This window comes from Streptomyces sp. NPDC002588 (genome assembly GCF_040295925.1).
Classification (GTDB): Bacteria; Actinomycetota; Actinomycetes; order Streptomycetales; family Streptomycetaceae; genus Streptomyces.
In genome coordinates this window covers 229,336-284,746 of the sequence record NZ_JBEOWF010000004.1, presented here as the reverse complement: position 1 = coordinate 284,746, position 55,411 = coordinate 229,336, and the positions used below count along the sequence as shown (strand labels likewise).

The window sequence follows — 55,411 nt, the reverse complement described above, 5'->3', positions numbered from 1 at the left end:
ACGAACGGCAAGGTCGAACGCTTCAACCGCACCCTGCTCGACGAATGGGCCTACGCCCGCCCCTACCGCTCAGAAGCCGAACGACGCGAAGCCTTCCCCCAGTGGCTGCACACCTACAATCACCACCGCGGACACACCGCGCTGCAAGGCCAACCACCCGCCAGCCGCGTCCCCAACCTCACAGGGCAATACACCTAGCACTCGATGATGTTCACCGCCAGCCCGCCCCGGGCCGTCTCCTTGTACTTGACGCTCATGTCCGCGCCCGTGTCCTTCATCGTCTTGATGACCTTGTCCAGGGACACCTTGTGGGAGCCGTCGCCGCGCAGGGCCATGCGGGCGGCGGTGACCGCCTTCACCGCGGCCATGCCGTTGCGTTCGATGCAGGGGATCTGGACCAGGCCGCCCACGGGATCGCAGGTCAGGCCGAGGTTGTGTTCCATGCCGATCTCGGCCGCGTTCTCGACCTGTTCGGGGGAGCCCCCCATGACCTCCGCGAGCGCGCCGGCCGCCATCGAGCAGGCGGAGCCGACCTCGCCCTGGCAGCCGACCTCGGCGCCGGAGATGGAGGCGTTCTCCTTGAAGAGCATGCCGATCGCGCCGGCGGCGAGCAGGAAGCGGACCACGCCCTCCTCGTCGGCGCCGGGGACGAAGTTCATGTAGTAGTGCAGGACCGCCGGGATGATGCCGGCCGCGCCGTTCGTCGGGGCGGTCACCACGCGGCCGCCCGCCGCGTTCTCCTCGTTCACCGCCATCGCGTAGAGGGTGATCCACTCCATGGAGTGGGCCAGCGGGTCGCCCTCCGCCCGCAGCTGACGGGCCGTCACGGCGGCCCGGCGGCGGACCCGCAGGCCGCCCGGCAGGATGCCCTCCCGGGACATGCCCCGGGAGACACACGCCCGCATCACCCGCCAGATGTCCAGGAGACCTTCGTGGATCTCCTTCTCGGTGCGCCAGGCACGCTCGTTCTCCAGCATCAGGGAGGAGATCGACAGGCCGGTCTCCTCCGTCAGGCGCAGGAGTTCGTCGCCCGTGCGGAAGGGGTACTTCAGCGCCGTGTCGTCGAGTTTGATGCGGTCGGCGCCCACCGCCTCCTCGTCGACCACGAAGCCGCCGCCCACGGAGTAGTACGTCTTCGTCAGCAGCTCGGCGCCCGAGGCGTCGTACGCCCACAGCGTCATGCCGTTGGCGTGGTAGGGGAGGGTTTTGCGGCGGTGGAGTTTCAGGTCCTCGGTGAAGGAGAACGGAATCTTCCGTTCGCCGAGGAGATCCAGCTCGCCCGTCGACCTGACGCCCTCCACGCGGTCGTCGGCGGTCTCCACGTCCACCGTGCGCGGGGAGTCGCCCGCCAGGCCCAGGAGGACGGCTTTCGGGGTGCCGTGGCCGTGCCCGGTGGCGCCGAGCGAGCCGTACAGCTCGGCGCGGACGCGGGTCACGGAGGGCAGCAGGCCCTCGTTGCGCAGCCGGCGTGCGAAAAGGCCCGCCGCGCGCATCGGGCCGACCGTGTGGGAGCTCGACGGGCCGATGCCGATCGAGAAGAGGTCGAAGACCGAGATGGCCACGGGAGACTCCTCGGGAGAGAGGCGGGGGCACGGGTACTCGGGTGCCCCCGCCGGGGGACTACTTGTTCAGGGCGGGGTACAGCGGGTGCCTGTCGGCCAGGGCCGTCACCCGGGCGCGCAGGGCCACGGCGTCGTACGACGGCTTCAGCGTCTCGGCGATCACATCCGCCACCTCCGCGAAGTCCTCGGCCGTGAAGCCGCGGGTCGCGAGGGCGGGGGTGCCGATGCGCAGGCCCGACGTCACCATCGGCGGGCGCGGGTCGTTCGGGACGGCATTGCGGTTGACCGTGATGCCGACCTCGTGGAGGCGGTCCTCGGCCTGCCGGCCGTCCAGCTCGGACTCGCGCAGGTCCACGAGGACGAGGTGCACGTCCGTGCCGCCGGACAGGACGTTCACCCCGGCCTCGCGGGCGTCGGCGGCCGTGAGGCGCTCGGCGAGGATCCGCGCACCGTCCACCGTACGGCGCTGGCGCTCCTTGAAGTCCTCCGAGGCGGCGACCTTGAAGGAGACCGCCTTCGCCGCGATCACGTGCTCCAGGGGGCCGCCCTGGAAGCCGGGGAAGACGGACGAGTTCAGCTTCTTGGCGAAGGACGACTTCGCGAGGATGATGCCGCCCCGCGGGCCGCCCAGCGTCTTGTGGGTGGTCGAGGTGACCACGTCCGCGTACTCCACCGGGTTCGGGTGCAGGCCCGCCGCCACCAGGCCCGCGAAGTGCGCCATGTCGACCCACAGGTACGCCTCGACCTCGTCGGCGATCCGGCGGAACTCCGCGAAGTCCAGCTGCCGCGGGTACGCCGACCAGCCCGCGATGATCACCTTCGGGCGGTGCTCCTTGGCCAGCTTCTCGACCTCGGCCATGTCGACCAGACCGGTCCGGTCGTCCACGTGGTACGCGACGACGTCGAACTGCTTGCCGGAGAAGTTCAGCCGCATCCCGTGGGTGAGGTGGCCGCCGTGCGCCAGGTCCAGGCCCAGGATGGTGTCGCCGGGCTGGGCCAGCGCGAACAGGGCGGCCTGGTTGGCGGAGGCGCCCGAGTGCGGCTGGACGTTGGCGTACTCGGCGCCGAACAGCTCCTTGATCCGGTCGATCGCGATCTGCTCGGCCACGTCGACGTGCTCGCAGCCGCCGTAGTAGCGGCGGCCCGGGTAGCCCTCGGCGTACTTGTTGGTCAGCACCGAGCCCTGCGCCTCCATGACCGCGAGCGGAGCGAAGTTCTCCGAGGCGATCATCTCGAGGGTGGACTGCTGGCGCTTCAGCTCGGCGTCGACCGCGGCGGCGATCTCCGGGTCGAGCTCATGCAGGGGCGTGTTCAGGACGGACATGCGTCTACGACTCCTCAGCCGGCGATGTAGGCGGTGTACTCGTCGGCGGACAGCAGGTCCTGCTGCTCGCCCGCGACGCGTACCTTGAACAGCCATCCGCCCTCGAAGGGGGCGGAGTTCACCAGCGCCGGGTCGTCCACCACGTCCTGGTTGACCTCGACGACCTCGCCGTCGACCGGCGAGTACAGCTCGCTGACCGACTTGGTCGACTCCAGCTCACCGCAGGACTCGCCCGCGGTCACCGCGGCACCGACCTCCGGCAGCTGGACGAAGACCACGTCACCGAGCGAGTTGGCCGCGTGCTCGGTGATGCCGATCGTCGAGACGCCGTCCGCGGCGGCCGACAGCCACTCGTGTTCCTTGCTGTAGCGCAGCGACTGGGGGTTGCTCATGGCCTGAATTCTCCTGTACGCGGATGAGTGCTGATGAATGAGGGACTGCGGAAGACCGGTGTGAGCAGCGGAAATGTGCGCGGGGTCACGCGCCCGACCGCTCCCGGCGGCTACTTGCGGCGCTTGTAGAAGGGCAGCGCCACGACCTCGTACGGCTCGTGACTGCCCCGGATGTCCACGCCGACACCCGGCGCGCCCGGCGTCGCGTGCGCGGCGTCGACGTAGGCCATCGCGATCGGCCGGCCCAGCGTGGGGGAGGGGGCACCGGAGGTGACCTCGCCGATCACCTCGCCGCCGGCGACGACGGCGTACCCCGCGCGCGGGACGCGGCGGCCCTCGGCGACCAGGCCGACCAGCACGCGCGGAGGCTTCGAAGCGGCACGGTCGGCCGCCTCGGCCAGCGCCTCGCGCCCCACGAAGTCGCCCTCCTTCCCGAACTTCACCACCCGCCCGAGTCCGGCGTCGAACGGGGTGAGCGAGGTCGACAGCTCATGGCCGTACAGCGGCATGCCCGCCTCCAGGCGCAGGGTGTCGCGGCAGGACAGACCGCACGGGACGAGCCCGGCGCCCTCGCCGGCCTTGGTCAGCGCCTGCCACAGCTCGACCGCGTGCTCAGGGCGCACGAACAGCTCGAAGCCGTCCTCGCCGGTGTACCCGGTGCGCGCGATCAGGGCGGGCACCCCGGCGACGGTGCCGGGCAGGCCCGCGTAGTACTTCAGGCCGTCGAGGTCGGCGTCGGTCAGCGCCTTCACGATCCCCGGTGACTCCGGTCCCTGTACGGCGATCAGCGCGTACGCGTCCCGGTCGTCGCGCACCTCCGCGTCGAAGCCCCCGGCCCGCTCGGCCAGCGCGTCCAGGACCACCTGGGCGTTGGAGGCGTTCGCGACCACCATGTATTCCGTGTCCGCGAGCCGGTAGACGATCAGGTCGTCCAGGATGCCGCCGTCGGCCCGGCAGATCATGGTGTAGCGGGCGCGGCCGACACCCACGGAGGCGAGGTCGCCCACCAGCGCGTGGTTCAGCAGGGCGGCCGCCTGCGGGCCGGTGACGGTGATCTCGCCCATGTGCGAGAGGTCGAAGAGGCCGGCCCGCGAGCGGACGGCGTTGTGCTCGTCGCGCTCCGAGCCGTAGCGCAGGGGCATGTCCCAGCCGGCGAAGTCGGTCATCGTCGCGCCGAGCGAGCGATGCACGGCATCGAGCGCGGTACGACGGATGTGGGTGCTGCTCATCGGACGGTTGTCTCCCAAGGCATGGATACGAGGCGTGGACGACAGGCGGGGTCGTTCCTCCCCATCTGTCATCGGAACCTGAGAGGTTCGCCATGACCGCGCGGGGCATGACTTGCACCTTGGGTGGGACCACCGCAAGGGCGGTCCGCTTTTCAGATGTGCCTCGCCCGCGCGGTAACGGGGCCTGAGAGATTCAAGGGAGGGACTTGCTCCTTCGGCGCCCCGGCGAAAACTGCTGCTGGGGACTCTCCCGCGCGGATTCAAACGGCCGGTATGCAGTTGGCGCGCTCATCATTGCACGCCCCGCCCGCGCGCGGCAGAGCGGCATCTGTAACCGGCCTGTGGCAGTACGCGCACAAAAACGCTGGACGCCGGGTATTACCTTCTCTTTACACTCGACGGGCAGAGGATCTCCGAGCCCAAGGGGAGGACGATCACGGTGAACAGGACCACGGCGTACGCCACGACCACGGGCATCGCGCTGCCGAAGCAGCCCGCCGCCCAGGCCCGCGAGCGGTGCGGCGAGCGCCCGGCACCCGTCGTCCGCGACCTGCGCGAGCGGTCCGGCCACAGCCCGCACGGCCTGCTCTTCGGCCACCGGGACCTGGTCGTGGTCACCGGCCTGCCCGGCAGCGGCAAGTCCACGCTGATGCGGCGCGCCGTCCGGGGCGTCCGGATCGACTCCCAGGACACCCGCGACCGCTGGGACGCCCTCGCCCCCCGGTTCGTGCCCTACGCCGTCTACCGCCCCCTGGTCCGCCTCGCGCACTACGCCGGACTGCGCCGCGCCCTGCGGGCCGGCGAGGGCGTCGTCGTGCACGACTGCGGGACGCAGGCCTGGGTCCGCGACTGGCTGGCCCGCGAGGCCCGCCGCCGCGGCGGCGCCCTCCACCTGCTGCTGCTCGACGTCACCCCGGACCTGGCGATCGAGGGCCAGCGCGAGCGCGGCCGCGGCGTCTCGCGATACGCCTTCCTGCGCCACCGCAGGGCCGCCGCCCGCCTCATCCGTTCCGTGGAGAAGGGCCGGCTCCCGGCGGGCGTCGGCTCGGCGGTCCTGCTCGACCGCGACGCGGCGGACACCCTGAGCCGGATCGGCTTCACCGGGTGAGGCCCCCGAACCGGATGCGGACGCCAAGGGCTGAGGAAAGTCCCGGTGCACCCGCTAGCCTTTCAGCCACAGCAGCGGTTCCCAGCAGGCGGTAGGCAGATGGACTTCCCCCCGGCGGACTTCCCGGTCTCCCCGGACTTCCCGGCGCAAGCACACCCCCACCCGCACGGCGGATGGCCCGGCAACGAGCTGGAGGAGGTGCTCTCCGCCTCCCTCGGCATGCCCGGCGCCGGCGGCCGCATCGTCGAGGTGCTCGGCCGCAGCTTCGTCTGGGTGCCCCTGCCCAGCGGCGGCGGCCCGCACAGCGGCCCCCTCGACCTCCCCACGGTGGAGCTGGAGGGCCAGGCCTATGTGCCGGTGTTCAGCTCCGAGGAACAGTTCCGTCAGGTCGTCGGCTCGCACATGTCGTTCACCATCGCCCCGGCCGTGGAGTTCGCCCGCGGGCTGCCCCCGCAACTCGGCATCCTCGTCAACCCGGACGGCGTGGTGGCCGTCCCGCTGCCCCCGCCGGCCGTGGCCGAGCTGTGCCGGGCGGGCCGCACCATGCTGGACGGCCCCGCGAGCGGCGGCCGCGTCCGCCTCTTCGAGCCCGACTGGCAGGACGACCCGATGGACTTCCTCGCCGCGGCCTCCGCAGAGTTCGAGGCGACGGGAGTGGTCCTGACGGCCCGCCGCTGCCTGGCCGCCGTCGAGACGGCCGACCCGGTCATGTTCGTCGGCGTCGAACTCACCCACCTGGACGGCGACCTCCGCGAACTCCCGCTGGACGCGTTGGGCCGGGCGATGGGCCGGGTCTCCGTCAAGTGGCCGGTCAACCTGATTCTTCTGGACGTCGCACAGGATCCGGTGGGGGAGTGGATGAGGGACCGCATACGCCCGTTCTACACAAAGGGCCACTAGTGCCGCGGCCGGGGGCGGCGCCGCAAGGGCGCGGTGCCGTATCGGCCGGCGGCTTTGCGGCGGGGCTCGACGAGCCGCACACGACCCGCACGCGCGAACGCACAACGGGTCCTGTCACAGATGGCGCTTAAGCTGGACCACAACGCGGGGCAGAACAAAAAAGAAGGGGCGGTACAGGTGAGCGCCAGCGGCATCGCGGCCGGACAGGTCGAGCACATGCTGCGCCAGGTCACGCCCGGGCGCTACGACGCCTACGAGGCGCTCCTGCGCGCGCTCGCGACCCCCTCCTCCGGCCAGGTCTGGATGCTTCTGTGGACGGGCCGGGCCGGCTCCCCCGAAGCCCAGTACGGGAACATGGAGGTGGACGGCCACGGCTACGCCCCCTGTGTCACCTCCGCCCAGGAGCTCTCGGCCAGCGGCTGGAACCGGGCGTACGAGGTGGTCGACGGGGTCGACGTGGCCCGCACCCTCTACCCCGACCACTACGGTCTCTGGCTGAACCCGCACACCCCCGGCGGCGGCGTCGGCATCCCCTGGCTGGATCTGCGCCGCATCGCGACCGGCCTGGACCGCCAGCCCGCCGGACCGCTCAGACTCGCCGAACCGGGCATCGAGATCCCCCAGTTCTACGCACTGCTCGCGCAGAACGCCCATCGCACCCCGGTGGTCCGCGCCCTGCGCCGCGCCTGGGTGCAGCCGGCTCTCGGCGCGCCCTATCTGGCCATCGGGCTCGACGTGTACGACACCTCGCCGCCGGCCGTGGACGCCGTTCGGGCGATGATGCAGCAGTCGATCGGAGCCGTACCGGACGGACTGCCGGTGTCGACGGTCGCGATGACCGACGAGCACGACCCGGTGGTGATGTGGATGCGGGCGAGTGCCCGGCCGTTCTACGACCGTGAGGCTCACGCTCCCGCCGCCCCGGCCCAGGCTCCCGCGGGAGGCTACGGCTACCCGCCCACCGGCAGATACTGATTTCGGACATCCGGAACACCCCGGACATCAACGCTTCTTGTCGGCTCGTCACTCTCGGACACCGTCGTCCGGTCGGATGGAGATTTCCTCCGGGGATCTTCGCGCGTAGATGGCGACGATTGGTCCTTTTCTCACCCGGTGTGACCTACTACGTCGCCGTCCGACCCCCGTTACCCCGCGTCCGGATAACGGAATCCTCTTACCCGCATCACGTTTGCGCATCCTTTCGCCGCCAACTCTGGCTACAGATCGCCAAAGCGTTGAAGACTCCCGGTCCAGGGGACTTCGTCCCTGTGTACGACGGACGATCACGCCGCCACAGCGGCAAGTGTGGGCCGGCCACCGCCGGTTGAGAGGGGTCCCTGCCAGATGACGGCACCATTGCACGAGCCGACCGCGGAAGCGGCCCCGAGCGCGGCCGACGAAGCGGCGGTCGCCACCGCCGGCGCCAAGGCCGTACAGGGCCGTTCCCTGGGCCGGATCGCCTGGGAGCGGCTGAAGCGGGACAAGCTCGCTCTCACGGGCGGCGTAGTCGTGCTCCTGCTCATCGTGGTCGCGCTCCTCGCCCCGGTCATCACCAGCCTGCTCGGCCAGGACCCGAACGAGTATCACGAGAACCTCATCGACCCGCTGTTCAGCACGCCCACGGGCTCTCTGGGCGGCGTCAGCGGCGACCACCTGCTCGGCGTCGAGCCGGTCAACGGCCGTGACATCTTCGCCCGCATCCTCTACGGCGCCCGTATCTCGCTGCTCGTGGGCTTCCTGTCCGCGATCGTCGCCGTGATCTTCGGAACCGTCCTCGGCATCCTCGCCGGCTTCTTCGGCGGCTGGGTCGACTCCGTCATCAGCCGGGTCATGGACGGTCTGCTCGCCTTCCCCCAGCTGCTGTTCATCATCGCGCTGGTCTCCGTCATGCCGAGCAACCTGCTGGGGCTCACCGGTTCGAGCGTGCGCGTGTTCGTGATGATCGTGGTGATCGGCTTCTTCGGCTGGCCCTACATCGGACGCGTGGTGCGCGGTCAGACCCTGTCGCTGCGCGAGCGCGAGTACGTCGAGGCCGCCCGCTCGCTGGGCGCCGGGCGGCTGTACATCCTGTTCAAGGAACTGCTGCCCAACCTCGTCGCCCCGATCGTCGTCTACACGACGATGATGATCCCGACCAACATCCTCACCGAGGCGGCCCTCAGCTTCCTGGGCGTGGGCGTCAAGCCGCCCACCGCCTCCTGGGGCCAGATGCTCTCGAGCGCGATCGACTACTACGAGTCCGACCCCATGTACATGGTGGTCCCGGGTGTGGCGATCTTCATCACCGTGCTGGCCTTCAACCTCTTCGGCGACGGCGTCCGGGACGCGCTCGACCCGAAGGCGTCCCGCTGAACCGCCGCACCACAGCTCACCTCACAGCCCGCACCACAGCCGCACCCCAAACGTCCCGTGGCCTTCACACGGGGTCTCTCATCTATCCGGAGGATCCGAGATCGTGACTACCCAACGCACCACAGGGCGGCGGAAGCAGGCATTTGCCGCTGCCGCCGCGGTCGCCGCGCTGCTGACCACGGCGGCGTGCGGCGGCGGTGACAGTGACAACGGCAAGGGTTCGGCCACCGGCGCCGCCGGCTACAACGCCGCGAACGAGAAGGTCGCCCAGGCCTCCCTCGCCAAGAAGGGCGGCACGCTGAAGTTCGGCGGCGCCCAGGACGCCGACTTCTGGGACACCACGCGCGGCTACTACGGCTTCATGTGGAACTTCGCCCGCTACTACAGCCGTCAGCTCGTCACGAACAAGGCCGAGCCCGGCGCGGCCGGCTCCGAGCTCACCCCGGATCTCGCCACCGGTCTCGCCAAGGTCACCGACGACGGCAAGACCTACACGTACACCCTGCGTGACGGCAGCACGTGGGAGGACGGCAAGGCGATCACGTCCAAGGACATCAAGTACGGCATCGAGCGCGTGTGGGCGCAGGACGTCCTCTCCGGCGGTCCGACGTACCTGAAGGACATCCTTGACCCCAAGGGCGATTACAAGGGCCCCTACAAGGACACCTCCAAGGACAAGCTCGGTCTGAAGGCGATCGACACGCCCGACGACAAGACGATCGTCTTCCACCTCCCCAAGGCCAACTCGGACTTCGAGGAGATCCTGTCCCTGGTCTCGGCCTCCCCGGTCCGTCAGGACAAGGACACCAAGGCCAAGTACACGCTGCACCCGTTCTCCTCGGGCCCGTACAAGTTCGAGTCCTACACCCCGGGCAAGGACCTCACCCTGGTCCGCAACACCGAGTGGAAGCAGGCCTCGGACCCGATCCGCAAGGCCTACCCGGACAAGATCACCGTCAAGTTCTTCTCGGACGCCAACCAGCTCGACCAGCGTCTGATCAACGGTGACATCGACCTCGACATCAACCAGACCGGCATGTCGCCGCAGGGCCGCACCACCGCCCTGAAGGAGCACAAGGCCAACCTGGACAACCCGACCACGGGTTACATCCGGTACGCGGCCTTCCCGCAGAACGTGAAGCCGTTCGACAACATCGAGTGCCGCAAGGCCGTGATCTACGGCGCCGACCACGTGTCGCTGCAGACCGCGCGCGGTGGCCCGGTCGCCGGTGGCGACATCGGCACCAACATGCTGCCGCCGTTCCTCCCGGGTGGCGAGGGCCAGAAGTACGACCCGTACGGGATCTCCGGTGCCGGCAAGTCCGGCGACGTGGCCAAGGCCAAGGAGGCCCTGAAGGCCTGCGGCAAGCCGAGCGGCTTCAAGACCACCATCGCGGTCCGCAACAACAAGCCGGTCGAGGTGGCCACCGCCCAGTCCCTGCAGGCGTCGCTGAAGAAGATCGGCATCACCGCCGACATCGACCAGTACGACGGCTCGCAGTCCTCCGGCATCATCGGTAGCCCCACCAACGTGGCGAAGAAGGGCTACGGCATCATCATCATGGGCTGGGGCGCCGACTTCCCGTCGGTCCAGGGCTTCGGTCTGCCGCTGTGGGACAGCAAGTACATCGCGCAGAGCGCCAACAACAACTACGCGCTCATCAAGGACAAGACCATCGACGGTCTGTTCGACAGCTACGTCACGACCCTGGACGACGCCGGCAAGGCCAAGATCGCCACGGAGATCAACCACAAGGTGATGGAAGGCGCGTACTACCTGCCCTTCACCTTCGAGAAGACCATCAACTGGCGCTCGGACAACCTGGCGAACGTCTACACCAGCGCGGGCACGAACGGCACGTACGACTTCGTGAACCTCGCCCTGAAGAACCCGAAGAAGTAAACCCCGGCACACCCGCCGAACGGCACGAAAGGCAGGTGAAGGCCGGCGCGGCGTGACCGCGGGCCACCTGGAGGTCCCCCCCCAACGTCCATAAGACAGTGGGGGGAGACCGGAGGTGGCCCGCGGTCCGCGGCGGGCCGAGAGCTGTGCTCGCTTATCTCATCAGGCGGTTGTTCGCCGCCGCAGTGATGCTCGTGGTCATCGTCATGGTGGTCTTCGGCATCTTCTTCCTGATCCCCAAGTGGGCGGGCGTCGACATCGCGCTGAGCTTCGTGGGCAAGCAGGCCGACCCCGCGTCCGTCGAGGGCGTGCGGGAGAAGCTGGGTCTGGCCGACCCGATCTACGTCCAGGTCTGGGAGTTCTTCAAGGGCATCTTCGCCGGCCGCACCTACACGGGCGGCGGGGACACCATCCACTGCGCCGCCCCGTGCTTCGGCTACTCCTTCCGCAGCGAGCAGGCCATCTGGCCGGTACTCACCGACCGCTTCCCGGTCACCCTGGGACTGGCGCTCGGTGCCGCCGTGCTGTGGCTGGTCTTCGGTGTCGCCGCGGGTGTGCTCTCCGCTCTCAAGCGGGGCAGCCTGTGGGACCGCGGCGCGATGGTCATCGCGCTCTCCGGTGTCTCCCTGCCGATCTACTTCACCGGCATGATCGCTCTGTCGATCTTCGTCTACGGACTGAATCTGTTCGACGGGCAGTACGTGCCTCTGGAAGACAGCTTCAGCGGCTGGTTCGGCGGCATGATCCTGCCGTGGATCACCCTCGCGTTCCTGTACGCGGCGATGTACGCCCGGATCACCCGCGCCACCATGCTGGAGATCCTCGGCGAGGACTACATCCGCACCGCCCGCGCCAAGGGCCTCAAGGAGCAGGTCGTCATCGGCAAGCACGCCATGCGCTCCACGATGACCCCGATCCTGACCATGCTCGGCATGGACCTCGGCGCCCTGATCGGCGGCGCGATCCTGACCGAGACCGCGTTCAACCTGCCCGGCCTCGGCCAGGCGGTCCTGGGCGCCATCAAGAACCAGGACCTGCCCGTCATCCTGGGCGTCACCCTGATCACCTCCCTCGCGGTGCTCGTCGCCAACCTCGTGGTGGACATCCTTTACGCCGTGATCGACCCCCGAGTGAGGCTCGCATGACCGACCTCAGCAAGACCGGAGCGGCCGTGGGCGAGCCCACCCCCGCCTCCCCGGCGCCGTCCTCCTTCCTCGAAGTGCGTGACCTCAAGGTGCACTTCCCGACCGACGACGGCCTGGTCAAGTCCGTCGACGGGCTCAGCTTCCAGCTGGAGAAGGGCAAGACCCTCGGTATCGTGGGCGAGTCCGGCTCCGGCAAGTCGGTGACCTCGCTCGGCATCATGGGCCTGCACACCGCCGGCCAGTACGGCAAGCGCAAGGCGCAGATCTCCGGCGAGATCTGGCTGGACGGCACCGAACTGCTGTCCGCCGACCCGGACCACGTGCGCAAACTGCGCGGCCGCGAGATGGCGATGATCTTCCAGGATCCGCTGTCGGCGCTGCACCCGTACTACACGATCGGCCAGCAGATCGTGGAGGCGTACCGGATCCACCACGATGTCGACAAGAAGACCGCGAAGAGGCGCGCGGTGGAGATGCTCGACCGGGTCGGTATCCCGCAGCCCGACAAGCGCGTCGACAACTACCCGCACGAGTTCTCCGGCGGTATGCGTCAGCGTGCGATGATCGCGATGTCGCTGGTCAACAACCCCGAACTGCTCATCGCGGACGAGCCGACGACCGCCCTCGACGTGACCGTCCAGGCGCAGATCCTCGACCTCATCCGTGATCTGCAGAAGGAGTTCGGCTCCGCGGTCATCGTCATCACCCACGACCTGGGCGTCGTCGCCGAACTCGCCGACGACATCCTGGTGATGTACGGCGGGCGGTGTGTCGAGCGCGGCCCGGCGGACAAGGTGTTCTACGAGCCGCGGCACCCCTACACCTGGGGTCTGCTCGGCTCGATGCCGCGGCTGGACCGCGAGCAGCAGGAGCGCCTGATCCCGGTCAAGGGCTCCCCGCCCTCCCTGATCAACGTCCCGTCCGGCTGCGCCTTCAACCCGCGCTGCCCGTACGCGGACCTCCCGAAGGACAACGTCACCCGCACCGTCCGTCCCGAGCTCGCCGAGGTCGGCAGCCGGCACTGGGCGGCCTGCCACCTTGAGCCGGAGCAGCGGGAGCGTATCTGGACCGAAGAGATTGCGCCGAAGCTGTGAGTGACGAGAAAGCGGTGACGATTCCCGCGCAGGCTGCCGAGACCCGTCGGTCCGACGGCGAGGTGCTGCTCAAGGTCACCGGGCTGCAGAAGCACTTCCCGATCAAGAAGGGCCTGCTCCAGCGGCAGGTCGGGGCGGTGCACGCGGTCGACGGTCTGGACTTCGAGGTCCGCTCCGGTGAGACGCTCGGTGTGGTGGGCGAGTCCGGCTGCGGCAAGTCGACCATGGGCCGGCTGATCACGCGGCTCCTCGAACCGACCGGCGGCAAGGTCGAGTTCCAGGGCAAGGACATCACGCACCTCGGCGTCGGCGGCATGCGCCCGCTGCGCCGCGACGTGCAGATGATCTTCCAGGACCCGTACTCCTCGCTGAACCCGCGCCACACCATCGGCACGATCATCGGCGCCCCCTTCAAGCTCCAGGGCGTGGCGCCCGAGGGCGGCATCAAGAAGGAGGTGCAGCGGCTGCTGTCGGTGGTCGGTCTCAACCCCGAGCACTACAACCGCTACCCGCACGAGTTCTCCGGCGGCCAGCGCCAGCGCATCGGCATCGCCCGCGCGCTCGCGCTGAACCCGAAGCTGGTAGTGGCCGACGAGCCCGTCTCCGCGCTGGACGTGTCGATCCAGGCCCAGGTGGTGAACCTGCTCGACGACCTTCAGCAGGAGCTCGGCCTGACGTACGTGATCATCGCGCACGACCTCTCGGTCGTCCGGCACGTCTCGGACCGGATCGCGGTGATGTACCTCGGCAAGATCGTGGAGCTGGCCGACCGCGACCTGCTCTACAAGTCGCCGATGCACCCGTACACCAAGGCGCTCATGTCGGCGGTGCCGATCCCGGACCCCCGGCGCAAGAACGCCAAGAGCGAGCGGATCCTGCTCAAGGGCGACGTGCCCTCGCCGATCTCGCCGCCGAGCGGCTGCCGCTTCCACACCCGGTGCTGGAAGGCGACGGAGGTCTGCAAGACCACCGAGCCGCCCCTGCTGGAGCTGCGGCCCGGCCAGCAGGTCGCCTGTCACCACCCGGAGAACTTCGCGGACCAGGCTCCGCAGGACACCGTCCTGCTGACGGTCGCGAAGGAGGCTGCGGAGCTGGTGGCCGACGAGGTCCTCGCCGAGTCGGCGGAGACCTCGGCGGCGGTGGCGGCGGAGGTCGCCTCGTCCGAGGAGGCTCCCGAGGTCACGAAGACCGAGGCGGCGAAGGCGGACGGCCAGGAGTCAACCGACAAGTAGCGCATGACGAGTTGGCAAAGTCATGCACATGCCCGAACGGGAGAGATCAGAGTCGTCCGTGTCCGATTATCGGCACGCGCGAAAGGGACGACCCTTGTTACTCTCCCGTTCGGCACGTTTCACAGCCGTCGCCACCGCGGCGGCTTCTTTCTTCGCCATCGCCGCGTCCTCCGCCCCGGCTCCCGGAGCGGCCGGCATCGGCGACACCTACTTCCCCCGGCTCGGCAACGGCGGCTTCGACGCCCGCCACTACGACCTGGGCCTGGCGTACGACCCCGACACCGACCGCCTCGACGGCCGTACGACGATCACCGCCCGCGCCACCCAGAACCTCTCGTCCTTCGATCTGGACCTGCAGAAACTGGAGGTCACCCGGGTCGAGGTGGACGGCAGACGGGCGCAGTTCACCCGTGACGGCGACGAGATCAGGGTCACTCCGAGCGGAACGCTCCGCAAGGGCCGCACCTTCGAGGTCACCGTCACCTACGGCGGCATCCCCGAACCCCTCAACGGTCCCATCGTCTTCGGTTCGGACTACGGCTGGATGAAGACCGCCGACGGCGTCTTCGTCGCCTGTGAGCCCAATGCCGCGTCCACCTGGTTCCCGTCCAGCGACCACCCCTCCGACAAGGCCACCTACGACATCCGGATCAAGGCGCCGAAGGGCCTGACCGCCGTCTCCAACGGCCGGCTGGTCTCGGCGTACGACAAGGGCGCCTCGACCTACACCCACTGGCGCGAGTCGAAGCCGATGGCGACCTACCTGGCGACCGCCACGATCGGGACGTTCGACGTGAAGACCGGGACGACCCCCGGCGGCACCCCGATCTACGTCGCCATCGACCCCGTGCTCACGAACGGCAACAGCGTCGACGTGTACGGCGTGACGGCCGCCGCGACCGACTACTGGTCGCAGGTCTTCGGCCCGTACCCGTTCGAGGAGACCGGTGCGATCGTCGACGACATGCCGCAGGCCGGGTTCTCGCTCGAGGTGCAGTCGAAGCCGGTGTACTCCGCCGTCCGCAACGAGACGACGATCGTGCACGAACTGGCCCACCAGTGGTTCGGCGACTCCGTCTCGGTGGCGCACTGGAAGGACATCTGGCTGAACGAGGGCTTCGCCACCTACGCCCAGTGGCTGTGGGCCGAACACCAGGGCACCCGCTCGGCGCACGATTCCTTCCTGGCCGGATACGACTCCCGTCCCGGCACCTCCTCCTTCTGGCAGACGGTCGTCGGCGACCCGCAGCGCGACACCATGTTCGCCTCGGCCGTCTACCAGCGCGGCGCGATGACCCTCCAGATGCTGCGCGAGCGCATCGGCGACACCGCCTTCTTCAGGCTGCTCCCGACCTGGACGAAACTGCACCGCTACGGCAACGCGGACACCGACGACTTCATCCGCCTCGCCGAGAAGATCTCCGGGCAGCAGCTCGACGACCTGTTCCAGACCTGGCTGTTCACCACAGGGAAACCGTCCCTGTAGAGCCGTATCACCTGGCTTTGTAAGGTCCATGGTCGCCGTTGGGTGACAATATAAGGGTGATCCAGCAGATTTTCAGTCCCTCCGTCCAACACGGGCTCGACCTGGCCGGCATCTTCGTGTTCGCCATCTCCGGCGCGCTGCTGGCCGTCCGCAAGAACTTCGACGTGTTCGGCATAGCCGTGCTCGCCGAGGTCACCGCGCTGGGCGGAGGACTGTTCCGGGACCTGGTCATCGGGGCCGTGCCCCCGGCCGCCTTCACGGACCTGGGGTACTTCCTCACCCCGCTGTTCGCGGCCGTCCTGGTGATCTTCCTCCACCCCCAGGTGGAGCGCATCCAGGCGGCCGTGAACGTCTTCGACGCGGCCGGCCTCGGCCTGTTCTGCGTCACGGGCACGATGAAGGCGTACGACCACGGCCTCGGCCTGACCGCGTCGGCGGCCCTGGGTCTGGCGACCGCCGTCGGCGGGGGAGTGCTGCGGGACGTGCTGGCCAACGAGGTGCCGTCGCTGCTGCGCTGGGACCGTGACCTCTACGCGGTACCGGCCATCGTCGGCGCCACGATGGTGGTGCTCTGCATCCGCTACGACGCCCTCACCCCGGCGGCCGGCGGCCTCGCGGCCGTCACCGCCTTCGGCCTGCGGCTGCTCGCGATCCGGTTCCACTGGCGAGCGCCTCGTGCGTGGAACCGGCGCTCGACGGTACGCGAGGAGCAGTCCCCCGGGCGGTGATCCGGTGCTGATCCATCTGGGTCGTCAGCCAGCGGAACACCGGCACCAGCTGCGGCCGCCACAACGCCATGTTGTGGCCGCCCGCGCTCTTCGGTATGTAGACCACGTGCACGGTGGTGGGTGCCTTCGCCTCCCGCTGGAGGGCGAGTCCGTCCTCGTAGCCGTCGTGCGGCTGGCCGGAGACGTAGAGCGCCACGGCGGGCGGAGCCGCGGCCCGGGCGAGCATCAGAGCGGGGTCGGTGGCGCGGCGCAGGGCGGGGTCCTGGGCCGTCAGCGAGTCCCGTTCGCCTGCGGGGTCGTTGTAGCCGGACATGCTCACCGCCGCCCGGTAGCGGTCGGGGTGGGCGAGGGCCAGCCTGGCCGCGCAGTGTGCCCCGGCCGAGTACCCGGCCACCGCCCAGCCCTTGGGGGCGGGCTCGGCCCGGAAGTTGTCCCGCACCATCTTCGGCACGTCGACGCTCAGCCAGGTGTCGGCGTTCACCGTGCCGGGCACGTTGGCGCAGCCGGTGTCCACGCCGGGCAGCAGGGTGGTGCGGGGCGCGACCAGGATGAACGGCGCGATCCTGCCCTCCCGCATCAGCGGGGCCAGCTGGGTGTTCGCGTGCAGCGACCCGAACCACGACTTCGGCGAGCCGGGATAGCCCGGCAGCAGCTCCACGACGGGGAACCTGCGGTGGGCGTAGGCGGCCTCGTGGTACTGCGGGGGCAGCCAGACGTAGACCTCGGCGTTCACGCCGGACACCCGGCCCTCGACCTGGGTGACGCGGACCCCGCCGCCCACCTCCCTGAAGTGCTGCCGGACTCTCGGCAGCCGGCTCAGCGCGATGCCGCCGGTGCCGTCGGCGCCCAGATCGGCGGCCTGCTGCACATGGTCGCTGGTGCCGAGCAGGTCGGACCAGTTGTCGTAGAGGTTGTCGGTGTTGTTGACCAGGACGAAGACCAGCGCCACCGCCGTCCCCTGGGCGAACATCAGCATCAGTACCCGGGCCGCGCCCCGCAGGATCCTCGGTCCCCGGATCCGCGACCACAGCACGAGTGGGAGCGCGACGGCGACGACGGACAGTGCGACGAGGGTGTAGAGGAACGTGCTTCCGGTGAGGCTCATGCCCTCCTAGAGGGAGACCCGGCAGGAGGGGTTCACGGCGGAGTGCGGACACTTACCGAGAAATTGCCCGCTTCTCACCGGGCGCTACATCTCCCCGGACAGCCAAAGCTACCGCTTAGTAATCAGCTGTTGTACCGTTCAGCCATGCCAGAAGCAGCTATCGCGACAGCGACGGTGAGCGAGTTCGACCGCGACACCGCGCTCACCCGGCGCACCCCCGGTGTCTACGAGATCGACCTCTCGGCCGGCTGGACGATCATCAGCGCCGTCAACGGCGGCTATCTGCTCGCCGTCCTCGGCCGCGCCCTCGCGGACGCCCTGCCGCACCGGGACCCGTTCACGATCTCGGCCCACTACCTCACCGCCTCCCAGCCGGGCCCGGCCGTGGTCCGCACGGACGTGGTCCGCACCGGCCGCACCCTGTCGACCGGGCAGGCCTCGCTCTTCCAGTACGACGAGCGGGGCGCCGAGGTGGAGCGGATCCGCGTCCTCGCCTCCTACGGCGACCTGGACTCCCTCCCGGACGACGTCCGCACGGCCGCGAAGCCCCCGGCGTTGCCGCCGATCGAGCAGTGCTTCGGCCCCGAAGACGGTCCGGCACCCGTCGACGGCAGCTCGGCCATCGCCGACCGGCTGATGCTCAAGCTGGACCCCTCCACCCTCGGCTGGGCGCTCGGGCAGCCCTCCGGCAAGGGCGAGATGCGGGCCTGGTTCGGCCTGAAGGACGGCCGCGACCCCGACCCGCTCTCCCTGCTGCTCGCCGTGGACGCCCTGCCGCCGACCGCCTTCGAGATCGGTCTGCGCGGCTGGGTGCCCACGGTCGAACTCACGGTCCACGTCCGCTGCCGGCCCGCCCCGGGCCCCCTGCGCGTCTCCATCACCACCCGCAACCTCGCGGGCGGCTTCCTCGAGGAGGACGCGGAGGTCTGGGACAGCGCCGACCGGCTGGTGGCCCAGTCACGCCAGCTGGCACGGGTCAGGCTCGGCTGAGCGGCTCCCGCGGCCGCTTCTGTCACGGAGCTGTACCAGCGCACCGAGCGGTCACGAGAGGGGAAGTCGCAGGTCAGCGTGGTTTCTTGGGGGGCGCTTTACCTCATTGACAGGCGGCGGACAGAGCGGGCTCAAGGAAGGCTCAGCCGCCGTTGGTTGAGTTCGCGTCCTCAGGACTCCCTCATCCCGCTTGGAGCTGTCTCTCATGAAGCGTGTGCGTCTCCTCCCCGCCGTGGCGCTGTTGGCGCTCTCGCCCCTCGCCCTGGTGGCCTGTGGTTCGGGCGACTCCTCGTCCTCCTCGAGCGGCAACTCCGGCCAGCAGAACTGCCAGGCGCCGTCCGGCATGCCGACCGGTGCCGCCCCGAGCGGCGCTCCGTCGGGCGCGCCGACCGGTGCCGCGGCCTCCGGCCGGCCGACCGGCACCCCGACCGGTACGCCCACCGGTGTTCCCTCCGGCATGCCGAGCGGCGGCCCCGGCGGTCAGGGCGGCCCCGGCGGGGGGCAGGGCGGCGGCTGCGGCGGCCCGGGCGGCGGCCAGGGCCAGCAGGCCCAGCAGCAGGGCTGACGGTCCGCCGGCTGCGCGGTGCGAGGGGCGGCACACCCGGGGAGCGGGTGCGCCGCCCCTCGCGCGTGCGCCGAGCCGTGTGCGGCCGGGGCCGGTCAGTCCGGCCAGTGCCGGCGGCCGATGCTGATCAGCCGCATCTGGCGGGTCGCGCGCAGACGGATGCGTTCCCGTTCCCGCGGCGACGCCTCCAGGGCCTCCAGGAAGAGCGAGGCCGTGATGAGCATCTGGTCGACGTACAGATGCGACAGCATCAGCAGGTCGTCGTCGCTCCAGCCCTTCGCCTCGGGGTCCTCGGCCAGCTCGTCCTTCACCTCCTCGGCGAACCGGCCCAGCTGGTCCCGGATCGCCTCCCGCACCGGCTGGACGCCGCCGTGCCGCTCCCGCGCGATGAACCGCACGTGCGCCGGCTGCGTGGTCACATGCCGCTCGATCAGCTCGACGGCGCGGGTGATGCGTTCGTCGCTCGACTCGGCGGTGGTCACCGCGGTGCGGATCATCGGGTGCAGACTGCCCAGCGCCTCCTCGACCAGTGCCACGCCGAGATCCGCCGTGGAGCGGAAGTGCCGGTAGAAGGCGGTCGGGGCGACCCCGACGGCGCGGGTGACCTCGCGCAGCCCCAGGCTGCTCAGGCTCTGCTCCTCCAGCAGCCCGAGCGCCGCGTCCAGGAGCGACTGCCGGGTCTTCTGCTTCTGGGCCTGTCGGACGCCGAGGGTGTGACTCATGTCATCCAGTTAACAACTGTTCTCTGTAATTGGAAAGCCGGAGGACGCGCTAGACTCAAAGTCAGTGCACAACTGTTACTACAACTGTTCACTCAAATGTAACGAGAACCGACCCGGAGGGGGATCCGAACCCATGCTGTTCCTCGTCGCCGCTCTGCTGCTGCTCGGTGTCGTCATGGGCACCGTCGCCCACGCGCCGCTCGGCTTCACGCTCGTCGCCTCCGTGGTGATCGCCGCCTGGCTCGGCATCTTCGCGCTCCGCGAGCGCCACGCCCGCCGCACCCGCACCCACTGACCGGCCACCGCCCGACAGGAGCTGACCCGCCATGCAACTCACCGCCCCGGCCCACGACCGCGCCCCCCGCCCCACCGGCGTCCGCGACACCGACGGCATGGCCGTCGCGTCCTTCATCCTCGGCCTCGTCGGCCTGCTCGTCCTCAACCTCTTCCTCGGCCCGATCGCCATCGTGCTGGCCTCGATCGCCCTGATCCGCGGCACCTCCCGCCGTGGCCGCGCGCTGCTGGGCCTCACCCTCGGGATCGCCGACCTGCTGGTCCTGCTCGCCTTCATGCAGGCGGACTCCACGGTGTCGTGGAGCTTCTGACCGAAGGCCCCTGCCCGCGAGCGGGCACCTTGCCCGGAGGTCCCCCGGCCCGGCCCCGTAGAATCGTGGCCACCATGGCATACCTCGACCACGCCGCGACCACCCCGATGCTCCCGGAGGCAGTCGAGGCACTCAGCGCGCACCTGGGCATCACCGGCAACGCCTCCTCCCTGCACGCGTCCGGCCGCCGTGCGAGGCGGACGGTCGAGGAGTCCCGCGAGACCCTCGCGGAAGCGCTCGGCGCCCGCCCCAGCGAGGTCGTGTTCACCTCCGGCGGCACCGAGGCCGACAACCTCGCCGTCAAGGGCCTGTACTGGGCCCGCCGAGACGCCGACCCGGCCCGCACCCGGGTACTGGCCAGCCCCGTCGAGCACCACGCGGTCCTGGACGCCGTCCACTGGCTGGGCGAGCACGAGGGCGCCCGCGTCGAGTACCTCCCCGTCGACGCGCATGGCCGGGTCCATCCGGAAGCCCTTCGCGAGGCCGTCGCCCGCGACCCCGGCGACGTGGCGCTCGCCACCGTGATGTGGGCCAACAACGAGATCGGCACCGTCCAGCCGGTCCGTGAACTCGCCGACGTCGCCACCGAGTTCGACATCCCGCTGCACGCCGACGCGGTCCAGGCCTTCGGCCAGGTCCCCGTCGACTTCGGCGCCTCCGGCCTCGCCGCGATGACCGTCTCGGGCCACAAGGTCGGCGGCCCCTACGGGATCGGCGCGCTGCTGCTGGGCCGCGAGTACACCCCCGTCCCCGTCCTGCACGGCGGCGGCCAGGAGCGGCACGTGCGCTCCGGAACCCTCGACGTCCCGGTGATCGCCTCCTTCGCCGTCGCCGGCCGCCTCGCCGCCGAGCGCCGCGAGTGGTTCGCCCGCGAGATCGGCGCCCTGCGCGATTCCCTGGCCGACGCCGTCAGTACGGCCGTCCCGGACGCGATCCTCGGCGGCGATCCGGCACCGGGGGGCCGCCTCCCGGCCAACGCGCACTTCACCTTCCCGGGCTGCGAGGGCGACTCCCTGCTCCTGCTGCTGGACGCCCAGGGCATCGAGTGCTCCACCGGCTCCGCCTGCACCGCGGGCGTCGCCCAGCCGAGCCATGTCCTGCTCGCCATCGGCACCGACCCCGACCTGGCCCGCGGCACCCTGCGCTTCTCCCTCGGCCACACCTCCACCCAGGCCGACGTCGAGGCGGTCGCGAAGGCCATCGGTCCCGCGGTGGAGCGGGCGCGCGCGGCGGGGCTGACGTAGTCTCCCCGATTCCCCGATTCCCTGATCCCTGGAGTCGTTGATCCCTTGATGCGCCATCGAGTGTCGACACTCTTTGGCGCTTGACGCGAATCTAGGGTTCACCTGTCAATATTGCGGCTAGGTGTCGACAGTTGGCGGCTGCTGGTCTACCTTCCAGTGCAAGCTTCCGCCCCCTGCCGTCGACCGAAGGCCGTCCCATGACCACCGAGCCCTCGCACGAACGCCTCGTCGCCCGGCGCAAGTTGCTTCTGCTCGGCGGTGCGGGCGTGGCCGGCCTGCTGCTGCGGGCCCCGTCCGCGGGAGCCTCGGCCGGGCAGGAGACCGCCGCCGGACAGGACCTCGTGGCGGTCCCGGCCGACCCGGACTTCGTGTTCGCCGCAGACCTGTCCAACAACCGGGGCGCGGGGGAGGCCTCCCCGGTCGGCTCCGCCTACTGGCTGGGCGCCTACCAGGTCACCAACGCCCAGTACGCCGTGTTCCTCGCGGAGTCCGGCCGCGACGCCCCGGCCTACTGGGACGACGGCGCCGTACCCTCCGGCAGGGAGCAGCACCCCGTCCTCCGGATATCCCTGACGGACGCCGAGGCGTACTGTGCCTGGCTCAGCGCGCGGGCCGAAGGCTGGACCTTTCGGCTGCCGACCGAGGCGGAGTGGGAGAACGCGGCCCGCGGCCCCGAGGCCTATGCCTACCCGTGGGGTGAGAGCGCCGGCACCACCTACGACGGCGCCACGCTGACCAGCAGATACAACTACAACGCGGTGTGCGCCGCGTACTACCTCGCCCACTTCGGCCCCACCCAGGCGACCTACGACCACCCCGACTCCAGCCGGTACGGCGAGAGCGAGCCGATCTCCGAGATCCTCTCCGTCACCGCCACCGGCGGGGTGAGCGGCTGGATCGACCACTCCACCTGGACCGGCTTCGTCTACACCGACGTCTTCGACGCGCTGACCGAGGCCGGGGGCAACACCTCGGCCGTCGGCGCGTACCCCGACGGCGTGAGCGTCCACGGCGCCTACGACATGGCGGGCAACTGCTTCGAGTGGACCTCCAGCGTCGTCATGGCCACCAACGGCGCCGAGGCCGGCCTGGAGGTCAACGCCGTGCGCGGCGGCTCCTGGTACGCGACCGCCCGCAGCTGCGCCACCTGGTACCGGGGCGAGGGCCGCGACGGCAGTGGCGGCTACCCCACAGTGGGCTTCCGCGTCGCCGCCGACCCCGGCTGATCCCCCGGCACAGACCCCGGCTGATCCCCCACGACCGCGAAGGACACCCATGCCCTCGTCGAAGTGCCGCCTCGCCGCGGCCGCCGTGCTCCTCGCCGGAGCGCTGGCCGCGACACCGGCCGCCGCAGCCGCGCCGGGCGCCGACCCCTCCTGCGAGGGCGGCCCGTCGTACGCCCTGACCGCCTCGGCGACGGCCGCCGCGCAGACCCGCCACATCGCCACCGCCGACCTGAACGGCGACGGGACACAGGACGTCGTGGCGTCCAACCTCGACGCCGACTCGGTGACCGTGCTGCCCGGCGCCGGCGACGGGACCTTCGGCGAGGGCACCGCCTACGCCGTCGGGACGCGCCCGTACCAGACCGTGGTCGCCGACTTCGACGGCGACGGCGCCCCCGACCTCGCGACCGCCGACTTCGGCGGCGCCCAGGTCGGTGTGGAGCTGAACGAGGGGGACGGGACGTTCGGGACCGTCTCCGCGATCGACGTCGGCGCCTCGCCGCGGGCCCTCGCCACCGGTGACCTCGACGGGGACGGCGCGGCCGACCTCGTCGTCGCCGAACAGGGCCCGAGCACCGTGCGCGTCCTGCTCGGGCGCGGGGACGGCACCTTCGACGACCGGGGGCAGACGGCCACCGGCAGTCAGCCGCACGGGGTCGTCGTCGGCGACTTCGACGGCGACGGAGCGCCGGACGTGGCCACCGCGAGCGTCGGCGGCGCCGGGGTGAGTGTGCTGCCCGGCGACGGCACGGGCGGCCTCGGCGACTCCACCGAGTACGCGGCCACCGCCCGCCTGTACTCGCTCGCCGAGGGTGACTTCGACGGCGACGGCATCCTCGACCTGGCCACGGTCAGCAACGGGGCGAACGCCCTGGACGTGCTGCTCGGCACCGGCGACGGGACCTTCGCCGCGGCCACCACCTACACCACCTCCGCGCTGCCGGTCGCGGTGGGCGCGGCCGACCTCGACGGAGACGGCCGGACGGACGTGATGGTCTCTTCCTTGCGCGGCGGCTCCGTCACCCTCTTCCGGGGCACCGCGGGCGGCCCGCTCACCCCGCTCGCCGAACTGGCCGCCCCCGGCGCCTACGACGCGGCGGCGGCCGACCTCGACGGGGACGGGGTACGCGACCTCGCGGTGGCGAACAGCACCGCGGGACAGGTGGATGTGTTCACAGGAACCTGCTAGCGACCGCCACCACCATGGACCTGGTCCGGGTGCGCTGGGCCAGGGGCTGCCGCCGGCACTTCCACTGCCGGCGGCAGCCCGCCCGTCACGCGGGGCCGGGAGGCCCGCCCCGGAGAGACCTAGCTCTCCGTGACCATGAGGGCCGCCATCATGCCCTCGTCCTCGTGCTGGAGCAGATGGCAGTGGAGCATGTACATGTAGGTGTCGTCGGTGAAGTCGGTGAACTTCATCGCGATCTTGATCGAGCCGCCGCCGACGACCTCGAAGGTGTCGCGCCAGCCGAGGTCGACACCGGTCGGCTCCTCGCCGTTGATCTCCATCACCTGGTACGGCACGTCGTGCAGGTGGAACGAGTGCTCCAGCTGCGTGCTGTTCGTGATCGTCCAGATCTCCTCCGAGTCCAGCGTGGTGCTGATCATCGCCATCCCGGCCATGGTGGTGCCCGCCGAGCCGTTGATCAGCATGGTCCCCCCGTTCTGGCCGAGGGTGATCGTCCGCGCGGTGAAGTCGCTCGTGTCGTAACGGGTGATGGTGTTGAGCGTGCTCGGCAGGTCGTCCGGCGTGTCGGTGGCGTCCGGGGTCACGGTCAGGAAGTCGTACGTGCCGCTTCCGCCGCGGATCCAGCCGGTGGTGACGACGGCCTGGAGCGTGACGGCGTCGTCCAGGTCGAGGACGAACTCGGCGCGGGCACCGGCCACCAGCCGGATCGTGGTCACCTCGGTGGGCTCGGTGAGGTAGCCCTGGTCCGTGGCGATCTGGGTGAGCGTGCCGCCGTCGCTGCGCTGGACGGTCATGATGTCGGCGGGGGAGGCGTTCAGGACGCGGAAGCGGGTGCGCTTCTTGGTGGCGGTGAAGCCGAGGGTGGTCGAGTCGACGTTGGTGCCGTTGACCAGAACCGGGAAGGTCACGGTGGAGCCGCGGTAACCGGCGGCGTCGTACTTGATGTCGCCGTCGCTGTCGACCGCCAGACACTGCAGGATGATCGGGATGTCGTCGACGCCGTAGTCGCTCGGCAGCGCGGCCGAGGCGTCCGAGTCGTCCTCGACGATGATCATCCCGGCCAGGCCGTGCACGACCTGCTCGGCGGTGGTGCCCAGCGCGTGAGGGTGGTACCAGAGGGTCTTGGCCTCGTCGAGGACCTCGAAGGTGGGCGACCAGGTCACGCCGTCGGCGAACGCGTTCTGCGGGCCGCCGTCCATCTTGGCCGGGATGTGGGCGCCGTGGAAGTGGACCGTGGTGTCCGCGCCCAGGCTGTTGGTGAAGTTCATCAGGACCGTGTCGCCCTTGGTCCACTTCATGGTCGGGCCGAGGTACGACCCGTTGTAGCCGGCCGTGGTGCTCGTGACGCCGCTGATCACCTCGTTGGTGCCGGCCTTGGCGGTCAGGGTGTAGGTCGTGGTGCCGTCGGAGGTGGTCGCCTCCAGCAGGTCCGGGATGTTGAGGGTGCCGGTGGCGTCCGCCGCGGACGCCTTGTTGCTCCTGCCGTCCGTCAGCAGGGCGAAGGTCGCTCCCGCCGCGCCGACCGCGCCCAGCCCGACGCCCGCCATTCCGCCGAGGAAGCTCCGGCGGTGCAGACCCTTGCCGCCCCGGCCCTTCGTCTTCTTCGCGTGCTCGCCCTTGGCGCCCCGGCCGTTCCTCGCGTGGGCACCCTTGCTCTGCTCTCCCGCACCGGAGGCGGGATCTGTGGTGTGGCTCATGGCCGTGGAGCTTTGAGGTAAGGGCTATGTGAAGACTGAGCCGAAAATAGGAGCGAGCCGAGGATCCTGTGTGACCACCGTGCGTTCCAACTCCCTTGAAGAAAACCCAACTTGGCACGTCGCAGGTCATCTTCGGGGTGTGGGACACATCGGACGGCTGAGACTCATCAATTGTTCACGATATCGGGAACATGTGACGTGTATCACAGTGCCGAATCATAGGGGGGCGAATCATGGCAACGGTCACACCGAGGCCGAGGCGGCACGCGCCCCGGCGACCAGCCGCAGATACCGGTCCCAGTCCCAGTGCTCGCCCGGATCGGTGTGGTCCGTCCCCGGCACCTCCACATGCCCGATGACGTGCTTCCGGTCCACCGGGATGTCGTAGCGCGCGCAGATCCGGGCGGTCAGCCGCGCGGAGGCCGCGTACATCGCGTCGGTGAAGTCCTCCGGCCGGTCCACGAAACCCTCGTGCTCGATGCCGACACTGCGCTCGTTGTACGACCGGTTGCCCGCGTGGTACGCCACGTCCAGCTCGCGGATCATCTGGGTGACGCCGCCGTCCTGCCCGACGATGTAGTGCGCCGCCGCCCGGTGCGCCGGGTCCTCGAAGGCCTTCACCGCGCCGGCCAGATCGCCCTGCGTGACATGGACGACGACCATGTCGATCCGGTAGTCCTCCGGCCGGTCCGCCCAGCGGAAGTTCGCCTCCGAGGCCGCCACCCAGCGCGCGCCCCGGAAGTCGACCGCACCCTCCACCCTGGACTTCCGCACGCCCGGCAGCCGCCAGTACAGATGCGCCAGCTCCTCGCGCGCCAGCACCGCCGACCCCACGGCCGCCGCCGCCCCGCCGGCCAGCAGCGCCCGCCGCCCGATCCGGCGGTCGGAGTCCCTCTGCCTCGCCCCCATCACCCGTCCCGTCCCTTTCCTGGCCCCACGTGATCGTCAACGGATACTCGCGGGCTCCGGTTCCCGCCGACCCTTACCCTGGAAGGGTTATGACTGAGACCTCGCAGCGCCCCCGCCCCCTCCGCGTACTCGCCGCCATGTCCGGCGGGGTCGACTCCGCCGTCGCCGCCGCCCGTGCCGCCGAAGCCGGCCACGACGTGACCGGCGTCCACCTCGCCCTCTCCGCGAACCCGCAGTCCTTCCGCACGGGCGCGCGGGGCTGTTGCACCATCGAGGACTCCCGTGACGCCCGCCGCGCCGCCGACGTCATCGGCATCCCGTTCTACGTCTGGGACCTCGCCGACCGCTTCCGCGAGGACGTCGTCGAGGACTTCGTCGCCGAGTACGAGGCCGGCCGCACCCCCAACCCCTGCCTGCGCTGCAACGAGAAGATCAAGTTCGCCGCCCTCCTCGACAAGGCGCTCGCCCTCGGCTTCGACGCGGTCTGCACCGGCCACTACGCCAAGGTCCTCGTCCGCGAGGACGGCACCCGCGAACTGCACCGCGCCTCCGACATGGCCAAGGACCAGTCGTACGTCCTGGGCGTCCTGGACGACAGGCAGCTGGCGCACGCCCTGTTCCCGCTCGGCGACACGGTGACCACGAAGGACGAGATCCGCGCGGAGGCCGAGCGCCGCGGCCTCGCGGTCGCCAAGAAGCCCGACTCCCACGACATCTGCTTCATCGCCGACGGCGACACGCAGGGCTTCCTGTCGAAGCGGCTGGGCAGGGCCGAGGGCGACATCGTCGACGAGTCGGGAGCGAAGATCGGCACCCACGACGGCGCGTACGGCTTCACCATCGGCCAGCGCAAGGGGCTGCGCATCGGCACCCCGGCCGCCGACGGCAAGCCGCGCTACGTCCTCGACATCTCGCCGGTCGACAACAAGGTCACGGTCGGTCCCGCCGCCTCGCTCGACGTCACCGGCCTCACCGCCGTCCGCCCCCGCTGGTGCGGAGCGGCCCCCACCGCCCCCGGCACCTACACCGCCCAACTCCGCGCCCACGGCGGCGAGACCGAGGTGACGGCGGAGCTGGTCGACGACGAGCTGCGGGTCTCCTTCACCGAGCCCGTCCGGGGCGTCGCCCCCGGCCAGGCGATCGTGCTGTACGACGACACACGCGTGGTGGGCTCGGCGACGATCGCGTCCACGGTGCGGGCGACGGCGGGGGTGGCCTGATCCGTCCCGTGACCGGTTACCGGTCGAAGAACTCGGCCAGCACCGGCGCGAGGACGTTCGGATCGACCATGTGGGTCTGCCCCTCCAGCGTCCGGTACGTCCCCTGCGGCACCGCGTCCGCCACCGCCCGCGTGGCCTCCCGCAGCCAGTGGGGGCTCTCCCCGCCGGCCGCGGCCAGCACCGGCACACCGACCGAGGCCAGCCGCTCCCGGGGCACCCGGCCGCCGCCCATCACCGCGTCGTCGTAGGCCAGCGTCGGCGCGATCGCCTCCATGCCGGCCCACATGGGGGACTGGCGGGCCCGCTGGATCATCTCCTCGGCCAGGCCCGTCAGCCGCAGGAACAGCTCCACGGCGTCCCCGCGCCGCCCCTTCGCCAGCGCGTCGGCGAGCCGCTCGCCGTACTCGGCGCGACCGCGCACCGCCTCCTCGTCGACCGCGTACGGCGTCTCGTACACCGCCACCCGCCGCACCGGCAGCCCGCTCGCGGCGGCCTCCAGCGCCAGCGCGCCGCCCGAGGAGATGCCGTAGAGCGAGGCCTCGCCGCCGGCCGCGTCGATGAGCGCGGCCAGGTCCTCGACCTCGCGCTCCACCGCGTACGGGGCCGTGTCACCGCTTCCGCCGCGGCCCCGCCTGTCGTACCAGAGGACCGTGCAGCGGTGTGCGAGGAGCCCGCCCAGGGGTGCCACGGTGCCGCCCGTGGACATCGCCCCGCTCACCAGGATGACCGCGGGGCCCTGCCCGGCGCGTCCGTACGCGAGTTCGGTGCCGTCGCGCGAAATGGTCTTCTTGTCCATGTCAGAGCAGACTGCCGCACGGTACGGCGGTCATCGGCCTACGACACTTCCGGTTCGTAGAAGCAGAGGTGGTTCCTGATCGCGGCGACGTCGGGCTTGGGGTCGGGATAGGACCAGACGAGGTCGGGCGCGTCCGGCAGCGACCAGTAGGAGGCCGTGCCCTTGAACGGGCAGTAGGTGTGGGTGTCGGACGGGGTGAGGAGGTCGAGCCGCACATCCGCCTCGGGGATGTAGTAGCGCACCGGACAGCCGGTCTCGCGCAGGGCGAGGGCCCGGTCGGTGTCGGCCAGCACGTGGTCGCCGTGGACGACCCTGATGTGCCGGTCGCTCTGCTCGATGGTGATCGTGTGTCCTTGGGTCATGCAGGAAAAGCACTCGCGGACGCCCGGTTCTTCCCGCGTACGGTGACGGCATGCGTATATGTGTCTTTCTCTCCGCCGCCGACCTCGACGACCGCTACACGCGTCCCGCGCGCGAGTTCGCGGAACTGCTGGGCAAGGGCGGCCACACCCTCGTGTGGGGCGGATCGGACGTCGGCCTGATGAAGGTGGTCGCCGACGGGGTGCAGCAGGCCGGCGGCCGGCTGTGCGGGGTGTCGGTGGACTTCCTCGCGGCCAAGGCCCGCACGGGCGCCGACGAGATGGTGATCGCGAAGGACCTCGCCGAGCGCAAGAGGCTGCTCCTGGAGAAGGCCGACGCGGTGGTGATCATGGTCGGCGGGACCGGGACGCTGGACGAGGCCACCGAGATCCTGGAGCTGAAGAAGCACGGTCACACCGACAAGCCGGTCGTGCTGCTGAACACCGCGGGCTTCTACGACGGTCTGAAGGAGCAGTTCCGCAGGATGGAGGACGAGGGCTTCCTGCCCCGTCCCGTCATCGACCTGGTGTTCTTCGCGGAGGAGCCGGTGGGGGCGCTGGCCTACCTGGAGACCGTGACATCAGCGGCCACCGCCGCGGGCACGGGCATCGTGTGAGCCGCCGGTGATGCGAGCATGGCGGGCATGGCTACTCATGTGATCACCGGAGCCGGTTCCGGCATCGGTGCGGCCGTCGCCCGCCGGCTGCACGCGCGCGGGGACGAACTCGTGCTCCACGCGCGCGACGCGGGCCGCGCGAAGGAACTGGCGGCCGCCTTCCCCGGCGCGCGGACCCTCGTCGGCGACCTGGCCGACCCCGACAAGCTGAGCTGGGCCTTCTCCCACCAGACGCTCCCCGACCGGGTGGACTCCCTGCTGCACATCGCCGGGGTGGTCGACCTCGGCCCGGTCGGCGACCTGACCCCCAGGACCTGGCGCCACCAGCTCAACGTCAACCTGATCGCCCCCGCCGAGCTGACCCGCCACTTCCTGCCCCAGCTGCGGGCCACGCGCGGCCATGTGGTGTTCGTCAACTCCGGCGCGGGCCTCAGGGCGAGCGCCGGGTGGTCCGCGTACGCCGCCTCCAAGCACGGCCTGAAGGCCCTCGCCGACTCCCTGCGGAACGAGGAGCACGGGAACGGCGTCCGCGTCACCTCCGTCTACCCCGGCCGCACCGCCAGCCCCATGCAGGCCAAGGTGCACCAGCAGGAGGGCAAGGAGTACGACCCGGCCGAGTGGATCGACCCCGAGTCGGTGGCGACGACGGTCCTGATGGCGCTGGACCTCCCGAGGGACGCCGAGGTCAACGACCTGACGGTACGACCGGGGCGCTGACGAACCGTCCGGCTACGTAGGCTGCACCTGTGAACGCCAAATTCAGCTACGGCCCCGCCACCGGCGTCGGCTCCCTCCCCGGCGGTGATGCCCGGGAGGCCGCCAAGGCCGCCACCGGGTCCTTCGACGACTTCCCGTTCCTGCCCGAGCTCCCGGCCCGCGGCCCCGGCGCGGACATGATCGGCCGGACCGCCGGGATGCTCGTCGAGCTGTACGCACGCGTGGAGCCCAGCGGCTGGCGCATCGGCGACCGCCCGGGCCGCGACACCAAGCGGGCCCGCTCCTGGCTGGGCGAGGACCTCGACGCCCTCGAGGAGTTCGCCCAGGACTACGAGGGCCCGCTGAAGGTGCAGGCGGTCGGCCCCTGGACGCTCGCCGCCGGGCTGGAACTGAAGAACGGCGAGGCCGCCCTCTCCGACCCCGGCGCCTGCCGCGACCTGGCCGCGTCGCTGGCCGAGGGGCTGCGGCTGCATCTCGCCGAGGTGTCGCGACGCATCCCCGGGGCCCGGCTCGTGGTCCAGCTCGACGAGCCCTCCCTGACCGCCGTACTGCTGGGCCGGGTGCGGAGCGCCAGCGGCTACCGCACCCATCGCGCCGTGGACCGGCAGGTCGTGGAGGCCACCCTGCGGGACGTGGCCGGGGCGCGCGGCGAGGGCCCCGTCGTGGTGCACTCCTGCGCACCCGACGTCCCCTTCGCGCTTCTGCGCCGGGCCGGGGCCGCCGGGATCTCCTTCGACTTCTCGCTGCTCACCGAGCGTGACGAGGACGCGATCGGGGAGGCGGTCGAAGGCGGCACCCACCTGTTCGCCGGTGTCGTGCCGGGCACGGACTCCGCATTGTCAGACCCTGCCGGTAGCGTCATGGGTGTCAGGACGCTGTGGCGCAGGCTGGGACTGCAACCGGGGCTTCTCGCGGAGGCGGTCACCGTCACACCGGCGTGCGGCCTCGCGGGGGCTTCTCCCGCGTACGCCCGCCGGGCTCTCGCCCACTGCGCCCAGGCGGCGAGATCTCTCGCGGACAACCCAGAGTAACGGGAGGACAACACGGTGGCCGGCGACAAGCAAGCGGAGACGACGGTGACCTCGGAGGCGCGGGAGCAGCACGCGCAGCTCGCCGAGCAGATCGAGGAGCACCGCTTCCGGTACTACGTGAAGGACGCCCCCGTCGTCAGCGACGCGGAGTTCGACCGCCTTCTGCGCGCCCTGGAGGAGCTGGAGGAGCAGTACCCCGAGCTGCGTACGCCCGACTCGCCCACCCAGAAGGTCGCGGGCGCGTACGAAACGGAATTCACGGCCGTCCAGCACCGCGACCGCATGCTCTCGCTGGACAACGCCTTCGACGACCTGGAACTGGCCGCCTGGGCCGAGCGCGTCCACAAGGACGTCGGTGCCTCCGTGTACCACTTCCTGTGCGAGCTGAAGGTGGACGGCCTCGCCGTCAACCTGACGTACGAGAACGGCCGGCTCACGCGCGCGGCGACCCGGGGCGACGGCCGCACCGGCGAGGACATCACGCCCAACGTGCGGACCATCGCGGAGATCCCGGACCGGCTGGCGGGCGACGGGGTGCCGACGCTCGTGGAGATCCGCGGCGAGGTCTACTTCCCGATGGAGAAGTTCGAGGAGCTCAACGCCCGGCTGGTCGCGGCCGGCGACAAGCCCTTCGCCAACCCGCGCAACGCGGCGGCCGGTTCACTGCGCCAGAAGGACCCGCGCGTCACCGCCACCCGCCCGCTGCACATGGTGGTCCACGGCATCGGGGCCCTGGAGGGCTACGAGGGGCTCGGCCGCCTCTCCCGGGCCTACGACCTCCTCGAGGACTGGGGCCTGCCCACCTCCCGGCACAACAGGGTGGTCGACGACCTCGACGGCGTACGGCGGTTCATCGCCCACTACGGCGAGAACCGCCACTCCGTGGAACACGAGATCGACGGTGTCGTCGTCAAGCTCGACGAGATCCGGCTGCAGGGGCGGCTCGGCTCCACGGCCCGCGCTCCGCGCTGGGCGATCGCGTACAAGTACGCGCCGGAGGAGGTCAACACCAAGCTCGTCAACATCCGCGTGGGCGTGGGCCGTACGGGTCGGGTGACGCCCTACGCCCAGGTCGAGCCGGTGACGGTGGCGGGTTCGGAGGTCGAGTTCGCGACCCTGCACAACCAGGACGTCGTCAAGGCCAAGGGAGTCCTCATCGGCGACACCGTGGTCCTGCGCAAGGCCGGTGACGTGATCCCGGAGATCCTCGGACCGGTCGCCGACCTGCGGGACGGCACCGAGCGCGAGTTCGTGATGCCGTCCGAGTGCCCCGAGTGCGGTACGCCGCTCAGGCCGATGAAGGAGGGTGACGTGGACCTGCGCTGTCCCAACGCCCGGACCTGCCCGGCCCAGTTGCGCGAGCGGCTGTTCTACCTGGCCGGCCGCAAGGCCCTTGACATCGAACACTTCGGATATGTCGCCGCGGCCGCGCTCACCAAGCCGTTGGAGCCCGCCGACCCGCCCTTGCGGAACGAGGGCGACCTCTTCGACCTCACCATCGACCAGCTGCTGCCCATCCGGGCGTACGTCCTCGACCAGGACAGCGGTCTGCCCAAGCGCGACCCGAAGACCGGCGAGGAGAAGATCGCCACGGTCTTCGCCAACCAGCAGGGCGAGGCGAAGAAGAACGCGGTCGCGATGCTGGAGAACATCGCGGCGGCCAAGGAGCGCCCGCTCGCCCGCGTCCTGACCGGTCTGTCCATCCGCCATGTCGGGCCGGTCGCGGCCGAGGCACTCGCCCGTGAGTTCCGCTCGATCGAGCGAATCGAGCAGGCGAGCGAAGAGGAGCTCGCGGCCACCGAGGGCGTCGGAGCGATCATCGCCGCCTCCCTCAAGGAGTGGTTCGCCGAGGAGTGGCACCAGGAGATCATCCGCAAGTGGCGGGCCGCCGGGGTCCGCATGGAGGAGGAGGGCACCGGCGAGGACGAAGGCCCCCGCCCTCTCGAAGGGCTGACGGTCGTCGTGACCGGCACGCTGGAGCACTTCACCCGTGACGGCGCCAAGGACGCACTGCAGAGCCGTGGAGCGAAGGTGACCGGATCGGTGTCGAAGAAGACGTCGTTCGTCGTCGTGGGCGACAATCCCGGGTCGAAATATGACAAAGCGATGCAGCTGAAGGTGCCCGTTCTGGACGAGGACGGCTTCACGGTCCTCCTCGAACAGGGTCCGGACGCCGCCCGCGAGGTCGCCCTCCCGGGCGAGCTCCCGGCCGAGGAGTAGGAGAAGGGGTGCGGCGTGGCGGTTGAAGGTCACCCGATCGGCGCATACCAGATGCATACGGGTGGCCAGGGCGCATTCGGGCAACCGTCGACGACCGGTGCCCGTGGAAGCCATCCGCGGCCTACTGTTGAGATGTGCGCCTGCCGTGCCCAGCTGCGGTCGGGGCATTTCCTTGCTCCTGACGGGCGGGGAAAGGGTTTTCCGACGCGGCGCCGCCCACGGGTTGTCGGGCATGGGGCCGCGTGGCGTGGGCACCGCCGGCTGTGAGAGGGACGGGAATGGAACCGACCGAGAGCGCCGCCCCTGACTCACCCCTGCGCAGACTCCGGGGCGTCGGCGTCCGGTGGGGCAGCCGGTGGGCGGGGCGTTCCGAGCGGCCGCCGGGAGCGGAGGGCGCCGGGCGGGTGTACTCGGCGCACACCGCCCCGGCCGCGCGCGCTCCGGCGCAGCCCTCCGCCGGGACCGGTTCCGCCCTGCCGGGCACCTCGGTACTTTCCGGGACCTCCGGTCTGCGCGGGGACCCGGGGCTGCCCGGCGCGGAGCCCGAACGCCACCTGTCCTGGCCCACGCTGCCCGCGGCGGTCGTCGGGGCGGCCGCCCTCGCCCTCGGCGTCGGCTTCTTCGGGGCCTTCACCGGCGACCACGCCCTCTTCCCGTCCGGCACCACCGGCTGGTCGCTCGCCCTGCTGACCGGCGTCATCGTCGGCCACCTGGTCCTGATGGGCCGCGCACGCTGGTGGGGCGGCACCGGCTCCGGCGCCGCCCTCACCCTCGCCGTTCTGCTGCTGTACGGCTGGGTGCCGGCCGGCATGGTCAGCCTCACCGTCGTCGTCCTGGTCGGCATAGCCAGGCGGGGCCGCTGGCGGCAGGGCGTGCTGCACGGCGCGGTGGACATCCTCGGCATCGGCGGCGGCGCGCTGCTGCTGGCCGCGTGCGGGCGGGTGCCGTCCGTCGAGCACCCCTGGTACCCCGACACCTGGACGGTCTACACCGGCCCCCAGGTGGTCCTGGTCGCCGTCGCCTACCTCGCCGTCACCCGCGTCCTGCTCTGGTACCTGCACGCCCCCCGCTCCGGCGGACTCCCGACTGTCGCCCGCACCGCCCTGGTCAGGCAGGGCCTGGTCGCGGTGGCCCTGCTCGGCATCGCGCCGCTGGTCTGCGTGGTGGCCGTGGCCAAGCCGATCCTGCTGCCCCTCTTCGCGATCCCGCTGATCGCCCTCGACTCCACCCTCTGGATGGCCCGGGCCCGAGCCGAGGAGCAACTGCGCGACCCGCTGACCGGGCTGCCCAACCGGCAGTGGCTGCTGGAGCGCATCTGGACCGCGCTGGACGACGCCGAGCGCATCGGCGCCCGCGCCGCCCTGATGCTGATCGACCTCGACCGCTTCCGCTCGGTCAACGACACCCTCGGGCACCTCGCCGGCGACCGGCTCCTCCTCCAGATAGCCGAACGGCTGCGGGTCGCCCTGCCGCGCGGCGCGGAGGTCGCGCGGCTGGGCGGCGACGAGTTCGCCGTGTTACTCCCGGTCGCCGACTCCACCACCTCCGCGACCCGGGTCGCCCGGGCGCTGGTCTCCGCGCTCAGCTCGCCGCTCGACCTCGACGGACTCACGCTGGTCCTCGAGGCCAGCGCGGGCGTCGCCGTCTTCCCCGACCACGCGCTGGATGCGGAGGGCCTGCTGCGCCGGGCCGACGTGGCGATGTACCAGGCCAAACGGGACCGTACGGGCGTCGAGGTCTACGAGTCCAAGCGGGACTCCAACACCCCCGACCGGCTCGGTCTCCTCGGCGATCTGCGGCGGGCGCTGGACGCGCACGAGGTGCAGCTGCACTACCAGCCGAAGGTCCGCTTCGACGGCCAGGTGGCGGGCCTCGAGGCCCTGGTCCGCTGGGTGCACCCGGAGCGCGGGAAGGTTCCGCCGGACGAGTTCATAGCGATCGCCGAGTCGTCGGGCCTGATGCCGCATCTCACCGAATATGTCCTGGAGACGGCGCTCGGCCAGGTCGCCGAGTGGCGGGCGCAGGGGCTGTACGTGCCGGTCGCGGTGAACGTCTCCCCGCGTGACGTGCACACCCCCGGCTTCGCCGGATCCGTCGCCGCGCGCCTCGCCCGGCACGGTGTCCCCGCGGGAGCGCTCCAACTGGAGATAACGGAGCACGTGCTGCTGGAGGACCCGCAGCGCGCCGCGGACACCCTCAACGGCCTGACCGGCCACGGCGTCAAGATGTCCCTGGACGACTTCGGCACCGGCTACTCCTCGCTGGTGCACCTGCGCCGCCTGCCGGTCAGCGAGCTGAAGATCGACCGCTCCTTCGTGGCCCGGCTGGCCGTCGACACCGAGGACGCGGAGATCGTGCGCTGCACGGTCGACCTCGCGCATTCCCTCGGGCTCCTCGTCGTCGCGGAGGGCGTCGAGGACGACGAGACCTGGGAACGGCTCCGCGACCTGGGCTGCGACGCCGTGCAGGGCTGGCTGGTGGCCGCGGCGATGCCCCCCGACGAGACGACCGCCTGGCTGCGCGCCCGCGGCTCCCGAGGCTGGCAGCGCCCGGCGGCGGCCCTCCCGGCAGCCGCGACGGACGACTGACCCGCGCCCCGGGCACGGTGTGCGTGAACATCCCGTCGTACAGCGCGGGCCGCCACCGCGCGAACGCGGTGTACACCTCGCCCACCTGACGATCAAGGGGCTCAGAGACGGCACCTTCGGTCTGGTGGGCCTCGCGCCGCCCGTCTTCGCCGGGGCGCGGGCTTAGGCCTGGGACCGAGCCCCCGGGCAAACCCAGTCACGGTCATGCGCCCCGGCACCCTAGGATTGGCCCCAAACCACACTCACTCACCCCAGAGGAACGCTGCATGCCTGGCATCACGCGCGAGGAGGTCGCCCACCTCGCCCGGCTGGCGCGTCTGGAGCTGAAGCCCGAAGAGCTCGACCACTTCGCGGGACAGCTGGACGACATCATCGGCGCGGTCGCCCGCGTCAGCGAGGTCGCCGACCAAGACGTACCGCCGACCTCGCACCCGCTCCCGCTGACGAACGTCATGCGGGCGGACGAGGTCCGTCCCTCGCTCACCCCCGAGCAGGCGCTCTCCGGCGCCCCGGCCCAGGAGCAGCAGCGTTTCAAGGTGCCGCAGATCCTGGGGGAGGACTAACCACAATGACGGAGATCATCAAGCTCACGGCCGCCGAGACCGCCGCGAAGATCGCCTCCGGCGAGCTCACGGCCGTGGAGGTCGCCGAGGCCCACCTCGCCCGTATCGAGGCCGTCGACGAGAAGGTGCACGCCTTCCTGTACGTCGACCGCGAGGGCGCCCTCGCCCAGGCGCGTGCCGTCGACGAGAAGCGGGAGCGCGGCGAGAAGCTCGGGCCCCTCGCCGGCGTCCCCCTCGCGCTCAAGGACATCTTCACCACCGAGGGCGTGCCCACGACCGTCGGTTCGAAGATCCTCGAGGGCTGGATCCCGCCGTACGACGCGACCCTCACCAAGAGGCTGAAGGCCGCCGACGTCGTCATCCTCGGCAAGACCAACATGGACGAGTTCGCCATGGGGTCGAGCACGGAGAACAGCGCCTACGGCCCGACCGGCAACCCCTGGGACCTGACCAAGATCCCCGGCGGCTCGGGCGGCGGTTCCTCCGCCGCGCTCGCCTCCTTCCAGGCCCCCCTGGCCATCGGCACCGACACCGGCGGCTCCATCCGTCAGCCGGCCGCCGTCACCGGCACGGTCGGTGTGAAGCCGACGTACGGCGCGGTGTCCCGGTACGGCATGGTCGCCTTCTCCTCCTCCCTCGACCAGGGCGGTCCCTGCGCCCGTACGGTCCTGGACGCGGCGCTGCTGCACGAGGTCATCGCCGGGCACGACCCGCTGGACTCGACGTCCATCGACGCCCCCGTCCCGCCGGTCGTCGAGGCTGCCCGCAACGGCAGCGTCGAAGGCATGCGCGTCGGTGTCGTCAAGCAGTTCCGCGGCGAGGGCTACCAGGCCGGCGTCATCCAGCGGTTCGACGAGTCCGTCGCGCTGCTGAAGGAGCTGGGCGCCGAGATCGTCGAACTGGACTGCCCGTCCTTCGACCTCGCGCTGTCGGCGTACTACCTGATCGCGCCGTCCGAGTGCTCGTCCAACCTGGCCCGCTTCGACGGCCTGCGCTACGGCCTGCGCACCGGCGACGACGGCGGCCACTCGGCCGAGGAGGTCACCTCCCTCACCCGTGAGGCGGGCTTCGGCCCCGAGGTCAAGCGCCGCATCATGCTCGGCACGTACGCCCTGTCCAGCGGCTACTACGACGCCTACTACGGCTCCGCCCAGAAGGTCCGCACGCTCATCACGCGCGACTTCGAGAAGGCCTTCGAACAGGTCGACGTGATCGTCTCGCCGACGACCCCGACCACCGCCTTCGCGATCGGCGAGCGTGCCGACGACCCGATGGCGATGTACCTGGCCGACCTGTGCACCATCCCGACCAACCTCGCGGGCAACTCGGCGATGTCGCTGCCCTGCGGTCTCGCCCCGGAGGACAACCTCCCGGTGGGCCTGCAGATCATCGCCCCGGCGCTGAAGGACGACCGTCTCTACAAGGTCGGCGCCGCGGTCGAGGCGGCGTTCGTGGAAAGGTGGGGGCACCCGCTCATCGAGGAGGCTCCGTCGCTGTGACCAAGGCGCTGTCCAAGGCCAAGGACTTCCAGAAGTCCAAGACCGGTACGTACGTGTCCATCGCCACCACCGCCTTCGGCGCGTTCGGTGTCGCCAAGCGGATCAAGAAGGCCAGGTCCGAGCAGGACGCACTGCGGCTGATCGACGCCACGGTGGCCGCCGTCGGCATCGTCACCGGGCTCGCCATCCTGTACCGCGAACTGAAGCGGCTGGGCGACGACGACGTCCTGCTGGGCTGAGAGGGAAGTTAGACCGTGACCACCACGACCGACCTGGTGTCGTACGAGGACGCGCTGGCGTCGTACGACCCCGTCATGGGCCTCGAGGTCCATGTCGAACTCGGCACCAAGACCAAGATGTTCTGCGGCTGTTCGACCGAGCTCGGTCAGGGCGCCAACACGCAGACCTGCCCGACCTGCCTCGGCCTGCCCGGCTCGCTCCCGGTCGTCAACGCGACCGGCGTCGAGTCCGCGATCAAGATCGGTCTCGCGCTGAACTGCGAGATCGCCGAGTGGTGCCGCTTCGCCCGGAAGAACTACTTCTATCCGGACATGCCGAAGAACTTCCAGACCTCCCAGTACGACGAGCCGATCGCCTTCAACGGCTACCTCGACGTGCAGCTGGAGGACGGCGAGACCTTCCGCGTGGACATCGAGCGCGCCCACATGGAGGAGGACACCGGCAAGTCGACCCACGTGGGCGGCGCGACGGGCCGTATCCACGGCGCTTCGCACTCGCTGCTCGACTACAACCGGGCCGGCATCCCGCTCATCGAGATCGTCACCAAGCCGATCGAGGGTGCGGGCGAGCGCGCTCCCGAGGTCGCCCGGGCGTACGTCCGTGAGCTGCGCGAGGTCATCAAGGCGCTCGGTGTCTCCGAGGCCCGGATGGAGATGGGCCAGATGCGCTGCGACGTGAACCTGTCGCTGCGCCCCAACGGCACCGCCAAGTTCGGCACGCGTTCCGAGACGAAGAACGTCAACTCGCTGCGGTCCGTGGAACGCGCGGCCCGCTTCGAGATCATGCGGCACGCGGCCGTGCTGTCCTCCGGCGGCACGATCGTCCAGGAGACCCGGCACTTCCACGAGGACACCGGGTCGACGACCTCGGGCCGCGTGAAGGAGGAGGCCGAGGACTACCGGTACTTCCCCGAGCCGGACCTGGTGCCGGTGGCCCCCTCCCGCGAATGGGTCGAGGAGATCCGGGCGGGCCTTCCCGAGCTGCCGCTCGCCCGCCGCACCCGGCTGCTCGCCGAGTGGGGCATCTCCGTCACCGACATGCAGGCCATCCTCAACGCCGGCGCCCTGGACCCGATCGTCGCCACGATCGACGCCGGGGCCGACGCGGCCTCCGCCCGCAAGTGGTGGATGGGCGAGCTGGCGCGCAGCGCCAACGAGTCGGGCAAGGCCCTGGACGAACTGGCCATCACGCCCGGGCAGGTCGCCCGGATCGCCGAGCTGGTCGGCAAGGGCGACCTCAACGACAAGCTGGCCCGTCAGGTCATCGAGGGCGTCCTCGCGGGCGAGGGCACCCCGGACGAGGTCGTGGACAAGCGCGGCCTGAAGGTCGTCTCCGACGAGGGCGCCCTGACCGCCGCCGTCGAGGAGGCCATCGCCGGCAACCCGGGTGTCGCCGACAAGATCCGCGGCGGCAAGGTGGCCGCGGCCGGCGCCCTGGTCGGCGCCGTGATGAAGGCCACCCGCGGCCAGGCCGACGCGGCCCGCGTCAAGGAGCTGATCCTGGAGAAGCTGGGGGTCGGCGAGGGCTGACCTCGGGTAACCCACGGAGGGGGCGCGTCCGGGAACGGAGGCGCCCCCTCCGCGTCTCTCAGCCGGAAGCGCTACGCTCCCCGGCCATGAGTGCACGCACCGACTCAGACCCACAAGGCGACATAGAGGACCCCATGGAGTACGGCTACGAGGATGCCCGCCGCGCCCGCTGGACGGCCACCGTCACCGGTGCCCTCCTCACCCTGGCCGGCCTCGCCGCCTCCCTCATGCGTCTGACCGGCTCCGCCCCGGCCCTGGTGCCGGCGGCCTACGCCCTCGGCGCCGCGGTCTGCGCCCTCGCCGCGTTCCTGGGCTCCCGCGGCCGTACCCGGCGCGCCCTGTGGCTGCTCGTCGTCGGGGTGATGGTGATGGCGTTCGGCGACCAACTGGACTGACGTGCCCCTGACCGGGCCTGACACCGCCGTCGTTATTGTCCTGTGATCTGTCTCCCACTCATGTGAAAAGACGCACGAACGGCTCAAACGATCTCCCTCGCCTGCGAGAGTGATCCCGCATTGCTCATACGTTCTTTGCGGGCCGTTCAGTTCGGACACGAACTTTTCACCACTGTTCCCGGTCAAAGATCCACAATTCACCCCGGGAGCACGTCAGTGGCAGCCCTCGCACGTTGGTGTGTACGCAACCGCCTCGTCACGATCCTGCTCTGGCTCCTCGCCCTGGTCGCCACGGCCTCCGCCGCCGTGGCCACCGGCTCCGCGTACTCCAACGACTACCAGGTCCCCGGCACCGAGTCCGGCCGCGCCACCCGGCTGCTCACGGAGGGCTTCCCGGGCCTCGGCGGCGACAGCGACACCGTCGTCTGGCACACCTCCTCGGGCACCGTCCGCGCCGCGGCCGTCGAACAGACCATGACCGGCACCCTGGAGAAGATCGCCGACCTGCCCGGCGTGAGCTCCGTCTCCGCCGCGCGGACCAGCGAGGACGGGCACACCGCCTACGCGACGGTCACCTTCACCGACCGCGCCGAGGACATCGACGAGGGCGAGGCGCGGGCCGTCGTCAAGACCGCCAAGGCCGCCGAGACCGACGGCCTCCAGGTGGAACTGGGCGGCAGCGCGATCGCGCTCACCGAGTCCTCCGGCGGACACCTCGCCGAGGTCGTCGGCGTGGTCGTCGCCGCGGCCGTCCTGTTCCTCGCCTTCGGCTCGCTCGCCGCCTCCCTGCTGCCCATCGCCACCGCCCTGGTGGGCGTCGGCACCGCCTACGCGGGCATCCAGCTCCTCGGCCACGCCATGACCGTCGCCGACTTCGCGCCCATGCTCGGCATGCTCATCGGGCTCGGCGTCGGCATCGACTACGCCCTGTTCATCGTCACCAGGCACCGGCGCGGCCTGAAACGCGGCCTCACCCCCGCCGAGGCCGCCACCAACGCCGTGGCGACGACCGGCCGCGCGGTCGTCTTCGCGGGCGCGACGGTGTGCATAGCCCTGCTCGGGATGCTGATCCTGCGCCTGAACTTCCTGAACGGCGTCGCGATCGCGTCCTCCCTGACCGTCGTCCTGACGGTCGCGGCCTCCGTCACCCTGCTGCCCGCGCTGCTCTTCCGCATCGGCCCGCGCGCCCTCAGCCGCCGCGAGCGGCGCCGGCTCGCCGAACACGGGCCCGAACCCGAGCTGCCGACCGGGTTCGCCGCCCGCTGGTCGGCCTTCGTCGAGCGCCACCCCAAGCTGCTCGGCGCGCTCGCCGTCCTCGTCATCGCAGTCCTCGCCCTGCCCACGTTCTCCCTCCGCCTGGGCACCTCCGACCAGGGCAACGGCCCCGAGACCGCCACCACCCGGCAGGCCTACGACCTCCTCGCCGAAGGATTCGGGCCCGGTGTGAACGGCCCGCTGACCCTGGTCACCCGCGTCGACGGCGCCGAGGACAAGCTCGCCCTCGACAACCTGGACACCACCCTGCGCGCCACCGCGGGCGTGGCGTCGGTGACGCCGGTGACCTTCGACTCCGCCGGGCGCACCGCGTACCTCACCGTCGTACCCGAGTCCTCCCCGCAGTCGCAGCACACCAGCGAGCTCGTCGACCGGCTGCGCACCGAGGTGCTGCCCCGGGCCGAGTCCGGGACCTCCCTCGACGTCCAGGTCGGCGGGGTCACGGCGGGCTACGACGACTTCGCCGACGTCATCGTCGGCAAGCTCCCGCTCTTCGTCGGTGTCGTCATCGGCCTGGGCTGTCTGCTGCTCCTGGCCGCCTTCCGGTCCGTGGGCATCCCGCTCAAGGCCGCCGTGATGAACGTGGCCGCCGTCGCCGCCGCCTTCGGCGTCGTCGTCGCGATCTTCCAGTGGGGCTGGGGGAGCGAACTCCTCGGCCTCGGCCGGGCCGGGCCGATCGAGCCCTTCCTGCCCGTGATCATGGTGTCGGTGCTCTTCGGCCTCTCCATGGACTACCAGGTCTTCCTGGTCAGCCGCATGTACGAGGAGTGGCTGGAGACCGGCGACAACCGGCGGGCCGTACGCGTCGGCCTCGCCGAGACCAGCCGCGTGATCAACTCCGCCGCGGTCATCATGATCTCCGTCTTCCTCGCCTTCGTCCTCAGCGGCGACCGGGTGATCGCCATGTTCGGCATCGCGCTCGCCGCCGCCGTCGCCCTCGACGCCTTCGTCCTGCGGACCCTCCTGGTGCCCGCGCTGATGCATCTGCTCGGCGGCGCCAACTGGTGGCTGCCCCGCTGGCTCGACCGGCGGCTGCCCCGGATCAGCATCGAACCGCCCGAGTGCCGCGCCGCCCATGAGAGGCTCGGCGAGGCGGTCGACGTGGTCGAGGAGCTGGAGAAGGGGCGGGAGCCGGATGTACGCGATATCGCTGGGTGACGACGGAGCCGAACTGCGTCCCCTGGAGATCTGGCACGCGGAGGAGTTCCTCGCGCACCTGGAACGCGGCAGGGAGTTCATCAACGAGTACATCCCCTTCGGCTCGAAGGCCGCCGACGTGGCCGGCGCGCGCGAGGTGCTCCAGCGGTACGCCGACATGAGGGCCGCCGACACCGGCTCCCTGCACGGCATCTGGCTGGCGGGCAAACTGGTCGGCGGGGTGCTCTTCCTCAACTTCGCCGCCGCGGAGGCCAACTGCGAGGTCGGCTGCTGGCTGGAGCCCGCGGCCACCGGCCGGGGCCTGATCACCCGGGCCATCCGGGTGCTGATCGACTTCGCCGTCGACCGGCGCGGCATCCACCGCGTCGAATGGGTCGCGGCGGCCGCGAATGTGAACAGTGTGAACGTCGCCCGCAGGCTCGGCTTCACCCGCGACGGCGTCCGCCGGGAGGCCTACCCCTATCGTGGGGTGCGGCACGACCTCGAAGTGTGGTCCGTGCTCGCCCAGGAGTGGCGCGACGCACGCGCGCGTGCCGCTCACCAAGAGCGTTGACGATCATTAAGAGACCTCTCAGAGAGCGTCCGTACGGTGCGAGGTATGGGAACCAAGACTGTTGACGAGGCCGGCACAGAGACCGGCACCGAGGCCAAGAGCGACGAGAAGACGGTGGACACCATCACCAAGACCGACGCGTCCGCGGACGTGACCGAGACCGAGGCGGCCGCCGCCTCCGACGCGTCCGACGACGTCCTCGGGGACGGCGACGAGCTCACCGCCGAGGACGAACTCACGGACGGCGAGGCCGCGGCCGAGGGCGCCACCGGCGTCGGCCAGGGCGCCGGCGCCGTCGTCTCCGCCGTGCTCGGCCTCGTGTCGCTCAGCGGCAGCTGGATCGGCACCGTCGCCGGCGCCCGCCAGACCCTGGTCGGTCAGCTGGGGACCTCGTCGAACGCGAGCGTCGCCAAGCAGATCCAGGCGGTCTACGGCGACGCCTGGCAGACCACCGCCCTGTGGGCCGGCCTGTTCGCGCTGGCCGCCCTGGTCACCGGCGTCTTCGTGCTGGCCCGCCCCGCCTTCGGCACCCCGGGCCGGCCGCAGGCCGCCTGGATCAAGTCGGTCTCCTGGGCCGGCGTCGCGCTCGGTGTCATCGGTCTGCTCCTGGCCGTCCTCAAGTACACCGACGCCCTGCTGGGACTGCCCTCCGCGAGCTGAGTCCGCGCAGGCCACGAGGGGTCTTAGCCCGGCCGTAAGCACCTTACGGCCGGGCTGAGGCCCCTCGTGCCGTCCCTAAGGCCCCGAACCCCGCCGAAGATGCGGAACTCTCCCGATGTGGCGGCCCCACCCGGGAGACGAAGGTAGAGGCATCGCAACGAGCGAAGCCGCCTTCGATCCACAGGGGACATCCACCATGTACGAGTACGAGTACCAGGCCCGTTCCGCCGAACTCATCCGCCGGGCCGAGCACGAGCGGCAGGCCCGGGAGGCCGTCCGAGCCCGCCGCGCCGCCCGCCGCGAGGCCGCCGAGCACGCCGCGAGGGAGAGCGCCCGCGACGAGGGCGAGTCCCCCAGCCCGCGCCTGCGCCGGCTCCGGTTCGCCCGGCCCGCGTGAACACCGGCGTCGGGCAGGGCGGCCGCACGGGGGTCGGCCGCCCTCCGGCACCGCTGAGGAGTGGGCCGGCCGTGCCCCCGCGTGCGATGCTCGGTCCCGTGGAGACCAGGTCTGTCAGCCCCGTCTTCGTCGGCCGCGGCGACGAGTTGGACATCCTCGGCGAAGGGCTCTCCCGCGCCGGCGCCGGGGAGCCACAGGCGTTCCTGATCGGCGGGGAGGCCGGGGTCGGCAAGACCCGCCTCGTCGAGGAGTTCGCCGCCGCCGCCCGCCGCGACGGGGCCGTCGTCGCGCTCGGCGGCTGTGTCGAGATCGGCGCGGACGGGCTGCCGTTCGCCCCGTTCTCCACCGCCCTGCGCGCCCTGCGCGGCGCCCTGCCCGACGAACTCGCCGCCGCCGCGGCCGGCCAGGAACAGGAACTCGCCCGGCTGCTGCCCGAAGTGGCCGAGACCCGCGCCGGACGCCACGACGAGGCGGGCATGGCCCGCCTCTTCGAGCTCACCGCCCGCCTCCTGGAGCGGGTGGCCGAGCACAGCACGGTCGTCCTCGCCCTGGAGGACCTGCACTGGGCCGACGCCTCCACCCGCCATCTGCTGTCCTACCTGCTGCGCACCCTGCGCACCGGCCGGCTCGTCGTCCTCGCCACCTACCGCGCCGACGACATCCACCGCCGCCATCCACTGCGCCCCCTGCTCGCCGAACTCGACCGGCTGCGCACCCTCCAGCGCCTCGAACTCGCCCGCTTCACCCGCGACGAGGTCGGCCGCCAGATCGCCGGCATCCTCGCCGCCGAACCCGACCCCGCCCAGGTCGACGACATCTTCGAACGCTCCGACGGCAACGCCTTCTTCGTCGAGGAACTCGCCGTCGCCGCCCACGAGGGCTGCTGCACCGGCCTCACCGACTCCCTGCGCGACCTGCTCCTGGTCCGCGTCGAGACGCTGCCCGAGAGCGCGCAGCGAGTGGCCCGGATCGTCGCCGAGGGCGGCTCCACCGTCGAGTACCGGCTGCTGGCCGCCGTCGCCCGGCTCACCGAGGACGACCTGATCGAGGCGCTGCGGGCCGCCGTGAACGCCAACCTCCTGCTCGCCGCCCCCGGCGGCGACGGCTACCGCTTCCGCCACTCCCTGGTCCGCGAGGCCGTCAGCGACGACCTGCTGCCCGGCGAACGCTCCCGGCTCAACCGCCGCTACGCCGAGGCCCTGGAAGCCGACCCGACCCTGGTCCCCGCCGACGAACGCGTGATGCGGCTGGCCAGCTACTGGTACCACGCCCACGACCCGGCCAAAGCCCTGCCGGCCGTCCTGGACGCCTCGGTCGAGGCCCGCTCCCGGCGCGCCTACAGCGAGCAACTGCGGCTTCTGGAACGGGCGATGGAGCTGTGGGAGACGGCCCCCGCGGACGTCCGGGCCCGGCTGCGCCCCGTCGACTACACCGAGGCCTACCCTCCCTGCGGCTGCGACCCCGCCACCACCCCGCTGCGCTACCTCGACCTCATGGCCGAGGCCGTCGTCGCCGGCCGCTGCTGCGGGGAGCGCGAACGCGCGCTGAAGATCACCAAGCGGGCCCAGCGCATGCTGCACGACGAGGACGACCCCCAGCGCGCCGCCTGGTTCTGGGTGCAGCGCTCCCGGCTGGTGCGCTCCCTGGGCCGGGGCAGCGGCCGCGAGGAACTGGCCAGGGCGCAGGACCTGATGCGCGGCCTGCCGCCCGGAGAGGTGCACGCCGAGGTCCTCACCCACGCCGCCAACTGGTCCGCGCTGCACGCCCCGGGACCCGACGCCTACCGGGACGCCGAGCGCGCGGTGGAGTACGCCCGGCTGGTCGACGCCCGCGAGACCGAACTCAACGCGCGCCAGATCCTGGGCGTCCTCAAGGTCGAGTCCGGCGACATCGAGGCCGGACTCACCGAGCTGTACGAGCTCAAGGACCGGGCGCTGACGGAGGACATCCCCTCCGTCGCGCTGAACGTCTATGTGAACCTCCCCACCGAACTGGAGGCGGTCGGCCGCTCCGGGGAGGCCGTGCCGATCCTGGAGGAGGGGCTGGCCTACGCCCGGCGGCAGGGACTGCCCGACACCGAGGCCTGGGTGTACGGCAACCTCGCCGAGTCCCTGTTCTCCCTGGGCCGCTGGGAGGAGGCCGGCGGGGCGGCCGCCGCCACGGGACGCATCGGCCAGGGCGTCGGGCCGAAGGGCCTGCACGCCACCCTCAGCGCCGAACTCGCCCTCGCCCGCGGAGACCTCACCGAGGCGGGCGGCCGGCTGACCGCCGCGTGGGGCTTCTTCGACTCCCACGAACACGCACCCCAGCACCGCCTGCCCCTCGCCCGCCACGCCATCGCCCTCGCCACGGCCGAGAACCGTCCCGACGACGCCCGGGCCCATCTCGAACGCGCCCTGGACGCCGGCTTCCCGCCCGGCGCCCAGCGCTACGCCTGGCCCCTGCTGGTCACCGCCGCCGAAGCCGGCTGTGCCACCGGCCTCCTCGCCCGGATCCGCGAGGCGGCCAGACAGCTCGCCACCCTCGCCCCCGTGTGGCAGGCCCACGCGCTGTGGCTGCGCGCCGAGCTCCACCGCGCCGAAGGCCGCGACGACCCGGGCGACTGGTCCGAGACGGTCACCGCCTTCGAGCAGCTGGAACGCCCCTACGACCTCGCCCGCACCCGGTACCGCCTGGCCGAGGCGCTCCTCGCCTCCGCGGCCGCCGACGACCGTGCCCGCGCCACCGACCTCCTCCGTCTCACCTACGCCGTGGCCACCCATCTGGGTGCCCGCCCCCTCACCGAAACGGTCACCCGCCTCGCCCGGCGGGCCCGCATCCCCCTCACCGGCCGTCCCGCCACCGACTCCGCCGAGCACCTTGGCCTCACCACCCGCGAACACGACGTCCTGCGCCTGGTCTCCACCGGCCGCACCAACCGCCAGATAGCCGAGGAGCTCTTCATCTCCCCGAAGACGGCCAGCGTCCATGTCTCGAACATCCTCGCCAAACTGGGCGTCTCGGGCCGCACGGAGGCGGCGGCGGTGGCCCACCGCCTGGGGCTGTTCCCACCGGAGGCCGACAACCGGCTGGTCGCGCGATGATGGGACGAGCCGACGCCGGTCCGGAAAGGAACAGCCGTGTTCAACGCCTTCGAGGAGCTGTTCTCGCCGGGTCGCAGGCACACCCGGGACGAGCAGAACCGGCTGGAGCTGACCCGGGAGGACGTGGGGGACGGGGATCCGGGGCGGGGGCCGATAGACCTGGCGTCCGGGAAGGTCGTCGTACGACTGCCTCAGCCCGGCCCCGACCCCGACCTCGACCCAGACTCCGACCGCGGTTCCGGCCCGGAGGGGTGACGGCCCTCAGCTCACCTGCAGCTCCAGGATCTTGTCGTCGCCCGTCTTCGGGGTGCCCCGGCCGTCCGTGTTGCTGGTGGTGACCCAGAGTTTGTCGCCGCCCGCCGCGACCACCGTGCGCAGCCGGCCGTACTCACCCTGGAGGAAGGACTGGGGGTCGGCCGAGGCCTCGGTGCCCTTCAGGGGTGTCCGCCACAGCCGCCGGCCCTTCAGCCCGGCCATCCAGATCGAACCCTCGGCGTAGGCGATGCCGCTGGGGGAGGCGTCGTCGGTGTGCCACTGGGCTATCGGGTTGCGGTACTTCGCGTCGTCGGACTCGCCCTCGGCCACCGGCCAGCCGTAGTCGCCGCCCGGCACGATCGCGTTCAGCTCGTCCCAGGTGTCCTGGCCGAACTCCGAGGCGAACAGCCGCTGTTCGGGATCCCAGGCCAGTCCCTGCACATTGCGGTGGCCGTACGAGTAGACGGGGGAGCCGGGGAAGGGGTTGCCCGGGGCCGCCTCGCCCTCGGGGGTCAGGCGCAGGATCTTGCCGCCCAGGGACTTGCGGTCCTGGGACAGCCCCCGGTCGCCGCTCTCGCCCGTTCCCGCGTACAGCATTCCGTCCGGGCCGAAGGCGATCCGGCCGCCGTTGTGGATCACGCCCTTGGGGATGCCCTTGAAGACCGTGTCCGGGGCGCCCAGCTGATCGCCGGCGGGGCGCTTCGCGTCGTAGAGCATGCGCACGATGCGGTTGTCCGAGGCCGAGGTGAAGTACGCGTAGACCATGTGGTCCGACGCGTAGTCCGGGGAGAGGGCGAGGCCGAGCAGACCGCCCTCGCCTGCCGCGGAGACACCCGGGACCTCGCCGGCCTCGGTCTTCTTCCCGGACTCCGCGTCGACGTGAGTGATCGTCCCCTCGTCGCGGGAGGCGACCAGCAGGCCGCCCTCGGGGAGCGGGGCCAGACCCCACGGGGAGTCCAGGCCCTCGGCGACCGTCCGCACCACCTTCACCGTGCCCTTCGCGGGCGGGGTCTCCTCGGCGCTCGGCGAGGACGAGCCCTCCACCGTCGAACGGCTGGCGGAGGCGGTCGGGCCACTCCCGGACGACCCCCCGTCGCCGGAGGAGCAGCCGGCCGTCAACAGCAGCGCACCCGAGGCCAACACGGCGGTCACCGTCCGTCGTTGCACGATCCGCTCCCTTCGACGCGGCGGTCCTGAGGCCGCCCCCACTTGTCCCTACGACGCTCGCGCCCCACGGGTTCCCGATCGCCGGCGACCCCACCCGAAAGCGGCACCTATTCCCACGATCCCCGCGCGCCCGGCAGTTCCGCCACCTCCACGAGATCCCGTGAGGTCAGCCGCAGCGCCGCCGCGCCCGCGTTCTCCTCGACCCAGTGGGCCTGCTTCGCCCCCGGCACCGGCACCACGTGCCGCCCCTGCGCCAGCACCCATGCCAGCGCCACCTGCGCCGCCGTCACGCCGTCCCCGTGCCGCGCGGCCACCCGGCGCAGCCCGGCGACGATCGGCTGGTTCGCGGCCATCATCTCGGCGGTGAAACGGGGGTGCCGGGCCCGCATGTCGTCCGGCTCGAAGCCCTGGCCCGGAGTCAGCGTGCCGGTGAGGAAACCGTTCCCCAGAGGCATCGCCGCCAGAAAACCCACTCCGCGCTCCTCGCACCACGGCAGCAGGGTGTCCAGCGCGTCCGGTGACCACACCGACAGCTCGGCCTCCACCGCGCTCACCGGGAAGACCTGCTGCACCCGTCGCAACTGCCGGATCGTCCCGTCGTGCAGGCCGCCCGAGCGGCGGCCGCCCCGCGCGCCCACCGCGCACAGCCCCAACGCCCGTACCTTGCCCGCCCGGACGAGGTCCGCCATCGCGCCCCACGTCTCCTCGACGGGGACCTCCGGGTCGGCGCGGTGCAGCTGGTAGAGGTCGATGACGTCCGTCTGCAGCCGCCTGAGCGACGCGTCGCAGGCCCGTTTCACGTATCCCGGGCGGCCGTTGGCCACGATGTGCTGCTCACCCACGAGCAGACCGACCTTCGTCGACACGAACGCGTCCCCGCGCCGCTCCTTCAGCACCCGCCCCACCAGGAGCTCGTTGGTGAACGGGCCGTACATGTCGGCCGTGTCCAGCAGGGTCGACCCCAGGTCGAGCGCCCGGTGCACCGCCCTGAGCGACTCGTCGCCCCGCTGTCGCGACCCGCTGTACCCCCAGCTCATCGGCATGCACCCGAGTCCCACGGCCCCCACCGAGAGCGCCCCCGCACCAACAGTCCTGCGCTCCACCGACCCGCGACCCTCCCTTTCCGACCTCCAACCTAACCTCTGCACACGCGCGTACCTCAATTAGCCTCCTGGCATGAGCATCGACGCACCGCGTGACGTATGGCTGCCCATCCCCCCGGAGGAGATCGACGGTCTCCCCGACGGACTCGACTACCTCTTCTGGGACGGGGGAGAGGACGGCGGTCAGCCGTTCCCGGGGGACCCCGGCGCATGCGCCGTCTATGTGGTGCCCTACATGAAGCGGCAGCAGGTGAAGGTACGACCGTTGGCGGAGATGCGGAACCTGCGGGTCGTGCAGACGCTCACCGCGGGGGTCGACGACATCACCGAGCGGCTGGCGGACCTCGTGCCCGGCGTTCAGCTGTGCAACGCGCGCGGGGTGCACGACGCCAGCACCGCCGAGCTCGCGCTCACCCTGACGCTCGCCTCGCTGCGCGGGATCCCGCAGTTCGTGCGCGCCCAGGACCGCGGGCACTGGGAGGGCGGATTCCGTCCCGCGCTCGCCGACAGGAACGTGCTCATCGTCGGGTACGGGGCGATCGGCGAGGCCATCGAGGACCGGCTCGTGCCCTTCGAGGTGGCGCGCGTGGCACGCGTCGCGCGCTCCCAGCGTGCGACGGCGCGCGGGCCTGTGCACCCCTTCACCGATCTGCCCGCGCTCCTGCCCGAGGCGGACGTCGTCATCCTGTCGACGCCGCTCACCGAGAGCACCCGCGGGATCGTCGGCGCCGACTTCCTGGCCCGGATGAAGGACGGCGCGCTGCTGGTCAACGTGGCCCGCGGCCCCGTCGTCGACACCAAGGCGCTGCTCTCCGAACTGGAGACCGGCCGGATCACCGCCGCCCTGGACGTCACCGACCCCGAACCCCTGCCCCCGGGCCACCCGTTGTGGCACGCGCCCGGCGTGCTGATCAGCCCGCACGTGGGCGGCCCCACCTCGGCGTTCCTGCCGCGCGCCAAGCGGCTGCTGGTGGACCAGTTGGGCCGTTTCGTGAACCGGCAGCCCCTGCGCCACGTGATCCTGACTACGGGCGAGGCAGGCGCGTAGTCCGGTTCGGGCACCCTCCGCAGTCCCCCGGACGCGGCGGGTACGCATATGCCGATGATCGTCACGGAGCGTAGAGAACCTATGTCCCTGAGTGACGAGACTGGTGTATCGTCCCGACAGGGGCTGCGCCGCGACCTTTCGGCGCCTGGGATGGACATTTCAGACTTGTGAGGGGGGCGACGGGCGATGCACGGCCTATGGACGAACGACCCGACGCGGCGGAACCGCCGCCGACGGCCCTGGCGCACGGCTGCGGGCCGACGTGGTCACGACACTCATCACAGCCATCACCACCGCAGGCACGGCGGTCGCAGAAAGCATGCGCACCAGGATCCGAGGGACCCGGGGGCGGCGCGGACCGGGAGGACCCGGTGAGTTCGCCGACGACCTCCACGCCCCTCCTCGACGGAGCCGAGACCGCGCCACGCGACCGGACTCCGGCGAAGACGCCGCAGCCCGGGCAGCCGTCCTGCGGCGCCGGACCGAACCTGGTCCACCAACTGCTGCTGACCCTCCTGTGCGCGGGATACGCCGTCGGTTCCGCGCTCGGCTGGGGCTCCGACGAACTCGCCCTGATCATGGGCGACTTCGGACTGACCGCCGCGGCGGCCACTGCCGCCGTGTCCTGCCTCCTCTACGCGCGCACCCGCCGCGTCCGCTTTCGGCCCGCCTGGCTGCTGTTCGCCCTCTCCTCGGCGATGGCCGCCCTCGGCAACCTGGTCTGGGGGTGGTACGAGGTCGTCCTGGGCCGCCCCGTGCCCAGCCCCAGCTACGCCGACCTGTTCTTCCTCTGCTTCGCGCCCCCCGCGATCGTCGGGCTGCTGGTGCTGGCCGCCCGCCCGGTCACCAAGGCGGGCTGGGTCTGCCTCGCGCTGGACGCCTGGCTGATCGCCGGCTCGCTGCTCACGCTCTCCTGGAGCCTCGCCCTCGCCCAGGCCGCGAAGTTCGACGGCCCGAGCGTGGCCCACGCGGCGCTCTCCCTGGCGTACCCGCTGCTCGACATCGCCCTGGTCAGCATGGTGCTCGTACTGCACTTCCGGCGGTCCACGGTGAACCGCACGGCCGTCAACACGGCCGTCGGCGCGCTCGCGCTGACCGTCATGTGCGACGCCCTGTTCACCTCGCCGCTGCTGCACAACAACTACCGCTCCGGCCAACTCCTCGACGCCGGCTGGTTCGCGGGCTCCCTGCTGCTGGCCTACGCACCCTGGGCCGCCTCCCGGCAGCACCGGGGACCGGCCGCCGACGAGGGGCACACGCGCGTGGTGCACGAGCACCTGCCGGCCGGACACCGCCCCGGCGTCCCCGCGCAGGCCGCCCCGCACACCGCCGCGCACCCGTCCGCGCGGACACCCCGCCAGACCCCGCCGCAGGGAGGCGACCACAGCCGGTACATGGCCACCCGGCCCATCACCGGCTCCCTGGCCGCCCTCACCCCGTACCTCGCCGCCGCCGTCTGCACCCTGGGGATCCTCTACAACGTCCTCAACGGCCGCAGCGTCGACCGCGTGGTCCTGCTGACCGGCGGCGCGGTGGTCCTCGCCCTCGTGGTGCGGCAGGGGATCATGCTGCTCGACAACATCACCCTCACCCAGGAACTGGCGCAGAAGGAGAACCACTTCCGTTCCCTGGTGCAGGGCTCCAGCGACGTCATCATGATCGCCGCCCCCAGCGGCATCCTGCGGTACGTCTCCCCGGCCGCCGCCGGGGTCTACGGGCGGCCCGCCGAAGCCCTGGTGGGCACCGAACTGGCCGACCTCATCCACCCGGAGGACCTGGGCTGCGTGGTGCACGAGGTGCGCCGCTTCCTCGCCGCCAGCCCCCAGGACGAGGCCACCACCCGCATCGAGTGCCGCTTCCGCTCCGGCGACGGAGGCTGGCTCAACGTCGAGTCGACCGTCAACCGCCACCACGGCGGCCTGATCTTCAACAGCCGGGACGTCACCGAACGGGTGCGCCTGCAGGCACAGCTCCAGCACAACGCCGAGCACGACCCGCTCACCGACCTGCCCAACCGCGCCCTGTTCACCCGGCGCGTCCAGCAGGCCCTGTCCGGCCGGCGCAGCTCCGACCGCGGCACCGCCCTGCGCAACACGGCCGTCCTCTTCATCGACCTCGACGGCTTCAAGGCCGTCAACGACACCATCGGGCACCAGGCCGGCGACGAACTCCTCGTCCAGGCCGCCCGCCGGCTCCAGGACTCCGTCCGCAAGGGCGACACCGCGTCCCGGCTGGGCGGCGACGAGTTCGCGGCCCTGATCGTCGGCGACACCACCCGCGACCGGTCCGCCCGCGAACGGCACATCCTGGAACTCGCCGACCGCCTCAGGATCACCCTCTCGCAGCCCTACCTGATCGATGGCAACGAAGTCAGGGTCGCCGCCTCCATCGGCGTCGCCTTCGCCGAACCCGGCCTCGGGGCCGGCGAGATCCTGCGCAACGCCGACCTCGCCATGTACCGCGCCAAGGCGGGCGGCAAGGGCCGGGTCGAGCTGTACAAGCCGCAGATGCAGCAGGACGTCGTACGCAAGGCGGAGCTGGCCACCCGGCTGCGGGCCGCACTGCACGACGGCGAGTTCGCGCTGCTGCACCAGCCCGTGGTGCGGCTGGAGGACGGCCGGATCTCGTCCGTCGCCGCCCAGGCCCGCTGGCGGTCCTCGCAGGGTGTGCTGTTCACCCCCGCCGAGTTCCTGCGGGTCGCGGAGGACGGCGACAGGACGGCCGAGCTGGGCCGCTGGATCCTCGAGGAGGCCGTCGCCCAGGCCGCCGACCGGGTCGGGAGCGGACTCACCGTGCCGGTGGCGGTACGCATGAGCGCCCGGCGTCTGCTGGACCGGTCGATGCCGCTGGGCTCCGTGGAGGCACTGCTCACCCGGCACGGACTGCCGTCCGGGTCGCTCGTGATCGAGCTCTCGGACCTGGACCCGAAGGTGTCGCTGGACGACCTGGAACGCCGTCTGGGCGCCCTGCGCCGACTCGGCGTCCGAATCGCCCTCGACGGCTTCGGCGGCGGCTACGGCGCCCTCACGGCGCTGCGCCGGCTCCCGGTCGACGTCCTCAGGCTCGACCGCTCGCTGGTCGAGGGGGTCGTCGAGTCCGCGCGGCTGCACAAGATCACCAGTGGGCTGCTGCGGATCGCCTGCGACCTCGGGCTGCAGTCCGTGGCCGACGGCGTCGACCTGCCCGAGCAGGTCGTGGCGCTGCGCGCGATGGGCTGTACGCACGGCCAGGGCATGGCGTTCTCCGGACCGTTGGACGAGTACCGGCTGCGCCGCGCCCTCGCCACCGGCCGGTATCCGGTGCCGCACGGCCCCGCGGAGCCCGCGTTCGCGGGCGGCGGCGCCGGGGTGTACACCAGTGGGGTGGCCACTGGCGGCGTCACCGCTGTCCTGGGGAGCGGAAGTGCACTACGCTCACATAATGAGACTCCTGTCCCACCCACTTGACAGTCGGTGCGCGCCAGGAGGAGGGTCATTGCCATGCGCACCCGAATTCTCGTACTTGGCAAGCGCGTCGGCTGAAGCCTGTGACCTCCGGAGGAATCTGGAACCCACGGCGACCCTTGTCCGGCGCGCTCCCCTCGCTTGCCTTTTGGCACGGGGGGTTTTTTGTTGCACAAAACCCGCAGTATCACCCCCAGCAGAACCCTCAGCATCGAGAAGAGAAGACCGATGACCGAGCAGGCCACCGGGGCCCATCCGCAGCCGCGGCCCCGATCCGGAGGACACTCCGCCACCGTCGAGCACATCACCGGTGCGCAGTCCCTCATCCGCTCTCTCGAGGAGGTCGGCGCCGACACGGTATTCGGCATTCCGGGCGGCGCGATCCTGCCCGCCTACGACCCGCTGATGGACTCCACCCGTGTCCGTCACGTCCTGGTCCGCCACGAGCAGGGCGCCGGCCACGCGGCCACCGGCTACGCGCAGGCCACCGGCAGGGTCGGTGTCTGCATGGCCACCTCGGGACCGGGCGCCACCAACCTGGTGACCCCGATCGCCGACGCGCACATGGACTCGGTGCCGATGGTGGCGATCACCGGGCAGGTCGCGTCGGCGGCGATCGGCACGGACGCCTTCCAGGAGGCGGACATCGTCGGCATCACCATGCCGATCACCAAGCACAACTTCCTGGTCACCAAGGCCGAGGACATCCCGCGGGTCATCGCGCAGGCCTTCCACATCGCCTCCACCGGCCGCCCCGGCCCGGTCCTGGTCGACATCGCCAAGGACGC

Annotated in this window: 50 protein-coding genes and 2 riboswitches (1 of these 52 cut by a window edge); of the genes, 38 read left to right on the top strand and 12 right to left on the bottom strand. The window is 71.3% G+C overall.

Features of this window, described 5'->3' with window-relative positions; all coding sequences use genetic code 11:
* The coding region (locus tag ABT057_RS07210) for an integrase core domain-containing protein (protein ID WP_352341455.1) at positions 1–198 on the top strand (198 nt) is incomplete at its 5' end.
* Here the strand turns inward: ABT057_RS07210 and ABT057_RS07205 are convergent.
* The 4 genes from ABT057_RS07205 to gcvT form a co-directional block, all read right to left on the bottom strand.
* Positions 195–1,562 (bottom strand): L-serine ammonia-lyase, encoded by a 1,368-nt coding sequence (locus ABT057_RS07205; protein WP_352341454.1) that lies wholly within the window; start codon positions 1,560–1,562, stop codon positions 195–197. The two genes, ABT057_RS07210 and ABT057_RS07205, sit on opposite strands and share 4 nt — an antisense overlap.
* A 58-nt stretch (positions 1,563–1,620) precedes the next feature.
* Positions 1,621–2,886: a serine hydroxymethyltransferase gene (gene glyA / locus ABT057_RS07200; RefSeq protein WP_352341453.1), complete on the bottom strand. Its 1,266-nt coding sequence runs from the start codon at positions 2,884–2,886 to the stop codon at positions 1,621–1,623.
* A gap of 14 nt (positions 2,887–2,900) precedes the next feature.
* Positions 2,901–3,278: a glycine cleavage system protein GcvH gene (gene gcvH / locus ABT057_RS07195; RefSeq protein WP_352341452.1), complete on the bottom strand. Its 378-nt coding sequence runs from the start codon at positions 3,276–3,278 to the stop codon at positions 2,901–2,903.
* Positions 3,279–3,388: 110 nt separating this feature from the next.
* The gene (gcvT, locus tag ABT057_RS07190) at positions 3,389–4,507 is read right to left on the bottom strand and encodes a glycine cleavage system aminomethyltransferase GcvT (protein ID WP_352341451.1); all 1,119 of its coding nucleotides are present in this window, start codon (positions 4,505–4,507) and stop codon (positions 3,389–3,391) included.
* A 55-nt stretch (positions 4,508–4,562) separates the two neighbouring features.
* Positions 4,563–4,669: riboswitch (glycine riboswitch) on the bottom strand.
* Positions 4,670–4,770: riboswitch (glycine riboswitch) on the bottom strand.
* Between the two features lie 170 nt (positions 4,771–4,940).
* On the opposite strand from gcvT, the gene ABT057_RS07185 reads away from it, so the two are divergent.
* The 10 genes from ABT057_RS07185 to ABT057_RS07140 all read left to right on the top strand — a co-directional run bounded on the left by ABT057_RS07185 (position 4,941) and on the right by ABT057_RS07140 (position 16,455).
* Positions 4,941–5,615 carry an AAA family ATPase gene (locus ABT057_RS07185; protein ID WP_352341463.1) on the top strand — a complete coding sequence of 225 codons (675 nt, stop codon included), beginning with the start codon at positions 4,941–4,943 and terminating at the stop codon, positions 5,613–5,615.
* A gap of 99 nt (positions 5,616–5,714) precedes the next feature.
* Positions 5,715–6,515: an enhanced serine sensitivity protein SseB gene (locus tag ABT057_RS07180; protein ID WP_352341450.1), complete on the top strand. Its 801-nt coding sequence runs from the start codon at positions 5,715–5,717 to the stop codon at positions 6,513–6,515.
* 177 nt (positions 6,516–6,692) lie between these two features.
* The gene (locus ABT057_RS07175) at positions 6,693–7,490 is read left to right on the top strand and encodes an enhanced serine sensitivity protein SseB C-terminal domain-containing protein (RefSeq protein ID WP_352341449.1); all 798 of its coding nucleotides are present in this window, start codon (positions 6,693–6,695) and stop codon (positions 7,488–7,490) included.
* A gap of 369 nt (positions 7,491–7,859) precedes the next feature.
* Positions 7,860–8,867 (top strand): ABC transporter permease, encoded by a 1,008-nt coding sequence (locus ABT057_RS07170; protein WP_352341448.1) that lies wholly within the window; start codon positions 7,860–7,862, stop codon positions 8,865–8,867.
* Positions 8,868–8,970: 103 nt separating this feature from the next.
* The gene (locus ABT057_RS07165; protein ID WP_352341447.1) at positions 8,971–10,770 is read left to right on the top strand and encodes an ABC transporter substrate-binding protein; all 1,800 of its coding nucleotides are present in this window, start codon (positions 8,971–8,973) and stop codon (positions 10,768–10,770) included.
* A 146-nt stretch (positions 10,771–10,916) separates the two neighbouring features.
* The gene (locus ABT057_RS07160; RefSeq protein WP_352341446.1) at positions 10,917–11,915 is read left to right on the top strand and encodes an ABC transporter permease; all 999 of its coding nucleotides are present in this window, start codon (positions 10,917–10,919) and stop codon (positions 11,913–11,915) included.
* Entirely contained in the window at positions 11,912–13,009 is a 1,098-nt protein-coding gene (locus ABT057_RS07155) for an ABC transporter ATP-binding protein (RefSeq protein ID WP_352341445.1), read from the top strand. The genes ABT057_RS07160 and ABT057_RS07155 overlap by 4 nt, the downstream gene beginning before the upstream one ends.
* Positions 13,006–14,241, top strand: a complete 1,236-nt coding sequence (locus ABT057_RS07150) for an ABC transporter ATP-binding protein (RefSeq protein WP_352341444.1) — start codon at positions 13,006–13,008, stop codon at positions 14,239–14,241. The genes ABT057_RS07155 and ABT057_RS07150 overlap by 4 nt, the downstream gene beginning before the upstream one ends.
* 94 nt (positions 14,242–14,335) lie before the next feature.
* Positions 14,336–15,727, top strand: coding sequence for a M1 family metallopeptidase (locus ABT057_RS07145; RefSeq protein WP_352341443.1), 1,392 nt, complete (start codon positions 14,336–14,338; stop codon positions 15,725–15,727).
* A gap of 56 nt (positions 15,728–15,783) precedes the next feature.
* On the top strand, positions 15,784–16,455 hold the full coding sequence (locus tag ABT057_RS07140; RefSeq protein ID WP_352341442.1) for a trimeric intracellular cation channel family protein: 672 nt from the start codon (positions 15,784–15,786) through the stop codon (positions 16,453–16,455).
* On the opposite strand, the gene ABT057_RS07135 is transcribed toward ABT057_RS07140, so the two are convergent.
* The gene (locus tag ABT057_RS07135) at positions 16,349–17,560 is read right to left on the bottom strand and encodes an alpha/beta hydrolase (RefSeq protein ID WP_352341441.1); all 1,212 of its coding nucleotides are present in this window, start codon (positions 17,558–17,560) and stop codon (positions 16,349–16,351) included. The genes ABT057_RS07140 and ABT057_RS07135 overlap by 107 nt on opposite strands.
* 144 nt (positions 17,561–17,704) lie before the next feature.
* Between ABT057_RS07135 and ABT057_RS07130 the strand changes: the two genes are divergently transcribed.
* Both ABT057_RS07130 and ABT057_RS07125 read left to right on the top strand, forming a co-directional pair.
* Complete coding sequence (locus ABT057_RS07130; protein ID WP_352341440.1) at positions 17,705–18,550, top strand: thioesterase family protein; 846 nt, start codon at positions 17,705–17,707, stop codon at positions 18,548–18,550.
* Positions 18,551–18,755: 205 nt separating this feature from the next.
* Positions 18,756–19,115: a hypothetical protein gene (locus ABT057_RS07125; protein ID WP_352341439.1), complete on the top strand. Its 360-nt coding sequence runs from the start codon at positions 18,756–18,758 to the stop codon at positions 19,113–19,115.
* 95 nt (positions 19,116–19,210) lie between these two features.
* Here the strand turns inward: ABT057_RS07125 and ABT057_RS07120 are convergent, their stop codons facing one another.
* On the bottom strand, positions 19,211–19,837 hold the full coding sequence (locus tag ABT057_RS07120) for a TetR family transcriptional regulator (RefSeq protein ID WP_352341438.1): 627 nt from the start codon (positions 19,835–19,837) through the stop codon (positions 19,211–19,213).
* 133 nt (positions 19,838–19,970) lie between these two features.
* Here ABT057_RS07120 and ABT057_RS07115 point away from each other — a divergent pair, with 133 nt between their 5' ends.
* The 5 genes from ABT057_RS07115 (at position 19,971) to ABT057_RS07095 (ending at position 24,101) form a co-directional block, all read left to right on the top strand.
* Positions 19,971–20,132: a hypothetical protein gene (locus ABT057_RS07115; RefSeq protein WP_352341437.1), complete on the top strand. Its 162-nt coding sequence runs from the start codon at positions 19,971–19,973 to the stop codon at positions 20,130–20,132.
* A gap of 31 nt (positions 20,133–20,163) precedes the next feature.
* Complete coding sequence (locus tag ABT057_RS07110; RefSeq protein ID WP_352341436.1) at positions 20,164–20,442, top strand: DUF4190 domain-containing protein; 279 nt, start codon at positions 20,164–20,166, stop codon at positions 20,440–20,442.
* A 74-nt stretch (positions 20,443–20,516) separates the two neighbouring features.
* On the top strand, positions 20,517–21,686 hold the full coding sequence (locus ABT057_RS07105) for a cysteine desulfurase family protein (protein ID WP_352341435.1): 1,170 nt from the start codon (positions 20,517–20,519) through the stop codon (positions 21,684–21,686).
* A 197-nt stretch (positions 21,687–21,883) separates the two neighbouring features.
* Entirely contained in the window at positions 21,884–22,912 is a 1,029-nt protein-coding gene (locus ABT057_RS07100; protein ID WP_352341434.1) for a formylglycine-generating enzyme family protein, read from the top strand.
* 49 nt (positions 22,913–22,961) lie between these two features.
* Positions 22,962–24,101 carry an FG-GAP repeat domain-containing protein gene (locus ABT057_RS07095; protein ID WP_352341433.1) on the top strand — a complete coding sequence of 380 codons (1,140 nt, stop codon included), beginning with the start codon at positions 22,962–22,964 and terminating at the stop codon, positions 24,099–24,101.
* Positions 24,102–24,220: 119 nt separating this feature from the next.
* Here the strand turns inward: ABT057_RS07095 and ABT057_RS07090 are convergent, their stop codons facing one another.
* Both ABT057_RS07090 and ABT057_RS07085 read right to left on the bottom strand, forming a co-directional pair.
* The gene (locus ABT057_RS07090) at positions 24,221–25,798 is read right to left on the bottom strand and encodes a multicopper oxidase family protein (RefSeq protein WP_352341432.1); all 1,578 of its coding nucleotides are present in this window, start codon (positions 25,796–25,798) and stop codon (positions 24,221–24,223) included.
* Between the two features lie 243 nt (positions 25,799–26,041).
* Positions 26,042–26,707, bottom strand: a complete 666-nt coding sequence (locus ABT057_RS07085) for an N-acetylmuramoyl-L-alanine amidase (protein ID WP_352341431.1) — start codon at positions 26,705–26,707, stop codon at positions 26,042–26,044.
* A gap of 89 nt (positions 26,708–26,796) precedes the next feature.
* Between ABT057_RS07085 and mnmA the strand changes: the two genes are divergently transcribed.
* Complete coding sequence (gene mnmA, locus ABT057_RS07080; RefSeq protein WP_352341430.1) at positions 26,797–27,927, top strand: tRNA 2-thiouridine(34) synthase MnmA; 1,131 nt, start codon at positions 26,797–26,799, stop codon at positions 27,925–27,927.
* 16 nt (positions 27,928–27,943) lie between these two features.
* Here the strand turns inward: mnmA and ABT057_RS07075 are convergent, their stop codons facing one another.
* Positions 27,944–28,723 (bottom strand): alpha/beta fold hydrolase, encoded by a 780-nt coding sequence (locus ABT057_RS07075; protein WP_352341429.1) that lies wholly within the window; start codon positions 28,721–28,723, stop codon positions 27,944–27,946.
* A gap of 38 nt (positions 28,724–28,761) precedes the next feature.
* Complete coding sequence (locus ABT057_RS07070) at positions 28,762–29,085, bottom strand: DUF427 domain-containing protein (RefSeq protein ID WP_352341428.1); 324 nt, start codon at positions 29,083–29,085, stop codon at positions 28,762–28,764.
* Between the two features lie 50 nt (positions 29,086–29,135).
* Between ABT057_RS07070 and ABT057_RS07065 the strand changes: the two genes are divergently transcribed.
* The 16 genes from ABT057_RS07065 (at position 29,136) to ABT057_RS06990 (ending at position 47,862) form a co-directional block, all read left to right on the top strand.
* Complete coding sequence (locus ABT057_RS07065; RefSeq protein ID WP_352341427.1) at positions 29,136–29,699, top strand: LOG family protein; 564 nt, start codon at positions 29,136–29,138, stop codon at positions 29,697–29,699.
* An 18-nt stretch (positions 29,700–29,717) separates the two neighbouring features.
* Positions 29,718–30,416 (top strand): SDR family oxidoreductase, encoded by a 699-nt coding sequence (locus tag ABT057_RS07060; protein WP_352341426.1) that lies wholly within the window; start codon positions 29,718–29,720, stop codon positions 30,414–30,416.
* A 29-nt stretch (positions 30,417–30,445) separates the two neighbouring features.
* Positions 30,446–31,447, top strand: a complete 1,002-nt coding sequence (locus tag ABT057_RS07055; protein WP_352341425.1) for a methionine synthase — start codon at positions 30,446–30,448, stop codon at positions 31,445–31,447.
* Between the two features lie 15 nt (positions 31,448–31,462).
* Positions 31,463–33,667, top strand: coding sequence for an NAD-dependent DNA ligase LigA (gene ligA / locus ABT057_RS07050; protein WP_352341424.1), 2,205 nt, complete (start codon positions 31,463–31,465; stop codon positions 33,665–33,667).
* 278 nt (positions 33,668–33,945) lie between these two features.
* Positions 33,946–36,255 carry a putative bifunctional diguanylate cyclase/phosphodiesterase gene (locus ABT057_RS07045; protein WP_352341423.1) on the top strand — a complete coding sequence of 770 codons (2,310 nt, stop codon included), beginning with the start codon at positions 33,946–33,948 and terminating at the stop codon, positions 36,253–36,255.
* 266 nt (positions 36,256–36,521) lie between these two features.
* Positions 36,522–36,818 (top strand): Asp-tRNA(Asn)/Glu-tRNA(Gln) amidotransferase subunit GatC, encoded by a 297-nt coding sequence (gene gatC / locus ABT057_RS07040; protein WP_018531282.1) that lies wholly within the window; start codon positions 36,522–36,524, stop codon positions 36,816–36,818.
* 5 nt (positions 36,819–36,823) lie between these two features.
* Positions 36,824–38,317 (top strand): Asp-tRNA(Asn)/Glu-tRNA(Gln) amidotransferase subunit GatA, encoded by a 1,494-nt coding sequence (gene gatA, locus ABT057_RS07035; RefSeq protein ID WP_352341422.1) that lies wholly within the window; start codon positions 36,824–36,826, stop codon positions 38,315–38,317.
* Positions 38,314–38,556 carry a hypothetical protein gene (locus ABT057_RS07030; protein WP_352341421.1) on the top strand — a complete coding sequence of 81 codons (243 nt, stop codon included), beginning with the start codon at positions 38,314–38,316 and terminating at the stop codon, positions 38,554–38,556. The genes gatA and ABT057_RS07030 overlap by 4 nt, the downstream gene beginning before the upstream one ends.
* Positions 38,557–38,571: 15 nt before the next feature.
* On the top strand, positions 38,572–40,086 hold the full coding sequence (gatB, locus tag ABT057_RS07025; RefSeq protein ID WP_352341420.1) for an Asp-tRNA(Asn)/Glu-tRNA(Gln) amidotransferase subunit GatB: 1,515 nt from the start codon (positions 38,572–38,574) through the stop codon (positions 40,084–40,086).
* Between the two features lie 86 nt (positions 40,087–40,172).
* Positions 40,173–40,481, top strand: coding sequence for a hypothetical protein (locus ABT057_RS07020; protein ID WP_352341419.1), 309 nt, complete (start codon positions 40,173–40,175; stop codon positions 40,479–40,481).
* Positions 40,482–40,697: 216 nt separating this feature from the next.
* Positions 40,698–42,914 carry an MMPL family transporter gene (locus tag ABT057_RS07015; protein WP_352341418.1) on the top strand — a complete coding sequence of 739 codons (2,217 nt, stop codon included), beginning with the start codon at positions 40,698–40,700 and terminating at the stop codon, positions 42,912–42,914.
* Entirely contained in the window at positions 42,892–43,467 is a 576-nt protein-coding gene (locus ABT057_RS07010) for a GNAT family N-acetyltransferase (RefSeq protein ID WP_352341417.1), read from the top strand. The genes ABT057_RS07015 and ABT057_RS07010 overlap by 23 nt, the downstream gene beginning before the upstream one ends.
* Before the next feature lie 45 nt (positions 43,468–43,512).
* A complete protein-coding gene (locus tag ABT057_RS07005; protein WP_352341416.1) occupies positions 43,513–44,127 on the top strand; it encodes a hypothetical protein in 615 nt (204 codons plus the stop codon).
* A gap of 196 nt (positions 44,128–44,323) precedes the next feature.
* Positions 44,324–44,524, top strand: coding sequence for a hypothetical protein (locus ABT057_RS07000; RefSeq protein ID WP_352341415.1), 201 nt, complete (start codon positions 44,324–44,326; stop codon positions 44,522–44,524).
* An 86-nt stretch (positions 44,525–44,610) separates the two neighbouring features.
* A complete protein-coding gene (locus tag ABT057_RS06995) occupies positions 44,611–47,607 on the top strand; it encodes a helix-turn-helix transcriptional regulator (protein WP_352341462.1) in 2,997 nt (998 codons plus the stop codon).
* 36 nt (positions 47,608–47,643) lie between these two features.
* Positions 47,644–47,862, top strand: a complete 219-nt coding sequence (locus ABT057_RS06990; protein WP_352341414.1) for a DUF6191 domain-containing protein — start codon at positions 47,644–47,646, stop codon at positions 47,860–47,862.
* 6 nt (positions 47,863–47,868) lie between these two features.
* Here the strand turns inward: ABT057_RS06990 and ABT057_RS06985 are convergent, their stop codons facing one another.
* Positions 47,869–49,029, bottom strand: a complete 1,161-nt coding sequence (locus ABT057_RS06985; protein ID WP_352341413.1) for a PQQ-dependent sugar dehydrogenase — start codon at positions 49,027–49,029, stop codon at positions 47,869–47,871.
* Between the two features lie 107 nt (positions 49,030–49,136).
* A complete protein-coding gene (locus ABT057_RS06980; protein WP_352341412.1) occupies positions 49,137–50,132 on the bottom strand; it encodes an aldo/keto reductase in 996 nt (331 codons plus the stop codon).
* Between the two features lie 73 nt (positions 50,133–50,205).
* Here ABT057_RS06980 and ABT057_RS06975 point away from each other — a divergent pair, with 73 nt between their 5' ends.
* The 3 genes from ABT057_RS06975 to ABT057_RS06965 all read left to right on the top strand — a co-directional run.
* Complete coding sequence (locus ABT057_RS06975) at positions 50,206–51,180, top strand: 2-hydroxyacid dehydrogenase (protein WP_352341411.1); 975 nt, start codon at positions 50,206–50,208, stop codon at positions 51,178–51,180.
* Between the two features lie 371 nt (positions 51,181–51,551).
* Positions 51,552–54,626, top strand: coding sequence for a putative bifunctional diguanylate cyclase/phosphodiesterase (locus ABT057_RS06970; RefSeq protein WP_352341410.1), 3,075 nt, complete (start codon positions 51,552–51,554; stop codon positions 54,624–54,626).
* A 225-nt stretch (positions 54,627–54,851) separates the two neighbouring features.
* Positions 54,852–55,411, top strand: partial view of an acetolactate synthase large subunit gene (locus ABT057_RS06965; protein ID WP_352341409.1) — the 5' portion only. 1,285 nt of this gene lie beyond the right edge of the window; 560 of the gene's 1,845 nt are visible here — the first part of the coding sequence; the start codon lies at positions 54,852–54,854; its stop codon lies off the right edge, out of view.

Bases quoted from the DNA above. Each gene is read 5' to 3' on its own strand.
- glyA (WP_352341453.1), bottom strand. From the start codon at position 2,886: ATGTCCGTCCTGAACACGCCCCTGCATGAGCTCGACCCGGAGATCGCC.
- gcvH (WP_352341452.1), bottom strand. From the start codon at position 3,278: ATGAGCAACCCCCAGTCGCTGCGCTACAGCAAGGAACACGAGTGGCTG.
- gcvT (WP_352341451.1), bottom strand. From the start codon at position 4,507: ATGAGCAGCACCCACATCCGTCGTACCGCGCTCGATGCCGTGCATCGC.
- ABT057_RS07180 (WP_352341450.1), top strand. From the start codon at position 5,715: ATGGACTTCCCCCCGGCGGACTTCCCGGTCTCCCCGGACTTCCCGGCG.
- ABT057_RS07170 (WP_352341448.1), top strand. From the start codon at position 7,860: ATGACGGCACCATTGCACGAGCCGACCGCGGAAGCGGCCCCGAGCGCG.
- ABT057_RS07155 (WP_352341445.1), top strand. From the start codon at position 11,912: ATGACCGACCTCAGCAAGACCGGAGCGGCCGTGGGCGAGCCCACCCCC.
- ABT057_RS07135 (WP_352341441.1), bottom strand. From the start codon at position 17,560: ATGAGCCTCACCGGAAGCACGTTCCTCTACACCCTCGTCGCACTGTCC.
- ABT057_RS07130 (WP_352341440.1), top strand. From the start codon at position 17,705: ATGCCAGAAGCAGCTATCGCGACAGCGACGGTGAGCGAGTTCGACCGC.
- ABT057_RS07125 (WP_352341439.1), top strand. From the start codon at position 18,756: ATGAAGCGTGTGCGTCTCCTCCCCGCCGTGGCGCTGTTGGCGCTCTCG.
- ABT057_RS07120 (WP_352341438.1), bottom strand. From the start codon at position 19,837: ATGAGTCACACCCTCGGCGTCCGACAGGCCCAGAAGCAGAAGACCCGG.
- ABT057_RS07115 (WP_352341437.1), top strand. From the start codon at position 19,971: ATGCTGTTCCTCGTCGCCGCTCTGCTGCTGCTCGGTGTCGTCATGGGC.
- ABT057_RS07110 (WP_352341436.1), top strand. From the start codon at position 20,164: ATGCAACTCACCGCCCCGGCCCACGACCGCGCCCCCCGCCCCACCGGC.
- ABT057_RS07105 (WP_352341435.1), top strand. From the start codon at position 20,517: ATGGCATACCTCGACCACGCCGCGACCACCCCGATGCTCCCGGAGGCA.
- ABT057_RS07100 (WP_352341434.1), top strand. From the start codon at position 21,884: ATGACCACCGAGCCCTCGCACGAACGCCTCGTCGCCCGGCGCAAGTTG.
- ABT057_RS07095 (WP_352341433.1), top strand. From the start codon at position 22,962: ATGCCCTCGTCGAAGTGCCGCCTCGCCGCGGCCGCCGTGCTCCTCGCC.
- ABT057_RS07090 (WP_352341432.1), bottom strand. From the start codon at position 25,798: ATGAGCCACACCACAGATCCCGCCTCCGGTGCGGGAGAGCAGAGCAAG.
- ABT057_RS07085 (WP_352341431.1), bottom strand. From the start codon at position 26,707: ATGGGGGCGAGGCAGAGGGACTCCGACCGCCGGATCGGGCGGCGGGCG.
- mnmA (WP_352341430.1), top strand. From the start codon at position 26,797: ATGACTGAGACCTCGCAGCGCCCCCGCCCCCTCCGCGTACTCGCCGCC.
- ABT057_RS07075 (WP_352341429.1), bottom strand. From the start codon at position 28,723: ATGGACAAGAAGACCATTTCGCGCGACGGCACCGAACTCGCGTACGGA.
- ABT057_RS07070 (WP_352341428.1), bottom strand. From the start codon at position 29,085: ATGACCCAAGGACACACGATCACCATCGAGCAGAGCGACCGGCACATC.
- ABT057_RS07065 (WP_352341427.1), top strand. From the start codon at position 29,136: ATGCGTATATGTGTCTTTCTCTCCGCCGCCGACCTCGACGACCGCTAC.
- ABT057_RS07060 (WP_352341426.1), top strand. From the start codon at position 29,718: ATGGCGGGCATGGCTACTCATGTGATCACCGGAGCCGGTTCCGGCATC.
- ABT057_RS07045 (WP_352341423.1), top strand. From the start codon at position 33,946: ATGGAACCGACCGAGAGCGCCGCCCCTGACTCACCCCTGCGCAGACTC.
- gatC (WP_018531282.1), top strand. From the start codon at position 36,522: ATGCCTGGCATCACGCGCGAGGAGGTCGCCCACCTCGCCCGGCTGGCG.
- gatA (WP_352341422.1), top strand. From the start codon at position 36,824: ATGACGGAGATCATCAAGCTCACGGCCGCCGAGACCGCCGCGAAGATC.
- ABT057_RS07020 (WP_352341419.1), top strand. From the start codon at position 40,173: ATGAGTGCACGCACCGACTCAGACCCACAAGGCGACATAGAGGACCCC.
- ABT057_RS07010 (WP_352341417.1), top strand. From the start codon at position 42,892: ATGTACGCGATATCGCTGGGTGACGACGGAGCCGAACTGCGTCCCCTG.
- ABT057_RS07005 (WP_352341416.1), top strand. From the start codon at position 43,513: ATGGGAACCAAGACTGTTGACGAGGCCGGCACAGAGACCGGCACCGAG.
- ABT057_RS07000 (WP_352341415.1), top strand. From the start codon at position 44,324: ATGTACGAGTACGAGTACCAGGCCCGTTCCGCCGAACTCATCCGCCGG.
- ABT057_RS06995 (WP_352341462.1), top strand. From the start codon at position 44,611: ATGCTCGGTCCCGTGGAGACCAGGTCTGTCAGCCCCGTCTTCGTCGGC.
- ABT057_RS06975 (WP_352341411.1), top strand. From the start codon at position 50,206: ATGAGCATCGACGCACCGCGTGACGTATGGCTGCCCATCCCCCCGGAG.